The organism is Rhodococcus sp. NPDC003318 (assembly GCF_042879035.1).
In the GTDB taxonomy this organism is placed as follows: Bacteria; Actinomycetota; Actinomycetes; order Mycobacteriales; family Mycobacteriaceae; genus Rhodococcus_G.
Genome location: NZ_JBIAOU010000001.1, coordinates 400935 through 458605 on the forward strand (window position 1 = coordinate 400935; position 57671 = coordinate 458605).

General features: G+C 70.8%; 52 protein-coding genes and 2 pseudogenes (2 of these 54 cut by a window edge). 10 read left to right on the forward strand and 44 right to left on the reverse strand.

Features of this window, described 5'->3' with window-relative positions:
• Together ACFYVR_RS01765 and ACFYVR_RS01770 are read left to right on the forward strand one after the other, a co-directional pair.
• Nucleotides 1-343, forward strand: the 3' portion of a protein-coding gene (locus tag ACFYVR_RS01765) for a Chromate resistance protein ChrB (RefSeq protein ID WP_387468977.1). 290 nt of this gene lie to the left of the window's left edge; 343 of the gene's 633 nt are visible here — the last part of the coding sequence; its start codon lies beyond the left edge, outside the window; the stop codon is at nt 341-343.
• A complete protein-coding gene (locus ACFYVR_RS01770; RefSeq protein WP_387468979.1) occupies nt 340-1551 on the forward strand; it encodes an MFS transporter in 1212 nt (403 codons plus the stop codon). Before ACFYVR_RS01765 ends, ACFYVR_RS01770 begins: the two co-directional genes overlap by 4 nt.
• 32 nt (nt 1552-1583) lie before the next feature.
• Here ACFYVR_RS01770 and ACFYVR_RS01775 read toward each other — a convergent pair whose 3' ends face one another.
• Both ACFYVR_RS01775 and ACFYVR_RS01780 read right to left on the reverse strand, forming a co-directional pair.
• A complete protein-coding gene (locus tag ACFYVR_RS01775; protein ID WP_387468981.1) occupies nt 1584-2633 on the reverse strand; it encodes a biotin/lipoate A/B protein ligase family protein in 1050 nt (349 codons plus the stop codon).
• A gap of 41 nt (nt 2634-2674) precedes the next feature.
• Nucleotides 2675-3022, reverse strand: coding sequence for a hypothetical protein (locus tag ACFYVR_RS01780; RefSeq protein WP_387468983.1), 348 nt, complete (start codon nt 3020-3022; stop codon nt 2675-2677).
• A 106-nt stretch (nt 3023-3128) separates the two neighbouring features.
• On the opposite strand from ACFYVR_RS01780, the gene ACFYVR_RS01785 reads away from it, so the two are divergent.
• Nucleotides 3129-3482, forward strand: coding sequence for a VOC family protein (locus tag ACFYVR_RS01785; RefSeq protein WP_387468985.1), 354 nt, complete (start codon nt 3129-3131; stop codon nt 3480-3482).
• A gap of 9 nt (nt 3483-3491) precedes the next feature.
• Here ACFYVR_RS01785 and ACFYVR_RS01790 read toward each other — a convergent pair whose 3' ends face one another.
• The 21 genes from ACFYVR_RS01790 to ACFYVR_RS01890 all read right to left on the reverse strand — a co-directional run bounded on the left by ACFYVR_RS01790 (nt 3492) and on the right by ACFYVR_RS01890 (nt 25696).
• On the reverse strand, nt 3492-4940 hold the full coding sequence (locus tag ACFYVR_RS01790) for an RsmB/NOP family class I SAM-dependent RNA methyltransferase (protein ID WP_387468987.1): 1449 nt from the start codon (nt 4938-4940) through the stop codon (nt 3492-3494).
• Nucleotides 4937-5869 carry a methionyl-tRNA formyltransferase gene (gene fmt / locus ACFYVR_RS01795; RefSeq protein ID WP_387468989.1) on the reverse strand — a complete coding sequence of 311 codons (933 nt, stop codon included), beginning with the start codon at nt 5867-5869 and terminating at the stop codon, nt 4937-4939. Before fmt ends, ACFYVR_RS01790 begins: the two co-directional genes overlap by 4 nt.
• A 1-nt stretch (nt 5870) precedes the next feature.
• Nucleotides 5871-6383 (reverse strand): peptide deformylase, encoded by a 513-nt coding sequence (gene def / locus ACFYVR_RS01800; protein WP_387468991.1) that lies wholly within the window; start codon nt 6381-6383, stop codon nt 5871-5873.
• Between the two features lie 77 nt (nt 6384-6460).
• Nucleotides 6461-7429: an esterase/lipase family protein gene (locus ACFYVR_RS01805; RefSeq protein ID WP_387468993.1), complete on the reverse strand. Its 969-nt coding sequence runs from the start codon at nt 7427-7429 to the stop codon at nt 6461-6463.
• A gap of 71 nt (nt 7430-7500) precedes the next feature.
• On the reverse strand, nt 7501-8199 hold the full coding sequence (locus ACFYVR_RS01810) for a PadR family transcriptional regulator (protein WP_387468995.1): 699 nt from the start codon (nt 8197-8199) through the stop codon (nt 7501-7503).
• A gap of 122 nt (nt 8200-8321) precedes the next feature.
• Entirely contained in the window at nt 8322-10283 is a 1962-nt protein-coding gene (locus tag ACFYVR_RS01815; protein WP_387470274.1) for a primosomal protein N', read from the reverse strand.
• 116 nt (nt 10284-10399) lie between these two features.
• Nucleotides 10400-11614, reverse strand: a complete 1215-nt coding sequence (gene metK / locus ACFYVR_RS01820; protein WP_387468997.1) for a methionine adenosyltransferase — start codon at nt 11612-11614, stop codon at nt 10400-10402.
• A gap of 133 nt (nt 11615-11747) precedes the next feature.
• Nucleotides 11748-13040, reverse strand: a complete 1293-nt coding sequence (gene coaBC, locus ACFYVR_RS01825; RefSeq protein ID WP_387468999.1) for a bifunctional phosphopantothenoylcysteine decarboxylase/phosphopantothenate--cysteine ligase CoaBC — start codon at nt 13038-13040, stop codon at nt 11748-11750.
• A 34-nt stretch (nt 13041-13074) separates the two neighbouring features.
• Nucleotides 13075-13368: a DNA-directed RNA polymerase subunit omega gene (gene rpoZ / locus ACFYVR_RS01830; protein ID WP_378506277.1), complete on the reverse strand. Its 294-nt coding sequence runs from the start codon at nt 13366-13368 to the stop codon at nt 13075-13077.
• 65 nt (nt 13369-13433) lie between these two features.
• Complete coding sequence (gene gmk, locus ACFYVR_RS01835) at nt 13434-13982, reverse strand: guanylate kinase (RefSeq protein WP_387470276.1); 549 nt, start codon at nt 13980-13982, stop codon at nt 13434-13436.
• Nucleotides 13983-14068: 86 nt separating this feature from the next.
• Nucleotides 14069-14389: an integration host factor, actinobacterial type gene (mihF, locus tag ACFYVR_RS01840; RefSeq protein WP_142101778.1), complete on the reverse strand. Its 321-nt coding sequence runs from the start codon at nt 14387-14389 to the stop codon at nt 14069-14071.
• Between the two features lie 150 nt (nt 14390-14539).
• On the reverse strand, nt 14540-15391 hold the full coding sequence (pyrF, locus tag ACFYVR_RS01845; RefSeq protein WP_387469002.1) for an orotidine-5'-phosphate decarboxylase: 852 nt from the start codon (nt 15389-15391) through the stop codon (nt 14540-14542).
• On the reverse strand, nt 15388-18717 hold the full coding sequence (gene carB / locus ACFYVR_RS01850; protein ID WP_387469004.1) for a carbamoyl-phosphate synthase large subunit: 3330 nt from the start codon (nt 18715-18717) through the stop codon (nt 15388-15390). The genes pyrF and carB overlap by 4 nt, the downstream gene beginning before the upstream one ends.
• Nucleotides 18717-19883, reverse strand: coding sequence for a glutamine-hydrolyzing carbamoyl-phosphate synthase small subunit (gene carA / locus ACFYVR_RS01855; protein ID WP_387469006.1), 1167 nt, complete (start codon nt 19881-19883; stop codon nt 18717-18719). Before carA ends, carB begins: the two co-directional genes overlap by 1 nt.
• On the reverse strand, nt 19880-20368 hold the full coding sequence (locus ACFYVR_RS01860; RefSeq protein WP_387469008.1) for a transporter: 489 nt from the start codon (nt 20366-20368) through the stop codon (nt 19880-19882). The genes carA and ACFYVR_RS01860 overlap by 4 nt, the downstream gene beginning before the upstream one ends.
• On the reverse strand, nt 20365-21681 hold the full coding sequence (locus ACFYVR_RS01865; RefSeq protein WP_387470278.1) for a dihydroorotase: 1317 nt from the start codon (nt 21679-21681) through the stop codon (nt 20365-20367). The genes ACFYVR_RS01860 and ACFYVR_RS01865 overlap by 4 nt, the downstream gene beginning before the upstream one ends.
• 62 nt (nt 21682-21743) lie before the next feature.
• On the reverse strand, nt 21744-22691 hold the full coding sequence (locus tag ACFYVR_RS01870; RefSeq protein ID WP_387469010.1) for an aspartate carbamoyltransferase catalytic subunit: 948 nt from the start codon (nt 22689-22691) through the stop codon (nt 21744-21746).
• Nucleotides 22688-23290 (reverse strand): bifunctional pyr operon transcriptional regulator/uracil phosphoribosyltransferase PyrR, encoded by a 603-nt coding sequence (gene pyrR / locus ACFYVR_RS01875; protein WP_387469012.1) that lies wholly within the window; start codon nt 23288-23290, stop codon nt 22688-22690. The genes ACFYVR_RS01870 and pyrR overlap by 4 nt, the downstream gene beginning before the upstream one ends.
• 220 nt (nt 23291-23510) lie before the next feature.
• The gene (gene nusB, locus ACFYVR_RS01880; RefSeq protein ID WP_387469014.1) at nt 23511-24008 is read right to left on the reverse strand and encodes a transcription antitermination factor NusB; all 498 of its coding nucleotides are present in this window, start codon (nt 24006-24008) and stop codon (nt 23511-23513) included.
• 1 nt (nt 24009) lies between these two features.
• The gene (gene efp / locus ACFYVR_RS01885) at nt 24010-24573 is read right to left on the reverse strand and encodes an elongation factor P (protein WP_387469016.1); all 564 of its coding nucleotides are present in this window, start codon (nt 24571-24573) and stop codon (nt 24010-24012) included.
• A gap of 16 nt (nt 24574-24589) precedes the next feature.
• Nucleotides 24590-25696: an aminopeptidase P family protein gene (locus ACFYVR_RS01890; RefSeq protein ID WP_387469018.1), complete on the reverse strand. Its 1107-nt coding sequence runs from the start codon at nt 25694-25696 to the stop codon at nt 24590-24592.
• 161 nt (nt 25697-25857) lie between these two features.
• Here ACFYVR_RS01890 and ACFYVR_RS01895 point away from each other — a divergent pair, with 161 nt between their 5' ends.
• Nucleotides 25858-26565, forward strand: coding sequence for a B-4DMT family transporter (locus tag ACFYVR_RS01895; RefSeq protein ID WP_387469020.1), 708 nt, complete (start codon nt 25858-25860; stop codon nt 26563-26565).
• Nucleotides 26566-26584: 19 nt separating this feature from the next.
• On the opposite strand, the gene aroB is transcribed toward ACFYVR_RS01895, so the two are convergent.
• The 9 genes and pseudogenes from aroB to ACFYVR_RS01940 form a co-directional block, all read right to left on the reverse strand.
• Complete coding sequence (aroB, locus tag ACFYVR_RS01900) at nt 26585-27694, reverse strand: 3-dehydroquinate synthase (protein ID WP_387469022.1); 1110 nt, start codon at nt 27692-27694, stop codon at nt 26585-26587.
• The gene (locus ACFYVR_RS01905; RefSeq protein ID WP_387469024.1) at nt 27691-28218 is read right to left on the reverse strand and encodes a shikimate kinase; all 528 of its coding nucleotides are present in this window, start codon (nt 28216-28218) and stop codon (nt 27691-27693) included. The genes aroB and ACFYVR_RS01905 overlap by 4 nt, the downstream gene beginning before the upstream one ends.
• Complete coding sequence (gene aroC / locus ACFYVR_RS01910; RefSeq protein WP_387469026.1) at nt 28215-29402, reverse strand: chorismate synthase; 1188 nt, start codon at nt 29400-29402, stop codon at nt 28215-28217. Before aroC ends, ACFYVR_RS01905 begins: the two co-directional genes overlap by 4 nt.
• 43 nt (nt 29403-29445) lie before the next feature.
• Complete coding sequence (locus ACFYVR_RS01915; protein WP_387469028.1) at nt 29446-29871, reverse strand: prepilin peptidase; 426 nt, start codon at nt 29869-29871, stop codon at nt 29446-29448.
• Nucleotides 29872-29922: 51 nt separating this feature from the next.
• Nucleotides 29923-30780 carry a shikimate dehydrogenase gene (locus ACFYVR_RS01920; protein ID WP_387470280.1) on the reverse strand — a complete coding sequence of 286 codons (858 nt, stop codon included), beginning with the start codon at nt 30778-30780 and terminating at the stop codon, nt 29923-29925.
• A 4-nt stretch (nt 30781-30784) separates the two neighbouring features.
• A pseudogene (gene mltG, locus ACFYVR_RS01925) lies at nt 30785-31990 on the reverse strand (endolytic transglycosylase MltG); the annotation flags it as partial.
• Between the two features lie 20 nt (nt 31991-32010).
• The gene (gene ruvX / locus ACFYVR_RS01930) at nt 32011-32571 is read right to left on the reverse strand and encodes a Holliday junction resolvase RuvX (RefSeq protein WP_387469030.1); all 561 of its coding nucleotides are present in this window, start codon (nt 32569-32571) and stop codon (nt 32011-32013) included.
• Nucleotides 32568-35234, reverse strand: coding sequence for an alanine--tRNA ligase (alaS, locus tag ACFYVR_RS01935; RefSeq protein ID WP_387470282.1), 2667 nt, complete (start codon nt 35232-35234; stop codon nt 32568-32570). Before alaS ends, ruvX begins: the two co-directional genes overlap by 4 nt.
• A gap of 146 nt (nt 35235-35380) precedes the next feature.
• Nucleotides 35381-36787, reverse strand: a complete 1407-nt coding sequence (locus ACFYVR_RS01940) for a replication-associated recombination protein A (RefSeq protein WP_387469032.1) — start codon at nt 36785-36787, stop codon at nt 35381-35383.
• Nucleotides 36788-36917: 130 nt separating this feature from the next.
• Here ACFYVR_RS01940 and ACFYVR_RS01945 point away from each other — a divergent pair, with 130 nt between their 5' ends.
• Nucleotides 36918-38555 carry an alkaline phosphatase D family protein gene (locus ACFYVR_RS01945; protein ID WP_387469034.1) on the forward strand — a complete coding sequence of 546 codons (1638 nt, stop codon included), beginning with the start codon at nt 36918-36920 and terminating at the stop codon, nt 38553-38555.
• Here the strand turns inward: ACFYVR_RS01945 and ACFYVR_RS01950 are convergent.
• A complete protein-coding gene (locus ACFYVR_RS01950; RefSeq protein ID WP_387469036.1) occupies nt 38536-39738 on the reverse strand; it encodes a phosphotransferase family protein in 1203 nt (400 codons plus the stop codon). The two genes, ACFYVR_RS01945 and ACFYVR_RS01950, sit on opposite strands and share 20 nt — an antisense overlap.
• A gap of 177 nt (nt 39739-39915) precedes the next feature.
• Nucleotides 39916-41688 carry an aspartate--tRNA ligase gene (gene aspS, locus ACFYVR_RS01955; RefSeq protein ID WP_387469038.1) on the reverse strand — a complete coding sequence of 591 codons (1773 nt, stop codon included), beginning with the start codon at nt 41686-41688 and terminating at the stop codon, nt 39916-39918.
• Between the two features lie 184 nt (nt 41689-41872).
• Here aspS and ACFYVR_RS01960 point away from each other — a divergent pair, with 184 nt between their 5' ends.
• Entirely contained in the window at nt 41873-42805 is a 933-nt protein-coding gene (locus ACFYVR_RS01960) for a neutral zinc metallopeptidase (protein ID WP_387469040.1), read from the forward strand.
• Between the two features lie 4 nt (nt 42806-42809).
• Here ACFYVR_RS01960 and ACFYVR_RS01965 read toward each other — a convergent pair whose 3' ends face one another.
• Both ACFYVR_RS01965 and ACFYVR_RS01970 read right to left on the reverse strand, forming a co-directional pair.
• On the reverse strand, nt 42810-43937 hold the full coding sequence (locus tag ACFYVR_RS01965) for an AI-2E family transporter (protein WP_387469042.1): 1128 nt from the start codon (nt 43935-43937) through the stop codon (nt 42810-42812).
• Nucleotides 43938-43972: 35 nt separating this feature from the next.
• The gene (locus ACFYVR_RS01970; RefSeq protein WP_387469044.1) at nt 43973-45079 is read right to left on the reverse strand and encodes an Rv2578c family radical SAM protein; all 1107 of its coding nucleotides are present in this window, start codon (nt 45077-45079) and stop codon (nt 43973-43975) included.
• Nucleotides 45080-45166: 87 nt separating this feature from the next.
• Here ACFYVR_RS01970 and ACFYVR_RS01975 point away from each other — a divergent pair, with 87 nt between their 5' ends.
• Entirely contained in the window at nt 45167-46783 is a 1617-nt protein-coding gene (locus ACFYVR_RS01975) for an FAD-dependent monooxygenase (RefSeq protein WP_387469046.1), read from the forward strand.
• Between the two features lie 7 nt (nt 46784-46790).
• Here ACFYVR_RS01975 and ACFYVR_RS01980 read toward each other — a convergent pair whose 3' ends face one another.
• The 6 genes from ACFYVR_RS01980 to ACFYVR_RS02005 form a co-directional block, all read right to left on the reverse strand.
• Nucleotides 46791-47363: a TetR family transcriptional regulator gene (locus ACFYVR_RS01980; protein WP_387469048.1), complete on the reverse strand. Its 573-nt coding sequence runs from the start codon at nt 47361-47363 to the stop codon at nt 46791-46793.
• On the reverse strand, nt 47360-49273 hold the full coding sequence (locus ACFYVR_RS01985) for an MFS transporter (RefSeq protein WP_387469053.1): 1914 nt from the start codon (nt 49271-49273) through the stop codon (nt 47360-47362). The genes ACFYVR_RS01980 and ACFYVR_RS01985 overlap by 4 nt, the downstream gene beginning before the upstream one ends.
• 194 nt (nt 49274-49467) lie before the next feature.
• A complete protein-coding gene (locus ACFYVR_RS01990; RefSeq protein WP_387469056.1) occupies nt 49468-51465 on the reverse strand; it encodes a 5-oxoprolinase/urea amidolyase family protein in 1998 nt (665 codons plus the stop codon).
• The gene (locus tag ACFYVR_RS01995; protein WP_387469058.1) at nt 51462-52121 is read right to left on the reverse strand and encodes an urea amidolyase associated protein UAAP2; all 660 of its coding nucleotides are present in this window, start codon (nt 52119-52121) and stop codon (nt 51462-51464) included. Before ACFYVR_RS01995 ends, ACFYVR_RS01990 begins: the two co-directional genes overlap by 4 nt.
• Nucleotides 52118-52963 carry an urea amidolyase associated protein UAAP1 gene (locus tag ACFYVR_RS02000; RefSeq protein WP_387469060.1) on the reverse strand — a complete coding sequence of 282 codons (846 nt, stop codon included), beginning with the start codon at nt 52961-52963 and terminating at the stop codon, nt 52118-52120. The genes ACFYVR_RS01995 and ACFYVR_RS02000 overlap by 4 nt, the downstream gene beginning before the upstream one ends.
• Nucleotides 52964-52966: 3 nt before the next feature.
• Nucleotides 52967-54499 carry an amino acid permease gene (locus ACFYVR_RS02005; RefSeq protein ID WP_387469062.1) on the reverse strand — a complete coding sequence of 511 codons (1533 nt, stop codon included), beginning with the start codon at nt 54497-54499 and terminating at the stop codon, nt 52967-52969.
• 201 nt (nt 54500-54700) lie between these two features.
• Between ACFYVR_RS02005 and ACFYVR_RS02010 the strand changes: the two genes are divergently transcribed.
• Together ACFYVR_RS02010 and ACFYVR_RS02015 are read left to right on the forward strand one after the other, a co-directional pair.
• Nucleotides 54701-56104 carry a putative nucleotidyltransferase substrate binding domain-containing protein gene (locus tag ACFYVR_RS02010; RefSeq protein WP_387469064.1) on the forward strand — a complete coding sequence of 468 codons (1404 nt, stop codon included), beginning with the start codon at nt 54701-54703 and terminating at the stop codon, nt 56102-56104.
• A complete protein-coding gene (locus ACFYVR_RS02015; protein ID WP_387469066.1) occupies nt 56101-56961 on the forward strand; it encodes a Fic family protein in 861 nt (286 codons plus the stop codon). The genes ACFYVR_RS02010 and ACFYVR_RS02015 overlap by 4 nt, the downstream gene beginning before the upstream one ends.
• A gap of 86 nt (nt 56962-57047) precedes the next feature.
• Here ACFYVR_RS02015 and ACFYVR_RS02020 read toward each other — a convergent pair.
• Nucleotides 57048-57215, reverse strand: a pseudogene (locus ACFYVR_RS02020) (DUF6544 family protein); the annotation flags it as partial.
• Nucleotides 57216-57227: 12 nt separating this feature from the next.
• Nucleotides 57228-57455: a DUF6544 family protein gene (locus ACFYVR_RS02025; protein WP_387469068.1), complete on the reverse strand. Its 228-nt coding sequence runs from the start codon at nt 57453-57455 to the stop codon at nt 57228-57230.
• A 67-nt stretch (nt 57456-57522) separates the two neighbouring features.
• On the opposite strand from ACFYVR_RS02025, the gene ACFYVR_RS02030 reads away from it, so the two are divergent.
• On the forward strand, nt 57523-57671 hold the 5' portion of the coding sequence (locus ACFYVR_RS02030) for a TetR/AcrR family transcriptional regulator (RefSeq protein ID WP_387469070.1). 541 nt of this gene lie beyond the right edge of the window; only the first 149 of its 690 coding nucleotides appear in the window; the start codon lies at nt 57523-57525; its stop codon lies beyond the right edge, outside the window.

Genomic DNA, 57671 nt, shown 5'->3' on the forward strand with positions numbered 1-57671 from the left:
GGACGACTGGTCCGAGTTCCTGTCCGACTGCGCCAAGTACGAGGCCGAGCTGGACAAGGAGATCCACCTCGGCAAGTTCACCCTCGCCGAGCTCGAGGAGGAGGAACAGAGCCTCGAGCGGCTGCGTCGGTGGCATCGGGACGTCAAGGCCCGCGACGTGTTCGGCGCTCCGAGCGCGGCCGCGGCGGCAGAGCGTCTCCGGCACTGCACCGACCGGCTGCACGACTACACCGAACGGGTCTTCGAGGCACTGCACGGCACCGCCGAGGACACACTGCACGGCACCGCCGAGGACACACTGCACGGCACCGCCGAGGACGCGACCACCGAGGAGTCGGCATGAGCACCCCCGCGGCCGGCCGGTGGCAGTTGTGGCCGCTGTACGCGGCCGGTTTCACCACCGCGTTCGGTGCCCACTCCGTGGCGGCGACCCTCGGCGCGGAGGGAAGCGACCTGTTCGGACCGGAGGGAAGCGACCTGTTCGGCCCTGCGGGGAGCGAGCTGCACACGTCGTTGCTGTACCTCGGTCTGCTGCTCGCCCTGTACGACGGCGCCGAGGTCGTGCTCAAGCCGGTGTTCGGCACCCTCGCCGACAGGGTCGGCGCGCGTCCTGTGATGATCGGCGGCCTGGTCGCGTTCGCGGTCTGCTCGGCGCTGTTCGTGATCGCCGACGACGCCGGCTGGCTGTGGTTGACGCGTCTGGGGCAGGGCGCGGCGGCGTCGGCCTTCTCCCCCGCCGCGAGCGCACTCGTCGCGCGGTTGAATCCGAGCGTGTCCCACGGGCGGGCGTTCGGCAGTTACGGCTTCTACAAGAGCCTCGGATACACCCTCGGACCGCTGCTCGGTGGCGTCATCGTGTGGATCGGTGGCCTGCCCGCGCTGTTCGTGGTGCTCACGGCGCTCGCGGCCGCGGTCGCCGTGTGGGCCGCGGCGGCGGTCCCGTCCGTGCCGCCGCTGCCGAAGTCGCGGCAGACCGTCGTCGACCTGGCCCGCCGTCTCGCCGATCGTACGTTCCTCGGACCGACCGCGGCCCTCGCCGCCGCGACCGCGGCCCTCTCGGTCGGCGTCGGCTTCCTGCCGGTGTCCGGTGCCGCTGCGGGACTCGGCCCCGTGGCCACCGGCGCGGCGGTCTCCGTCCTCGCCCTCACCGCCGCCGTCGTGCAGCCCCGCATCGGCCGGGCCTTCGACGCCGGTCGCTTCTCGGCCACCGCCGGGATGACTGTCGGGCTGGTGATCACCGCCGTGGGTCTCGCGCTCGCGACGGTGCCGGGGCCGGCCGGTGTCCTGCTCGCCGCGGTCGGGATCGGCGTCGGCACCGGTGTCATCACCCCGCTCGGGTTCGCCGCCCTCGCGTCGTCGACACCGCCGGAGCGGATGGGGCAGACGATGGGCGCCGCCGAACTCGGCCGCGAGCTCGGCGACGCCGGTGGGCCGCTCCTGGTCGCGGGAGTCGCCGCGGCCGCGACGCTCACCGCCGGCTACGCGGCCCTGGCCGTCGTGGTCGCCCTCCTGCCCGCGACCCCGCAGCTGCGCCGCACCCGGGTGCCGTGAGTCCTTCCGGCCCCCGTGCGGGCCGGAAGGACTCACGGCACCCGGTAGGTCCAGGCGGGATTCGTGAACTTGGTCTCCACCAGCTCCCTCGCGGCGGCCAGCTCGGCGTGGGTGTAGGTGCTCGTCCGGGTGTCGTAGCGGACGCGGAAGTGCGCGAGGAACGCAGCGATGATGTCGGCGCGGGACATACCGGTCTGCGAGCGCATCGGGTCGACTCGCTTGCCGGAGCTGGTGATGCCCTTGTCGGAGATCTTCTCGCGCCCGATGCGCAGGACCTCGGTCATCTTGTCGGCGTCGATGTCGTACGACATCGTCACGTGGTGCAGCACCGCGCCGGCGGCGAACCGCTTCTGCGCCGCCCCGCCGATCTTGCCCTGCTCCGAGGCGATGTCGTTGAGCGGCACGTAGCGGGCCTTGATCCCGACGTCGGCGAGCGCGCCCATCACCCACTGGTCGAGGAACTCGTACGACCGCTCGAAGCTCAGGCCGTCGACGAGGGAGGTCGGCACGGACAGCGAGTACGTGATGCAGTTGCCCGGCTCCATGAACATCGCGCCGCCACCCGAGATGCGGCGCACGATGCCGATGCCGTGCCGGGCAGCGGCCTCCTCGTCGACCTCGTTGCGGACCGACTGGAACGAGCCGATCACCACCAACGGCGAATCCCAGTCCCAGAACCGCAGCGTCGGGGGGCGTTCCCCGGCCGCGACCTCACGGGTGATCACCTCGTCGAGCGCGACGTGCATCGCGGGGGCGAGGACCACCGGTTCGATCACGTCGAAGGTGTGGTCGAACCAGCTCGTGGCGTGCCCGAGTGCCCGCCGGATCGCGATACCCACCGATTCGGGGCTGAACCCGATCATCGACACCTCGTCGCCGAGGGAGTCGGAGATCGCCTGGCCGAGCGCAGTGGCGTCGGCGGTCGTGGGCATGCCGACGACCGCGGCGACGATGTCGTCCAGGGCGTCGTCCGGTTCCAGGAAGAAGTCCCCGGACAGCGCCACCCGCGTGAGCCGGTCGTCCAGGGCCTCGACGTCGACCGCGACCAACTTGCCCCCGGGAACCTTGTACTCGCCACGCATCACTGCAGATTATCGGGTGCGGTGGCGGCCGGTTCCGGCCCTCAGCTCGCGGGGTCCAACTCGACGTCGACGGCAACCGCCCCGGACGCGTCCCGGCTGCTGACCGCGTGCCCGGTCCGCGTCCCGCCGGGCAGGTGGACGACGATCGGCCCGCCCGCACCGGTGAAGTTGCGCCACCACGACTTCTGGTCGGCCATCGCCACGCCGATACGCAGGTGGTCACCGCGCCGCGAGTAGGAGACGGGCAGCTCGACGTGTCGACCGGACCTACGGCCGGTGTAACCGATCACGACGAGTCCGCGGCCCAGCCACCGTCCGACGACGGGAAGACCGAGAGCGGGAACGACGAGGCGGTTGGCGGCGGCGGCCGTGCGCGCGAAGACACCCATGTCCGCGAGTGTGCACCGTCCGCGACGGTCCGGCCACTCCAGCTCACGGGTCACCACACACCCGGTACTCGCCGCGCGTCACCGCAGCGTGTCTAGCATCGAGGACATGCGAGTGATGCGTATCACCACCAACCTGCCGGTGGCCGACATCGACAGCGCGAAGTCGTTCTACACCGACTACCTCGGACTGAGCACCGAGGAGTTCAACCTCGGGTGGGTCGCCCGCTTCACCGACCCCGACACCGGAGCCCATGTCCAGCTCGTCACCGGCGACGCCACCGCGCCCGAGGACTCGGTGATGTCCCTGCACGTCGACGACCTCGACGCCGCGTACGAGGACGCGGTCCGCCGGGGCTACGAGATCGTGCACCCGCTGACCACCGAGGAGTGGGGTGTGCGGCGGTTCTTCGTCCGGGCCCCCGACGGCACCGTGATCAACGTCGTCGCGCACCACCACTGAGCTCGGGCGTCACTCCGGCTTGCGCAGCGCCGCCAGGAACATCGCGTCGGTGCCGTGCCGGTGGGGCCACAGCTGCACCCCGGGGCCGGCGCCGATGTTCGGGACGTCGGGCACGAATGCGCGGGTGTCGAGCGCTTCGACACCGTGCCGCCGGACGGCGTCGGCGACGACGGCCGCGGTCTCGGACAGGTGCGGCGAGCACGTCGAGTACAGGACGACGCCGCCGGGCCGGACCAGGGAGATCGCGGACGCGAGCAGCTCGCGCTGCAGGGTGACGAGTCCGGCCACGTCGGAGGGCTGACGCCGCCAGCGCGCCTCGGGGCGACGGCGCAGCGCGCCGAGTCCGGTGCAGGGGGCGTCGACGAGGATCCGGTCGTATCCGGGCGTCAGGCCGGGGTCGCGGCCGTCGGCGACGTGCACGTCGACGGGCAGCCCGCGGGTGGTCTTGCGGACCAGGTCGGCGCGGTGCGGGGCGGGTTCGACGGCGTCGACGCGGGCACCGTCGATGTCGGCGAGCGCCCCGAGGAGCGCGGCCTTGCCGCCGGGACCGGCGCACAGGTCGAGCCAGCGTCCGCTGTCGGTGCCGGTGACCGGTGCCAGGGTGAGTGCGCGCGCGACCAGCTGACTGCCCTCGTCCTGCACCGCCGCCAGGCCCTCGCGGACCAGTTCGAGGAGGCCGGGGTCGCCGCCGTCGAGGTGCACCGCGTACGGCGAGTACGGGCCGACCTCGCCACCGGTGATCAGTGCCAGTTCCTCGGCGGAGATCTCACCGGGCCGGGCGACCAGGTGCACGGCGGGACGGGCGTCGTCGGCGGCCAGCACCTGTTCGAGCTCGGCGGCGTCCGGTCCGAGCGCGTCGGCGAAGGCCTGCGCGATCCACACCGGGTGGGCGTACCGGAACGCCAGGTGCCCGATCGGGTCGCGACCCGCGTCGGGGGCGAGCCGGGCGACCCACTCGTCCTCGGACTTCTCCGCCACGCGTCGCAGTACCGCGTTGACGAAACCGGCTCTGCCGCCGCCGAATTCGGTACGCACGAGGTCCACGGAGGTGTCCACCGCGGCGTGTGAGCCGATCCGGGTGCGCAGCAGCTGGTAGGCACCGAGCCTCAGCACGTCGAGCAGCGGTCCGTCGATCTCCTCGACGGGGCGGCCCGCGCCGGCGGCGATGACCGCGTCCAGCAGACCCTGCGCGCGGCACGCGCCGTAGGTGAGTTCGGTGGCCAGCGCGGCGTCGCGACCGTCGATGCCGCGCTCGCGCAGCAACGCGGGCAGCACCAGGTTCGCGTACGAGTCACGTTCACGGACCGCGCGCAGCACATCGCGGGCCGCGAGCCGGGGCTTGTCCACACCCGCGCCGTCGGGCCGCTTCGCCTGCCGGGGACGAGTGTTGGGCCGCTTGACGTTTCGGCCTGAGTTGTCGCCGCGGTTGCCGCGGGAGGGACGTCGGGACTCGGTCATTGTGCACGCACCTCGGGGTCGAGGCGCGCGCCGCGCGCCCAGTCTGCAGCTGCCATGAGCTTCTTTCCTTGCGGCTGAACCTGACTCAGCCGTACCGGCGTGGTGGCCGTGCCGACGTAGCAGCCGTCCTTGCGCACCAGGAACTGTCCCGGTTCGAGCGGCGCGTCCAGTGCGTCGGCCGGCTCCACCGGGGCGACCTTCAGCCGCAGGTCACCGACCTGGGTCCACGCGCCGGGCGCCGGGGTGACGGAACGGATCCGGCGGTCGACGACTGCGGCGGGCAACGTCCAGTCCACCCTGGCCGACTCGACCGTCACCTTCGGCGCGTGCGAGACGCCGTCGACGGACTGCGGAACCGCGTGCAGCGCACCGTTCTCGATGCCGTCGAGGACGGATTCGAGGAGCACGGCGCCGCTGTCGGCGAGCCGGCCGAGCAGCTCACCGGCGGTGTCGGTGTCGCGGATCCGCTCGGTCGCGACGCCGAACACCGGACCGGTGTCGAGGCCCTCCTCGAGCTGGAACACGCTGGCACCGGTCATGTCGTCGCCCGCGGCGATCGAGGCCTGCACGGGCGCCGCGCCGCGCCACGCGGGCAGCAGCGAGAAGTGCAGGTTGACCCAGCCGTACTTCGGCACGTCCAGGACGGGCCGCGGCAGCAGCGCGCCGTAGGCGACCACCGGCGCGCAGTCCGGGGCCAGCTCGGTCAGCCGCGACAGGAAGTCGGAGTCGGACGCCCGTGTCGGGGTGAGCACCTCGATGCCGTGCTCGTCCGCGAGCATTCCCACGGGTGAGCGGGTTACCTTGCGGCCGCGGCCGGCGACGGCGTCGGGCCGGGTCACCACGGCGACGACCTCGTGCCGGCTCGACGCCAGCAGGCGCGCCAGGGACGGCACGGCGGGATCGGGTGTGCCCGCGAAGACGATCCGCATGTCAGCGCACCCCCGCGTCGGCACCGAACCAGTCGGATTCGCGGATGGTGCGCATCGCGGCCTTCCGATCCGCCGGCTCCATCCGTGACAGGAACAGCACGCCGTCGAGGTGGTCGGTCTCGTGCTGGACGCACCGCGCCATGATTCCGCTGCAGTCGAACGACACCGGCTCGCCGTGCTGGTCGACGCCCCGCACCCGCACGTCCGTCGCCCGTCGGACGTCGGCGCGTACACCGGGGATGGACAGGCAGCCCTCGGGGTCGACCTGCTCCTCGGCGCCGAGCACCTCGTACGTCGGGTTCACCAGGTGGCCGAACATGCCGCCGCAGTCGTACGCGAAGACCCGGAGCGAGACGCCGATCTGCGGTGCCGCGATCCCGGCGCCGCCGCGGTCGCGCATGGTGTCGACGAGGTCGGTCACCAACTGCGCCAGCTCGCGGTCGAAGTCGACCACCTCGTCCGCTCGGGTCCTCAGAACGGGATCGCCGAAGAGGCGAACGGGCTGGATACTCACAGGGCTGCTCCCGGGAAGGTCGACGAGACGGTCGAGAACATTCTAGGGATGTCCCGGCCCGCGTCCCGCAGGCCCGATCAGCGACCGACCATTCCGGCCATCCCCGTCCCGAGCGGGACCGCCGTGCACTCGGGGTCGGGGGCGGTCGGGTCGAGGGCCTGCAGCACCAGCCCGACGGTGTACGGGTCGTACACCATGTTCATGTGACCGGTCATGTTCTGCGGGCAACGGTCCTGGACCAGGACGTTGACCGCTCCCGGATCACGCAGCGCGACGTTGGTGTACGGCTGGATCATCTCGTCGTAGCGGGTGCCGATCGTGGTGTACCGCACACCGGGGACGGTGTCGCCGCCGGCGTTGAGGTCCGTCAGGAAGTCCGATCCCTGCGCCTGCTGGGCGACCGCCGTCGTGGTGAACAGGCTCGCCACCTCGAGTCCGCGGGGTACCGCGTCGGCGGCGGGGACGAGTCCGTAGAAGACGCCACCGTAGGTGGGGGACGCCACGCCGACCCAGCGGTCGACGACGGCGGCGCCGCCGAGCCGATTGAGGAAGTACCGCGTCACCGTCGCGCCCTGGGAGAATCCGACCAGGTCGACGCGGGCGGCGCCGGTCGCGGCGAGTACCCGGTGCACGAAGTCCGCGACCTGGCCGGCGCTGAGGTACATGTCCTCGGTGCCGAACGAGGTGGCGCCCTCCTTGGCGCCGTAGTTGACCGCGAACACGCAGCGGCCCGCGTCCCGGAGTCGCGGCGCGATGTCCGCCCAGTCGGAATAGGCGTTCGAGTCGCTGCCGTGGGCGAGGACCACCGGATTCGGGTGCGTCGCCGTCGGCCGGCAGGTGAAGTCGTTGACGCCGGGTGGCGCGCTCCCGGGATGGAGGTCGGCGTAGTCCGCGGCCGCTGCGTGGGTGGTCTGTGACGGGCCGGGAATCGTCGGGGTCTGCGAGACGGACGCGGCCCCCACGGCACCCGCCCCCGACGACAGTGCCCCCGACGGCACCGTCAGTGCAGCGGCGAGCGCCGCGGTCACCGCTCCCCTGATGCTCATGTTGGACTCCCCTGCCGATGTGACTGGTGCCCATCATCGTCGCGGGTGCGGGGTTGTGACAGACCCCTCTGTCACTTTTCCGTGCCGGGGCCGGCTTCGTCCGTGTGCCCGGCCTCGTCGGCGAGGATGCGGTAGATCGCCCGCCGCGCCTCGGTGAGCACGTCACCGGCGGCTTTCGCCTGCTCCGGGGTGCCGACCGCGGCGACCTGACGGACGGCGCCGGCCAGTTGGGTCGTGAGTGCGCGCAGCTCCTGGGCGGGCCTGCCGACGGCGGCCTTGATCTCGTCCCACGGGTTGCCGAGCTCGTCGCGGTGCTCCTCGACGTAGGCGGTTCCGGACTCGGTGAGCCGGGCGGTCTTGCGACCGTCCACCTTGTCGATCAGGACGAGACCCTCGTCCTCGAGCTGCGCGAGGGCCGGGTAGATCGAGCCGGGGCTCGGCTTCCAGACGCCGCCCGAACGTTCGGCGATGCGCTGGATCAGTTCGTAGCCGTGCATCGGTTCCTCGCCGAGCAGCAGCAGTACCGCCGACCGCACGTCGCCACGCCTGCCGCGTCCACCGCGCCCGCGCCCCCGGCCGAGACGCTCGTCCATCGGCCCGTGACCTCGCCGGGGACGACCGTGCATTCCGGGGCCGAAACCGTCACCGGGACCGAAGCCCTCACCGCCGCCGAAACCGGGACCGAAACCCTCGCGACGACCGACCCGGCCCACGCGTCCGGGACGCGGTCGGCGTCCTCGATGATCGAAATTCCGCTGGATGTTCTCCATGATTCGTGTCCTCTCGTGTGAGTCCGTGTCCGAACTCCTTTCGTTTACGTTATCGACGATATATCGCCAATGCGTCGATATCAAGGGTGACCATGCTCATACCGAAAAAAAATGGCGGCCGATCAGCCGATCCGAAGGGGATCCACCTGCACCCGCGCCGGTCCCGACTCGCGCCGCGCACCACGGATCGCCTGCGCGTCCCGCAGTGCCCGCGCCAGCGACGCACCGGCTCCGCGCGGCACACGCAGCAGCATCCGCTCGACCTCGTCCGGCTCCGGGTCGTCTCCGCCGAACGGCAGCCGCTCCCCCGGCGGCAGCGGCACCGGCCCGAGCACCTCGACCGCGTCCGGCAGCTGTGCCGCAGCCAGCAGGCTCTCGATCGCGGCGTGCCCGCCGTCGACGGCGGCCATGTGCACGGTCGGCGGGAACCGGACCTCGGCCCGCTGCGCGAGCTGCGACTGCGCCGCGCCCACCGGATCCCACCGCACCAGCGCCTGCACGACCGGGAGCGACGAGTCCGCGACGACCACGACCCGGCCACCGTCGCCCGCGGTCCGGACGAGGGCGCCCGCGGTCATCCAGCGCCGCAGCGTCTCCTCCTCCGCCCGCAGATCGGCGCGCCCCAGCAGCGCCCATCCGTCCAGCAGCAGCGCGGCACCGTAGCCGCCCGGCATCACCGGTTCGGCACCGACCGTCGAAACAACCAGTGCAGCACCGGGTTTCACCGACTTCAGCACCTCTGCACCGCCGGAGGTACGCACCGGGACACCCGGGAACGCGCGGCCGAGCTCCTCGGCGGTGCGGCCCGCGCCGACGACGACCGCCCGCAGCTGACGCGACCCGCACACCCCGCACCGGTGGGTCGCGTCCGCCACCCCGCACCACCGGCAACTGGGTGTCCCCGCGCCGTCCGGCCCGGCCGCCGACGGCAGAGCGAGCGGACCGTTGCAGCGGCGACACCGCGCCGGCGCCCGACACTTCCCGCACGCGAGGGACGGCACGTAGCCACGCCGGGGCACCTGGACCAGCACTCCCGCTCCGGCGGCGAGGGCTTCCCGCGCCGCTGCGAACGCGATCGCGGGAAGGCGGGCCGCCCGCGCACCCGGATCGCGGGCCAGGGCGTGGTCGCTGTCGGCGAGCGCGGTCACCTTCGGGGCCCGCGCCCGCACCACCGGGCGGTCCGCGACGAGGTCGTTCGCCCACCCCGAGTCGACCAGCGCCTGCGCCTCGACGGTCCGCGAGTGGGCGCCGAGCAGCACCGCACAGCCGGACGCATGGGCGCGCAGCAACGCCACCTCACGGGCGTGGGGATACGGGGCGCGGGGTTCGGCGTGCAGATCGTCGCCGTCGTCCCACAGCGCGATCAGCCCGATGTCGGGCACCGGGGCGAACACGGCACTGCGGGTGCCGACCACCACCTTCGCCGTACCCCGCAGCGCGGCCAGCCAGCGCCGGTACCGCATCGCGGGGCCCAGACCGGCCGCCAGCGGCACCACGAGGTCGTCGCCGAGCAGGTCGACACACGCGGCCGCGACGCGGTCGAGGTCCTTCTGGTCCGGCACGACGAGGACCGCGGACCGGCCGGCGCGCGCGGTCACCGCGGCGAGTTCGGCGAGGCGGGACGGCCAGTCGTCGCCAGGCAGCGCCTGCCACACCGCTCGCGGGCCGCGTCCGGCCGACACCGCGGACACGAAACTGTCGCCGTACCGGTAGGCCGCCCATGCCGCAGTGTCGACCTCGGCGTCCGCGACGGCCGGGGCGGGCGGCGACTCGGCCTCCACCCGAGCGTGGCGCGGCGGAATCGCCAGTCGGAGCACGTCGGCCCTGGTCCCCGCGTACCGGGCGGCCACGGCGTCGACGAGCGACGCGATCTCCGACGTCAGGACGGGTTCCCCGGACACCACCCGCTCGAGGAACCCCAGCTTGCCGGGATGGTCACTGGTCGCGGCGCGTCCCAACAGGAATCCGTCCACCAGCCGTCCCGCGAACCGGACCCGGACCCGGACCCCGGGCCTGGCCTGCTCGTCCAGCTCACGCGGGATCAGGTAGTCGAACTCGCGGTCGAGGTGCGGCAGCGGCAGCATCGGGAGGACCCGCGCGACCGGCAGCTCGGCCGCGGCCTCGCGGGCGGCGGTCACCCGGCCCACCGAAGACACGAGCCGCCCACCGGTGTCGGTGGGCGGCTCGGACTACAGACCATCTAGAGCCCGGCGGCCGCGCGCAGCTTCTCGGCGCGGTCCGTGTGCTCCCACGGCAGGTCGATGTCGGTGCGGCCGAAGTGGCCGTACGCGGCGGTCTTCGCGTAGATCGGGCGCAGCAGGTCCAGATCGCGGATGATCGCGCCGGGCCGCAGGTCGAAGATCTCGGAGATCGCCGACTGGATGCGCGCCGGGTCGGTCTTCTCGGTGCCGAACGTCTCGACGAACAGCCCGACCGGGGCGGCCTTCCCGATCGCGTACGCGACCTGCACCTCGATGCGGTCGGCGAGGCCCGCGGCGACCGCGTTCTTCGCGACCCAGCGCATCGCGTACGCCGCGGAGCGGTCCACCTTCGACGGATCCTTGCCGGAGAACGCGCCGCCGCCGTGACGGGCCATGCCGCCGTAGGTGTCGACGATGATCTTGCGGCCGGTCAGACCCGCGTCGCCCATCGGGCCACCGAGGACGAACTTGCCGGTCGGGTTGACCAGCAGGCGGACGTCGGAGGTGTCCAGCGACGGCACGTCGATGTCCGCGAGGACCGCGCCGAGCACCTTCTCCCGGATGTCCGGTGTGAGGAGGTTGTCGAGGTCGATGTCCGCGGCGTGCTGCGTGGACACCACGACGGTGTCGAGGCGGACGGCCTTGTCCCCGTCGTACTCGATGGTGACCTGCGTCTTGCCGTCCGGCCGCAGGTACGGCAGCACACCCGTCTTGCGGACCTCGGTGAGGCGACGCGAGAGCCGGTGCGCGAGCGCGATGGGCAGCGGCATCAGCTCGGGGGTGTCCGTGCAGGCGTACCCGAACATCAGACCCTGGTCGCCGGCACCCTGACGATCGATGTCGTCGTCGGAGCTGCCCTCGACCCGCGCTTCGTGGGAATGGTCGACGCCCTGGGCGATCTCCGGCGACTGCGCGCCGATCGCGATGTTGACTCCGCACGAGTTGCCGTCGAAGCCCTTCGCGGACGAGTCGTAGCCGATCTCGAGGATCTTGTCGCGCACGATGGTCGGGATGTCCACGTACGCGGACGTGGTGACCTCACCCGCGACGTGCACCTGGCCGGTGGTCACCAGCGTCTCGACCGCGACGCGGCTGCGCGGGTCCTGCTCGAGCAACGCGTCGAGCACGGAGTCGCTGATCGCATCACAGATCTTGTCCGGGTGCCCCTCGGTCACGGACTCACTGGTGAATAGCCGACTACCGGACTTGGTCACAGAACTCCCTCTCGCCAACTGAAGATGTGCATCGGACAAGACCCTAAGGCCTGATAACGCGGTGAAGAACAATTCGAATCACGGCAATTGCGGTGCAGCCGCCGCTCATGACCCACATTACGAGCTTCGGGTGTCACGTGGCAGCGCCACCCCCGGACGACGCCGACACCAGATCCGCGACGGCGTCGAGTACGCGACTGGCCATCAGCGACTTCGAGCCGTGCGCGAGGGCCCGCTCGGTGCCGTCGGTGCCGAGCAGCCAGCCGTCGTTGCTGTCGACCTCGAACGCCTTGCCCTCGCCGACCGCGTTCACGACGAGCAGGTCGCAGCCCTTGCGGGCGAACTTCGCCCGGGCATGGGTGAGGACGTCACCGTCCGCGTCGCCCGTCTCCGCGGCGAAGCCGACGATCCGGAGCCCGGCGGGCAGGTCGCCGTCACGCCGGGCCTGGACGAGCCCGGCGAGGATGTCGTCGTTACGGGTCAGCGGGATGCTGTCCGGCTCGTCGGCACCCTTCTTGATCTTGGCAGCGGCGACGGTGGACGGCCGGAAGTCGGCGACGGCGGCGGACATCACGACGGCGTCGGCGGAGGTCGCGGCCTTGTCGACCACCACCTTCATCTCCTGCGCGGTCTTGACGCGGATCACGTCGACGGCGGCGGGGTCGGGCAGCTCGGCGGTGTACCCGGCGATCAGGGTGACCCGGGCCCCGCGCTGCGCCGCGAGCCGGGCGATGGCGTAGCCCTGCTTGCCGGAGCTGCGGTTGCCGAGGAAACGGACCGGGTCCAGGGGTTCGCGGGTTCCGCCCGCGGAGACGACGATCCGGGTGCCCTCGAGGTCCCGGGGCAACGCGTCCGGCCGCTCCATCAGCAGGTTCGCCAGTCCGGCGATCTCGTCGGGCTCGGGGAGCCGGCCGGCGCCGGTGTCCTTGCCGGTGAGGCGCCCCGACGCGGGCTCGATCACCACGACGCCGCGGGACCGCAGCGTGGCGACGTTCGCCACGGTGGCGGGGTGTTCCCACATCTCGGTGTGCATCGCGGGCGCGAACAGCACGGGGCAGCGGGCGGTCAGCAGCGTGGCGGTCAGCAGGTCGTCGGCGCGACCGTGCGCGGCGCGTGCCATCAGGTCGGCGGTGGCGGGCGCCACGACGACCAGGTCCGCCTCCTGCCCGAGCCGCACGTGCGGCACCTGCGGGACGTCGGCGAACACACCGGTCTGCACCGAGTTGCCGGACAACGCCTCGAAGGTGGCTCGCCCGACGAACTCCAGGGCGGACTCGGTCGGCACCACCCGGACGTGGTGTCCGGCCTCGGTGAAGCTGCGGACGAGCGAACAGGCCTTGTATGCAGCGATACCGCCGCCCACCCCGACGACGATGCGTCGCGGCGAGCCGGCGGTATCGAATTGCGAATCCGTCACGGACGTCACAGTATCCGTTCGGTGGCGCTGTGAAGGGAGCGGGTCACTCGCCCTCGGTGTGCTCGAGCAGGTCGGAGTGGATCTCGCGCATCGCGATCGAGAGCGGCTTCTCCTGCAGACCCGGCTCGACGAGCGGGCCGACGTACTCGAGGATGCCGTCGCCGAGCTGGTTGTAGTAGTCGTTGATCTGACGCGCACGCTTGGCCGCGTAGATGACCAGCGCGTACTTCGAAGAGGTGCGCTCGAGCAGCTCGTCGATCGGCGGGTTGGTGATGCCCAGCGGGGTGTCGTACGCCGGGATGCCGTGACGGTCGGTCGCGACGGTGGTTGCGCTCACTGGCGAGTCTCCTAGTGGTGCGATTGTGGTGCGGTTGAGAACAGACGAAATTACGACAAGCGGTGCTATTGCTGGTTGCCGACCAACAAGGATACCAACTCGTCGCAAGCTCGGTCGACGTCGTGGTTCACGATCACCTCGTCGAACTCGTCCTTGGCATCCAGCTCGACCCGCGCGGTCGCCAATCTCCGTGCGACCGCCTCCTCGGATTCGGTACCGCGGGACGTCAGGCGCGAGACCAGTTCGTCCCAACTCGGCGGCGCCATGAACACCAGCACCGCCTCCGGCATCGCGACCCGCACGGCGCGGGCGCCGGCCAGGTCGACCTCTACGAGGACCGGGTGGCCGGCGGCGAGGGCCTGGTCGACCGGCGCGGCCGGCGTGCCGGACCGCTGCAGTCCGCCGTGGATCTCGGCCCATTCGAGCAACTCCCCGGCGTCGATCATCCGGTCGAACTCGGCGGCGGTGACGAAGCGGTAGTCACGTCCGTCGACCTCGCCGGGGCGAGGCTCTCTCGTCGTCGCAGACACGCTGAAGACCAGGTCGGGCAGCCGGTCGTGCAGTTTGCGCACGACACTCGACTTGCCGACGGCGGAGGGGCCGGCCAGTACCACCAGCCGGCCCCTCCGCGTGCCACCGGCCGAGGCGGCCGGGACGGTCTTGCTGCCTGACACGTTGCGTGCGTCAGTCACCTGTGTTCTCAGGCCTCGAAATCGAACCTGGTCAGCAGGGCCTTGCGCTGGCGGTCACCCAGACCGCGCAGACGGCGGGTCGGAGCGATCTCCAGCTCGGTCATGATCTCCTGCGCCTTGACCTTGCCCACCTTGGGCAGGGCCTCGAGCAGGGCGGAGACCTTCATCTTGCCGAGGATCTCGTCCTCTTCTGCGTCCTTGAGAACCTGCTTGAGGTCGGTGCCGCCGCGCTTGAGGCGCTCCTTGAGCTCAGCCCGGGCCTTACGGGCGGCAGCCGCCTTCTCCAAAGCAGCAGCGCGCTGCTCATCGGTCAACTGGGGAAGGGCCACGGTTCCTCCGTCTCGTCGTGTGCTGTGTCAACAGCTCCCGGTCACCCGGGGTGTCTGCATCCCCCGGATAACCAGGGGCGATAGCGACCGTACTCACGCCGGGCGCCGATTGCTAACCCACCCCCGAACTCCGTCGGCAAATCCGGTCGGCTATGAGAGCCCGACCTCGACCTCGTCGCGGATGGCTTCCGCGGCGTCACGCAGCGCCGACACCGTCGGACCGCGCCGGAGGACGTCACGAGAAGTGTTGGGCAGCAACAACTCTCGTGAGCACTGAAAAATCTCTGCGAGATCGGTCACGGTCGCGCCCTGCGCGCCGAGACCCGGCGCGAGGATCGGACCCGTGAACTGCGACAAATCCAGGCCGTGCCCGCGTGTCGCGCCGATGACCAGGCCGATCGTGTCCTTGCCGTCCCGGTTCTGCGCCACGGCGTCGTCGACGATCGACTGCGCGACCGAGGGCCCCGCGGACGTGCGGGAACCCTGCAGGCCCCCACCCTCCGGATTGGAGGTGCGGGCCAGCGCGAACAGGCCGCGCCCCGTCTCGTCGGCCAGTGTGACGGCCGGTTCGAGCGCCCCGAAGCCGAGGTACGGCGACACCGTCACCGCGTCCGAGACGAGCGGCGAGGCGTCCGACAGCCACGCCTGCGCGTACGCGGACATCGTCGACCCGATGTCGCCGCGTTTGGCGTCGGCGACGACGAGCGTCCCGCCCTCCCGCAGCGCCGCGATGGTCCGCTCGAGCACCGTGTACCCGGCCGAGCCGTACGCCTCGAAGAACGCGACCTGGGGCTTGACCAGTGCCACCCGACCGACGAAGGCCTCGACACAGATGTCCGCGAACCGCGCAACGCCCTCGGCCGTCTCCGGCAGCCCCCACGCCCGCAGCAGCGGCGGATGCGGGTCGATGCCGACACACAGCCGGCCCCGGCTCCGGACCGCGGTCCGGAGCCGGTGACCCCAGCTGTGCTCGCTCGTGAGCGCAGCGCCGTCGGCGCTCACGAGCGCAGCACGGCGTGCAGATCCTGCAGCGACCGCACGCCGATGTCGCCGCGGATCCCCGCCTCGATGCCCTGGACCGCCGCCGAGGCACCCTGGACGGTGGTGATGCACGGGATGTTCGCCGACACCGCCGCGCTCCGGATCTCGTAGCCGTCGACACGGGGCCCGGAGTTGCCGTACGGGGTGTTGATCACCATGTCGACCTCACCGGCCCGGATCTGGTCGACGATGGTGACCGCGCCGTCGGGCAGGGCCTCCCCGGAGTGCTTGTGCACCTGCTCGCAGGCGATGCCGTTGCGGCGCAGGACCTCGGCGGTGCCCTCCGTGGCCAGGATCTCGAAGCCGAGGTCCGCGAGCCGCTTGACCGGGAAGATCAGCGACCGCTTGTCCTTGTTCGCGACGGAGACGAACACCTTGCCGCTGGTCGGCAACGACCCGTAGGCCGCGGTCTGGCTCTTGGCGAACGCGGTGCCGAAGTCGGCGTCGATGCCCATGACCTCGCCGGTCGACTTCATCTCCGGGCTCAGCAGCGTGTCGATGCCGGTGCCGTCGGCGCGGCGGAACCGGTTGAACGGCAGCACCGCCTCCTTGACCGCGATCGGCGCGTCCAGCGGCGTCGTGCCGCCGTCGCCCTCGGCGGGCAGCACCCCGGACGCCCGCAGGTCCGCGATGGACTCGCCGAGCATGACGCGGGCGCAGGCCTTCGCGAGCTGCACCGCCGTCGCCTTCGACACGAACGGCACCGTCCGCGACGCCCGCGGGTTCGCCTCGAGCACGTAGAGGATGTCGTCCTTGAGGGCGTACTGCACGTTGAGCAGGCCTTTGACGCCGATGCCCTTCGCGAGGGCCTCGGTGGAGCGGCGCACGTTCTCCAGGTCGGCGCGGCCGAGGGTGATCGGCGGCAGCGCGCAGGCCGAGTCGCCGGAGTGGATGCCGGCCTCCTCGATGTGCTCCATGACGCCGCCGAGGTACACCTCGGTGCCGTCGCACAGGGCGTCGACGTCGATCTCGACGGCGTCCTCCAGGAACCGGTCGACGAGAACGGGACGGTCGTCGGAGATCTCGGTGGCGCGGGAGATGTAGTCCTGCAGCGACTTCTCGTCGTACACGATCTCCATGCCGCGACCGCCGAGCACGTACGACGGGCGCACCAGCACCGGGTAGCCGATGCCGCCGGCGATCTCCTTCGCACCGTCGAACGTGGTGGCGGTGCCGAACTTCGGTGCGGGCAGACCGGCCTCGGTCAGGACCCGGCCGAATTCGCCGCGATCCTCGGCGAGGTCGATGGCCTCCGGGCTGGTGCCGACGATCGGGACGCCGGCCTCCTTGAGCCGCTTCGCCAGACCCAGCGGCGTCTGGCCGCCGAGCTGGACGATGACCCCGGCGACGGTGCCCGACGCCGACTCCGCGCGGTACACCTCGAGGACGTCCTCGAAGGTCAGCGGCTCGAAGTAGAGGCGGTCCGCGGTGTCGTAGTCGGTGGAGACGGTCTCGGGGTTGCAGTTGACCATCACGGTCTCGTACCCGGCCTCCGAGAGGGTCAGCGCCGCGTGCACGCACGAGTAGTCGAACTCGATGCCCTGACCGATGCGGTTCGGGCCGGAGCCGAGGATCAGGACCTTCGGCTTGTCCCGCTGCTCGGCGACCTCGGACTCGGCGTTCGGGTCCAACTCGTACGTCGAGTAGTGGTACGGCGTCTTCGCCTCGAACTCGGCCGCACAGGTGTCGACGGTCTTGTACACCGGGTGCACGTTCAGCTCGTCGCGCAGCGCCCGGACGGCGTCCTCGTCCGCGAACTGTGAGGGGCGCAGTGCCGCGATCTGCCGGTCGGACAGGCCGTGGTACTTGGCCTGGCGCAGCGTCAGCTCGTCCAGGTTCTCGGCCGCGCGGATCTGCTCGCCGAGCTCGTGGATCTGCTGGAACTGGTCGAGGAACCAGGGATCGATCTTCGTTGCCTCGAAGAGCTGCTCGACGGTGGCGCCGAGCGCGAACGCCTTCTCGATGCCGTACATGCGGCCGTCCTGCGGGACCGCCAGGTCGGCCAGCAGCGCCTCCAGGCTCTCGGCCTCGACCTCGGGACCCGTCCAGTAACCGGCCCGCTTGGTCTCCAGCGAACGCATGACCTTGCCGAACGCCTCGGCGAAGTTGCGGCCGATGGACATGGCCTCGCCGACCGACTTCATGGTGGTGGTCAGGGTGCCGTCGGCACCGGGGAACTTCTCGAACGCGAACCGCGGCGCCTTGACAACCACGTAGTCGAGCGTCGGCTCGAAGCAGGCCGGCGTCTCCTTGGTGATGTCGTTGACGATCTCGTCGAGGGTGTAGCCGATGGCCAGCTTGGCGGCCATCTTCGCGATCGGATAGCCGGTCGCCTTCGACGCGAGCGCCGACGAGCGCGACACGCGCGGGTTCATCTCGATGACGACCAGGCGGCCGTCGGTCGGGTCCATCGCGAACTGGATGTTGCAGCCGCCGGTGTCGACGCCGACCTCACGCAGGATCGCGATCGAGAGGTCACGCATCTCCTGGTACTCGCGGTCGGTGAGGGTCATCGCCGGGGCGACGGTCACCGAGTCGCCGGTGTGCACACCGACCGGGTCGACGTTCTCGATCGAGCAGACGATGACCACGTTGTCGCGGCCGTCGCGCATCAACTCGAGCTCGTACTCCTTCCAGCCGAGGATCGACTCCTCGATCAGGACGTTCGCGGTCGGGGACGCGGCCAGGCCGCCGCCGGCGATGCGCTCGAGGTCGGCCTCGTCGTACGCCATGCCCGAGCCGAGTCCGCCCATCGTGAACGAGGGACGCACGACCACCGGGTAGCCGAGCTCGGCGACGGTGTCGCGCACCTCCTCCATCGTGAAGCAGACCCGCGACCGGGCGGACTCGCCGCCGACCTTGGCGACGATGTCCTTGAACTTCTGCCGGTCCTCGCCGCGCTGGATGGCGTCGAAGTCGGCGCCGATCAGCTCGACGTCGTACTTGGCGAGGATGCCCTGCTCGTGCAGCGCGACGGCGGTGTTCAGCGCGGTCTGGCCGCCGAGGGTGGCGAGGACGGCGTCGATCTTGTTGCCCTGCGCCGCTTCCCGCGCGATGACCTTCTCGACGAACTCCGCGGTGATCGGCTCGACGTAGGTCGCGTCGGCGAACTCGGGGTCCGTCATGATCGTGGCCGGGTTGGAGTTGACCAGCGAAACCCGCAGGCCCTCCTCGCGCAGCACGCGGCACGCCTGGGTGCCCGAGTAGTCGAACTCACAGGCCTGGCCGATGACGATCGGTCCGGAACCGATCACCAGGATGTGCTGGAGATCTGTGCGACGTGGCATTAGTTCTTGGCTCCTTCGAGCAGGCTGGTGAAGCGGTCGAACAGGTACGCGGCGTCGTGCGGGCCGGCCGCGGCCTCGGGGTGGTACTGCACGGAGAAGGCGGAGCCGTCGAGCAGGCGCACGCCCTCGACCGCACCGTCGTTGGCGCAGGTGTGGCTGACCTGGGCGCGACCGAACGGGGTGTCGAACTCCTGGCCGGCCTCACCCTCGAGCGCGAACCCGTGGTTCTGCGCGGTGATCGCGATGCGGCCGGTCTCGTGCTCGACGACCGGGATGTTGATGCCGCGGTGGCCGAACTTCATCTTGTAGGTGCCCAGTCCCAGCGCCCGGCCGAGGATCTGGTTGCCGAAGCAGATGCCGAACAGCGGCAGGCCCTGTCCGAGCACCTCCTTGGTCAGGTGCACCGCGCCGTCCGCGGTCGCCGGGTCGCCCGGGCCGTTGGACAGGAACACGCCGTCTGCGTTCAGGTCGAGGATCTGCTCGAGGGTCGCGGTCGAGGGCAGCACGTGCACCCGGATGCCGCGCTCGGCGAACATGCGCGGGGTGTTGGTCTTGATGCCGAGGTCGATCGCGGCGACGGTGAACCGCGCCTCGCCGCCGATCGGCTCGATGACGTAACCGCTGTCGGTGCTGACCTCGCGGGCCAGGTCGGCGCCGAGCATCGACGGCTGTCCCTGCACGGCGGCGAGCATCGTGGCGTCGTCGGTCAGGGCGCTGCCGGAGAAGACGCCGGCCCGCATCGAGCCGCGGGTGCGCAGGTGCCGGACCAGTGCGCGGGTGTCGATGCCTGCGATGCCGACGACGCCCTGCGCGACCAGCTCGTCCTGCAACGAGCCGGTGGCACGCCAGCTCGAAGTGCGGCGCGACGGGTCACGGACCACGTACCCGGCGACCCAGATCTTGTTCGACTCGCCGGACGCCTGGCGGCCGGCGGAGAGCGCCTCGCCGTCCTCGTCGTTCCAGCCGGTGTTGCCGATCTGCGGCGCGGTCGCCACGACGATCTGGCGGTGGTAACTCGGGTCGGTCAGGGTCTCCTGGTAGCCGGTCATGCCGGTGGAGAACACCGCCTCGCCGAGGGTCTGTCCGACGGCGCCGAACTCGACGCCGCGGAAGATCCGTCCGTCCTCGAGGACGAGGGCCGCGGGCCCTGCTTTCACGATGCTCACTCTGTCACTCCGTTCACCCAGACCGGGTACACACTCTTGTCGTCTCCACGGAATCCGGTGTCGATCTCCGTTCCGGTGGGCAGTTCCCACCGGATCACCAGGACTCCGTCCTTGCTCATGACCTTGCCCGCCAGCCCGCGCTCGGTGCGGATCGCCCGGATCGACTCGTTCGGGATCCAGATCGCCGAGGCGCCGTCGCGTTCGAGGAGGATGCCCTTCTCGTGCCGGCTCAGGTCGCACGTCGCGCGGTAGCCGAGGTCACCGACCGCGATCCGGTCCTGCCAGCTCGGCGCCAGGGTGCTACCGACGTACAGGCCGCTGCTGGGGGCGATCACCTCGGCGCCGAGGTCGGCCGGGACCTCGGGCAGCTGCCCGACCCGGTCCTGCTGCCGCTTCGCCCGGCCCTTCCAGCCCCAGTACATCAACGCCACCATCACGACCCAGAACACGGCGAAGCCGACGGTCAGCAGGACGCGGTCGCTCATCGCTGCACCTGCCCGTCCAGCACGGTCGGTCGGCCGCGCAGCAGCGTGGTGGTGACGCGGGCGCCGAACGTCATCGCTTCGAAGGGCGTGTTGTTCGCGATCGACGCCAGCTCGGGTCCGTGGACCGTCCACTCCCGCGCCGGGTCGACGAGGGTCAGGTTCGCCGGCTCCCCCACCGCGATCGGACGCCCCTGGTCGGGCAGCCCGACGATCTCGGCGGGCCGCTCGCTCATCACCTTCGCGACACCGCGCCAGTCCAGCAGACCGGGCTCGACCATCGTCTGCGCGATGATCGCCAGCGCCGTCTCGAGTCCGAGCATGCCCGGGCGGGCCTGCGCGAACTCGCAGCACTTGTCCTGCTCGGCGTGCGGGGCGTGGTCGGTGCCGACGCAGTCGACGGTGCCGTCGGCGAGCGCCGCGCGCAGCGCCTCCACGTCGGAGCGCTCCCGCAGCGGCGGGTTCACCCGGTTCACGCCGTCGTACGTCTCGAGCCGGGAGTCGTCGAGCAGCAGGTGATGCGGGGTGACCTCGGCGGTGATCGAGATGCCTTGGCCCTTGGCCCATTTCAGCAACTCGACGGTGCCCGCGGTGGAGGCGTGGCAGATGTGCACGCGGGCGCCGGCGTCCCGGGCGAGCAGCGCGTCGCGGGCGACGATCGACTCCTCCGCGGCGCGCGGCCAGCCGCCGAGACCGAGACGGGCGGCGGTCGGACCCTCGTGCGCGACGGCACCGACCGTCAGCCGCGGCTCCTCCGCGTGCTGCGCGATCAGCACGCCGAGGGCGCTCGAGTACTCGAGCGCACGGCGCATCAGCAGCGGGTCGTCGACGCAGTGGCCGTCGTCGGAGAACATCCGGACCTGCCCGACACCGGCGGCCATCGTCGCCATCTCGGCGAGCTGCTTGCCCTCGAGTCCGACGGTGACGGCACCGACCGGGTGCACGTCGACGAGGCCGACCTCCTGGCCGCGCCGCCACACGTGGTCGGTGATCACCACGGAGTCGGCGACCGGGCTGGTGTTCGCCATCGCGAAGACTGCGGTGTAGCCGCCGAGTGCCGCCGCGGCGGACCCGGACTCGATGGTCTCGGTGTCCTCGCGGCCGGGTTCACGCAGGTGGGTGTGCATGTCTACGAATCCGGGCAGCAGCACCTGGCCGACCCCGTCGACAACGGTCGCACCCTCCGGCGCCGCGAGACCGGCCCCGATCTCGGCGATCACGCCGTCGCGGATCAGCACGTCGGCCGGTTCGCCCTCGCCGTAGAGGCGGGCGCCGGCGACGAGGACGGTGTCCTCGCGGGCGGAGCCTCGGGCAATGTCCTCGCGGGCGGAGCCTCGGGCAATGTCCTCGCGGGCGGAGCCTCGGGCAATGTCACCGCTCACAGGCCGACTCCTTCCTCGGTACCGACCAGCAACCCGAACAAGACAGCCATGCGGACGTGAACTCCATTCGTAACCTGCTGCAGCACAGCAGTTTTCGGCGAATCAGCAACTGCGGACGCGATCTCCATCCCGCGCAGCATCGGACCGGGATGCAGCACCACGGCATGGTCGGGCAGCAACGCCAGCCGCCGCTCGCTCAGGCCGTAGGTGATCGAGTACTCCCGCGGCGACGGGAAGAACCCGCCGTTCATCCGCTCGGCCTGCACCCGGAGCATCAACACCGCGTCCGCGCCGGGCAGCTCGGCGTCGAGCGAATGCGACACCGTCACCGGCCAACTCGACACTCCGACCGGCAGCAGCGTCGGCGGCGCGACCAGCACGACCTCCGCACCGAGCATCGCCAACAGGAAGGCGTTCGAGCGGGCCACCCGGCTGTGCAGGATGTCGCCGACGATGACGACGCGCTTGCCGGCGATCCCGCCGAGCCGCTGCCGCAGCGTCAGGGCGTCGAGCAGCGCCTGCGTCGGGTGTTCGTGGGTGCCGTCGCCGGCGTTGATCACCGCCGGGCCGCCGCCGTTGCCGTCGCCGGTCCACTCGGCGATCCGGTGCGCCGCGCCCGAGGCGGGGTGCCGCACGATCAGCGCGTCCGCGCCCGCGGCGTGCAGCGTCAGCGCCGTGTCGCGCAGCGACTCCCCCTTCGACACCGAGGAACTCGACGCGCTGACGTTGATCACGTCGGCGCTCATCCACTTGCCGGCGACCTCGAACGAGACCCGGGTGCGGGTGGAGTTCTCGAAGAAGACCGTCATCACGGTCCGCCCGCGCAGCGTGGGGAGCTTGCGGACCTCGCGCCCGAGCAGCGCCTGCTGGAATCGTTCGGCCTCGTCGAGCAGCGCGGTGGCCGACTCCGCGGTCAGGTCGGTGACCGAGAGCAGATGCTTCACTGGGCGGTTCCCTCGTTCTTTCCGCTGCTGAGGGTCACGGCGTCCTCGCCGTCCTGTTCCACCAGCAGCACCTGGACGTCCTCGCTGCGCGCGGTCGGCACGTTCTTGCCGACGTAGTCGGCGCGCAGCGGCAGCTCACGGTGTCCGCGGTCCACCAGGACCGCCAGTTGTACGGCCCGCGGGCGGCCGAGGTCGCGCAGCGCGTCCAGCGCGGAACGCACCGACCGGCCCGAGAACAGCACGTCGTCGACGAGGATCACCAGCGCGTTGTCGACGCCGCCGTCGGGCACCGAGGTGCGTTCGAGCGGACGGTGCGGCTTGGTCCGCAGGTCGTCGCGGTAGAGGGTGATGTCGAGGGACCCGACCGGCGGGCGCACTCCGGAGAACTCCTCGATCTTCACCGCCAGACGGTGGGCGAGGGTGGTGCCGCGGGTCGGGATGCCGATCAACACCACACGAGGCGGATCGGTGTCCGCGTCGAGCGCGGTCTTCTCGATGATCTGGTGCGCGATCCGGGCGATCGTGCGACCGACGTCGGCCGCGGACAACAGTTCGCGGCCGGAGGGGGTCGGTGCCGACTTGTCGGCGGGCGTGGACAAACTGGACCTCCTTCTCCGCCTCTCTGGACGGGTCGTTAAAGGATGTCTGACGTCGCTCAGCCTATCAGCGGGGGGTTCGATCACCCGCACCCGCGCGGGGTGTGCTCAGCCACAACACCCCCACACGGCGGAAGGGCACCTTCATGCGGTCGGACCGCATGAAGGTGCCCTTCAGCCGGATGGACCCCGGCGGGGCGACCCGGACCTGTCGAGAGCCGGGTCAGGCGTCGGTGTCGGTGTCGGGGACGGCCGTCTGCGCGGTCGCGGCGGCCGCCGCCCGCACCTGGGGTGCGACCAGGACCACCTGACCGAGGATGCCGTTGACGAAGCTCGGCGAGTCGTCGGTGGAGAGTTCCTTCGCGAGTTCGACGGCCTCGTCGACCGCCACCACCGGCGGGACGTCGGTGGCGTGGAACAGTTCCCACACCGCGATCCGCAGGATGGCCCGGTCGACGGCGGGCAGCCGGTCGAGAGTCCAGTCCTGCAGGTGGTCGGCGATGACCCGGTCGAGTCGGTCCAGGTTCTCCGCGACCCCGGTCACCACCGTGACCGTGTACGGGTTCACCGGCGCGACGGTGTCGTCCTGGGTCGACAGCTCCACCCGCTCGGCAGCGAGGTTCACCGGGTCGAGATCGCGCGCCTCCGCCTCGAAGAGGAAGTCGACAGCGCGTTTGCGGGCCTTGTGCCTGGCCCCGAGTTTCTTCTGGCTCCCGGACACGCTACGAGTTCACGCGACCCAGGTAGTTGCCGTCACGGGAGTCGATCTTGAGCTTGTCGCCGGTGTTGATGAACAGCGGGACCTGCACCTCGGCGCCGGTCTCGAGCGTCGCCGGCTTGGTGCCGCCGGTGGAGCGGTCGCCCTGCAGGCCCGGATCGGTGTGCTGGACCACGAGCTCGACGGTGACCGGCAGCTCGACGAACAGCGGAGCGTCCTCGTGGGTCGCGACCTGGACCTGCATGTTCTCCAGCAGGAAGCGGTGGCCGTCACCGACGGTGGCCTCCGGGATGGAGATCTGGTCGTAGGTCTCGCCGTCCATGAAGACGTAGTCGCTGCCGTCGTGGTACAGGTACGTCATGTCACGACGGTCGACGGTCGCGGTCTCGACCTTCACGCCGGCGTTGAAGGTCTTGTCGACGTTCTTGCCGGAGGTGACGTTCTTCAGCTTGGTACGCACGAACGCGGGGCCCTTGCCCGGCTTGACGTGCTGGAACTCGACGATCTGCCAGAGCTGGCCCTCGATCTTCAGTACGAGCCCGTTCTTGAAATCACTGGTGTCAGCCACTGGCTTCGCGTCTCCTTTAAACGATTGTCAAATCCTTGCTGGTGAGCGTGAGGAGCTCGGGCTCCTGCTCGCGAACCACGAGGGTGTCCTCGATCCGGACGCCTCCGCGCCCGGAGAAGTACACCCCCGGCTCGACGGTCACCGCAGCACCGGCTAGCAGTGTACCGGTGCCCGCCTTGCCGATCCCCGGCGCTTCGTGGATCTCCAGCCCCACCCCGTGCCCGAGACCGTGCAGGAACAGCTCCCCGTACCCGGCATCCTCGATCACCGACCGTGCCGCGGCGTCCACCTCACCGACCGCGACGCCCGGCGCCAACGCCGCACGTCCGGCCGCCTGCGAACGCAGCACCAGGTCGTACAGGTCCCGCTGCCAGTCCGCCGCGGACTCCAGGACGTAGGTGCGGGTCATGTCGGAGTGGTAGCCGCCGACCGTCGCCCCGAAGTCGAGCTTGACGAAGTCGCCGCTCGCCAGCACCGCGTCGGTGGGGCGGTGATGCGGAATCGCCGAGTTCGCGCCCGCGGCGACGATCGTCTCGAAGGAGATGCCGTCGGCGCCGTGCTCGAGCATCAGGAACTCGAGTTCCCGCCCGACCTCCCGTTCGGTCCGGCCGGGCCGCAGGCCTCCGCGTTCGATCAGCAGCGCGAGCGCCAGGTCCGCCGCCGAGCACGCCCGCCGCAGCAGCGCGATCTCGTGCTCGTCCTTGACCTCGCGCAGGCCCTCGACGAGGCGGGGGCAGCGGTTCAGGGTCAGGTGCGGCGCCGCGTCCTGCCACGCTGCGAGGGCGTCCACGGTCACGACGTGGGATTCGAAGCCGACGCGGACGCCGGGCCGCTGGGCGAGCGCACGCACCAGCGCGCCGGCGCTGGACCGGTCGATCACCGCCCGCAGGTCGGGGACCTGCTCCCCCACCTGGGTCACGTACCGGCCGTCGGTGCAGATCAGTGTCCGGTCCTCGGCCCCGGGTTCGTCGGCGGCGTCGACGATCAGCGCGGCGTTCGACCCGGTGAACCCGGTCAGGTAGCGGATGTTGAGCAGGTCGGTGACCAGCAGGACGTCGAGGTCGTGGTCGGCGACGAGGCGGCGCAGGGCCGCGCGCCGGGCCCCGTGATCGGCGGTGGACATGGCACCAACGTACGACAGCGACGCCCGCTGTCGGCGGCGGCACGGCCGACACGGTCGGCGGCGGCACGGCCGACACGGTCGGCGTCCGTTCCGGCCGTTGTCTGTCACTCCGAGTGTCGGTTGCGCCACAGTACCGACGTGACGCTCGTTACTCTGTCCGCATGAACTCCTGGATTGTTCGCGGTCTCGGTATGACGTTCGTGCACGTCGCGACACGTGTCATGCTCGGGATCGCCGTCACCGCGTGGCCCCTGCACGGGTCGCTGCTGCGTTGGCTCGGCATCCTGGTCGTGGTCGTCGCCGCGGCGATCTGGGCCGGGATCGACGGTGTCCGTGACGCCCGGGCGCATCCGTCCGAGCGGGAGGAGACCGACCTGACGATGACGTGGCTGAAGGCCGCGGCCGTCACCGGTCTGCTGTCCGGTGCGGTCTGCTGGGTGATCGGCACGGCGTCCGACATCGCACTCGGTGAAAACTCGCTGTTCTTCGAGCTGACGTCGGGCGCGGCGTTCACGCTGCTACTGGTGTTCGTGCCCGCGATGTTCGCGACCGCGGTCGGCCGCTTCCTGGGCCACCGGGGCACGACGAAGCCCGAGGAGCGGGACACCGCACGAGCGTCCGCCGCCACCGCACCGGTCGCGGCCACCGTCGGAACGACCGCCGCCGGCGACACGAACGCCCAGTGGTCGCACGAGGAGGACGCCGGGGCGTACGGTTTCGCCGAGGGCCCGTTCGCGGGCGACACCTCGACCGAGGCGCTACCGGCGCAGGCCGACACCCAGGGCGGCCGTCACCACGGCGAGGACGTTCCCGGCGACGACTCCACCGACACCGAGGTGTTCCGCGCGGTCCGCCCCCCGAACGAGTAGGCCGCCGCGCGGGGCGCGATCAGAGCAGGACGGTCCCGCCCGCGCTGCCCGCATCCCGCGCGATCGCCGAGTACGCGGCGGCCAGCAGTGTCGGGTCGGGTCCCTCGAGCCGGCTCGGCTTGGCGAGTCCGTCCAGGATGACGAAGCGCAGCATGCCGGCGCGGTTCTTCTTGTCGGTCTGCATGCCCTTCATCAGGTCCGCGAACGCGTCGGCGTCGTATCCGGTCGGCAGGCCGACGAGTTCGAGGATCGTCCTGTGCCGGTCCGCGGTCGCGTCGTCGAGACGCCCGGCCAGGCGGCCGAGTTCGGCGGCGAACACGAGCCCGACGGCGACCGCGGCGCCGTGACGCCAGCGGTACTTCTCGCGGCGCTCGATCGCGTGGCCGAGGGTGTGCCCGTAGTTGAGGATCTCCCGCAGGCTGGACTCCTTGAGGTCGGCGGCGACGACCTTCGCCTTCACCTCGACGGAACGGCGGATCAGCTCGGGCAGTACGTCACCGGTCGGGTCGAGCGCGGCCTCGGGGTCGGCTTCGATCAGGTCGAGGATCACGGGGTCGGCGATGAAGCCGGTCTTGATCACCTCGGCCATACCGGCGACGATCTCGTTGCGCGGCACCGTTTCCAGGGTCGCGAGGTCGATCAGCACCGCGGCCGGTTCGTGGAACGAACCGACGAGGTTCTTGCCCGCGTCGGTGTTGATGCCGGTCTTGCCGCCGACGGCCGCGTCGACCATCGCGAGCAGGGTGGTCGGCACGTGCACGACCTTGACTCCGCGCATCCAGGTCGCGGCGACGAAGCCGGCGAGGTCGGTGGCGGCACCACCGCCCAGGCTGACGATCGCGTCGCTGCGGGTCAGGCCGATCCGGCCGAGCACCTCCCAGCAGAAGCCGGCGACCGCGAGGTCCTTGCCGTCCTCGGCGTCGGGGATCTCGATGCTGTGCGCGTCGATGCCCTTCTCGATCATCGCGGCCTTGAGCACGTCCGCGGTCTGCAGCAGGCTCGGCTGGTGGATGATCGCAACGGTCCGCGTGCCGACGAGTTCACCGACGATGTCGCCCAGCAGACCGCGTCCGATGATCACCGGGTACGGGCTGGCGGTCTCGACCTGGACGCGCACGGGTTCGGTCACTGTCTGCCTTCTTCCTTCGGTGGTTCGAGTTTGGTGACCAGTTGCTGCACGACCCGCGCCGGACTGCGGCCGTCGGTGCGCATCCGGATGGTCGCGACCTCCCGGTACAGCGGGCGGCGGAAACGCATCAGTTCGCGGTACTTCTGCCGCGGGTCGGGGCCGTTGAGGAGTGGACGCGTGGTTGCCGTCCCGGTGCGCTTGAGTCCCTCGGCGACGCTGATCTCCAGGTACACGACGGTGTGCCCGGCCAGCCTGCTGCGGGTGTCGGCGGACAGGATCGCGCCGCCGCCGAGGGAGACGATGCCGTCCTGCTCGAGCAGGGCGCGGCGGACGACGTCCTCCTCGATGGCCCGGAAGGCCGGTTCCCCGTCCTCGACGAAGATCTCCGGGATGGTGCGGCCTGTTTCGCGTTCGATGGCGGCGTCGGTGTCGAAGATGTCGACGTCGAGCGCCCGGGCGAGGCGGCGTCCGATGGTGGACTTGCCGGCGCCGGGCGGCCCGATGAGGACCGCGCGGGGTGTCACCGTGCCAGCCGCTCCCGCACCGCCGCGAGGTAGCCCTCCACGTTGCGCTGGGTCTCGGTGACCGAGTCGCCACCGAACTTCTCGAGCGCCGCCTGCGCGACGACGAGCGCGACCATCGACTCGGCGACCACACCGGCCGCCGGAACCGCGCACACGTCGCTGCGCTGGTGGATCGCGACCGCTTCGTCGCCGGTGGCCATGTCGACGGTGGCCAGCGCGCGCGGCACCGTGGAGATCGGCTTCATCGCGGCACGCACGCGCAGTGCCTCGCCGTTCGTCATGCCACCCTCGAGTCCGCCGGCGCGGTTTGTCGAGCGCAGCACCCCGTCGGGGCCGGGCTTCATCTCGTCGTGGGCGGCGCTGCCTCGGCGGCGGGCGGTCTCGAAGCCATCGCCGACCTCGACACCCTTGATCGCCTGGATTCCCATGAGGGCGGCGGCGAGTCGCGAGTCGAGCCGGTTCTCGCCGCTGATGAACGAACCGAGCCCGACGGGCAGTCCGTCGACGATCACCTCGACGATGCCGCCGAGGGTGTCGCCGTCCTTCTTCGCCGCCTCGATCTCGGCGATCATCGACTCCTCGGCCGCCTTGTCGAACGCGCGGACCGGACTGGCGTCGACCGCGTCGAGGTCACCGGACCGGGGGCCGGGCCCGACGTACGGCTCGGAGGCGCCGATGGAGATGACGTGGGAGACGACCTCGACACCGAACACCTGGCGGAGGAAGTTGCGGGCCACCGTACCCGCCGCCACCCTGGCCGCGGTCTCGCGGGCGGACGCCCGCTCGAGAACCGGTCGGGCGTCGTCGAATCCGTACTTGAGCATGCCGGAGAAGTCGGCGTGACCGGGACGCGGCCGGGTCAGGGGCGCGTTGCGAGCGAGGTCCTTCAGCAGCGCCTCGTCGACCGGATCCGAGGCCATCACGGTTTCCCACTTCGGCCACTCGCTGTTGGCGACCTCGATCGCGACGGGACCACCCATGGTGCGGCCGTGCCGGACACCGCCGACGACGGTGACGACGTCCTTCTCGAAGCTCATCCGGGCGCCGCGGCCGTATCCGAGACGGCGGCGGGCAAGTTGGGTGGCAATCTCGTCCGAGGTGACCTCGACCCCGGCCACCATGCCGTCGAGCATCGCGACGAGGGCGGGACCGTGGGATTCTCCGGCAGTTATCCAGCGCAGCACGCCGACCATCATCCCACGCGGCAGGGACCGCAATGCACACCGGTCACAGGGCCAACGCGAGAAGCGACACCAGGCACATCGACGGCCCGTGCGGCAGGTGCGCGACGGGGCGCCCGGCCAGACGCAGCGCCCCGCCCACGCACGCGGTCACCACGAACGCCCCGACCGCCGCCGCCAGCCACGCCTGCGGCCCCGCCATCGCGGTCACGGCGCCGAGGCCGAGCGCGAGTTTGACGTCACCGCCGCCCATCGCGGCAGGCCGGGCCAGATGCACGAGCAGATAGCCACCGGCGAGCAGGCAGCCACCGACCAGCGCCGGACGCAGGTGATCGCCCACCGCTGCGGCAGCGAGTATCACCGCCGCGCCCGGCAGCGTCACCGCATTGGGCAGCCGCCGCGTCCGCAGATCGCTGACGCTGAGCCACGCACACCACGCCGCGAACACCGCGAGTCCCCCGATCTCCCCCATGACCGTGACGTTGCCACAGCGCGGAGACCGACCGCCGGGGACGACCTGGGGTTACGGTCGGCCTGTGGATGAACGCCGCGGCAGGACCTCCGCCATCGCCTCACGTGGCGCGGGTCGGCCGGTGAACTGCTCGACCTGCCCGAACGCCTGGTTGAGGAGCATCCGCAACCCGTCGACGACGGTGCCGCCTGCGGCGCCCACCGCGGACGCCAGGGGGGTCGGCCACGGATCGTAGATCGCGTCGAACACGACCGGCGACTGCGCGACCGCGGACGCGTACGGCGCCACGGCGTCGGCGGGCACCGTGCTGACGACGACCGCCGCCTCGCGGCACGCGGCCGTCAGCTCTGCAGCGTCGAAGCCCTGGTAGCGGGCTCGCACACCCATCGTGCCCGCACAGGACAGGGTGTCGGCGGCGCGGTCCGCGGACCGGGCGACCACGGTCACCTCGACGACCCCGAGGTCGGCCAGCGCCCGCAGCGCCGGCCGGGACGTCCCGCCCGCGCCGACGACCACGGCCGACGACCCCGACAGGTCCGTGACCCCGACCTCGGCGAGCGCGCCGGCGACCCCGTCGACGTCGGTGCAGTCGGCGCGCCAGGAGCCTTCACCGATCCGGACCAGGGTGTTCGCCGAGCCCACCTGCACGGCGCGTTCCGTGCGTTCGACGGCGTGGGCGAGGGCCGCGGCCTTGCCCGGCATCGTCACCGAGAGGCCGACCCATTCGGGGCCGAGACCGTCGACGAGCGCGGGCAGCTGCTCCCCGGTGCACTCGATGCGGTCGTAGGTCCAGTTCGTCAGCCCCAGCGCCCGGTAGGCCGCGAGGTGCAACTGCGGCGACCTCGAGTGCTCGATCGGTTTGCCCAGCACTGCCGCCCTGCGGGCCGTACCGGAATCCTCAACGCCCACAACCTCAACGCCCACTGCGCAGAATCCCGCTTTCCACTGCCTTCTCGCTGTTCTCGAGATGCTCGTCGTAGTCCTTGGTGAACAACGTGGTGCCCTTGTCGTCGATGGTGACGAAGTACAGCCAGTCGCCCGGCGGTGCCGTCTCGACCGCCTGCACCGCGGCGATGCTCGGCGACGAGATCGGGGTGGCGGGCAGCCCGTCCATCGCGTAGGTGTTCCACGGCGTGACGGTCGCCCGGTCCGCGTCCGTGGTGGCCAGTTCGGTGGTGTCGAGCGCGTAGTTCACCGTCGAGTCCAGTTCGAGACGCTGCGGCACGGCGAGCCGGTTGACGATCACCCGCGCCACCTTCCCGAAGTCGGCGGGCAGCGATTCGCGTTCGACGAGCGACGCGGCGATGAGCACCTGGTATCCGTCCAGGCCGACGTTCGCGCCGGCCGAGGTGACGCCGGTCGACTCGTACTTCACGGCGCTCTCACCGACCAGGCCGCGCAGGATCTCGGTCGCCCCGGCACGCGGGTCGAAGTCCCAGCTGCCCGCCGCGATCAGCCCTTCGAGCTGACGTGAGCGGTCCGGCACCGACCGCACGTGGTCCAACGCCCAGGACGGCACCCCGAGGGCCGCGAGGTCGAGGCCGGCGCCCGCCGCGTCGAGGTCCGCGACGCTGATGCACTCGACCACTCCGGTGGCCGACGGCAGGCAGCTGGCCTCGGAGATCAGTGTGTAGATTCCGCGCTTGACGGCGCCGGTCTGCACGTCACGGGTGTCGTGGAGCTGTCGCCCCTCGGAGATGACGAGGGACCCGACCCGGGACCCCGGATCGACGAGCGCCGCGACCGCCTCGGCGGCCGGGAGTGTGGACGCGATGTGGTAGTAGCCGGGCTGCACCGAGTTCATCGCCGTGTTCTGGACGGCGGCGTTGTAGAACGCGGAACTGCTTGCCACGACACCCTTTTCGGCCATCTGCGTGCCGATCTCGCTGGCCGTGTCGCCGGACTGCACCTCGACGACGACCTCGGGTCCCGCCTCGCCCGCCGCGTAGTCGGCAGGCGAGGCCGGCCCCCCGAGCAGGTTCTTCGCGACGTATCCGACGCCTGCCACGACGGCCAGACCGACCACCACGGCCACCGCGACGAGGAGCCGGCGACCCCGCCTGCGGCGGGCAGCGGCGGCCTCCCGGGCTTCCCGTGCGCGACGGGCCTCCGCCCGGCTCTGGTACTGCCGCTGGTCGGTCACTCGTCGTCCTCCGGATCGTGATCGTGCGCCGCATCCTGGTTCTGCGCAGTACGCAGCACCGCGCTTCGCTGGTCCAACCACCCCTGGAGGATCGCGACGGCAGCGGCCTGGTCGATCACCGATCGCTGCCCCTTGGCCCTGACACCGCTCTCGCGAAGCGCCCGGGACGCGGTGACCGTCGTGAACCGCTCGTCGGTCATCCGCACCGGTGTCGGCGCGAGCCGATCCCTCAGTTGGGCGGCGAATCGCGATGCCAGCCCGGCGGCGGTGCCGCGTTCCCCCTTCAGGGTCTGCGGCAGTCCGACGATAACCTCCACCGCGTCGTATTCCGCGACGATCGCCGCGAGTCGCTCGATGTCGGATTTGTCGTTCCTGGACTTCGCGCGGGGAACGGTCTCGACGGGCGTCGCGAGAATGCCGTCGGGGTCACTCGCGGCCACGCCGATGCGGACGCTGCCGACATCGACGGCGATCCGCCTGCCCCGCCCGGGGTCGCCGACGCCCGGCTTGTCCGCGTGACCGGGGCCGGAGGGCCCCGGTCCGACCCGGTCCGTCACCCGACGATCTCGGCGACGCGCGCGCGCACCGCCGAGAGCGCGGCCGGGATCCCGGACGCGTCACTGCCCGAGCCCTGCGCCATCTCCGGCTTGCCGCCGCCGCGTCCGCCGATCGCCGGACCGAACGCGGCGACCAGGTCACCGGCCTTGACGCCGAGGTCCTGGGCTCCCTTGTTGGCGGTGACGACGAACGGCACCTTGCCGTCGGCGTCGCCGAGGAGCACGACGACGGCGGGTTCGGTACCGAACCGGCCGCGGATGTCGGTGACCAGGGTGCGCAGGTCGTTGCCCCCGACTCCGGCGGGTGCCGCCTCGGCGACGAGCAGCAGCCCACCGATCCGCTCGGCCTGGTCGACGTACCGGCCCGCCGACGCGAGCACCGCCGCGGCCTTGGTGGCCTCGAGTTCCTTCTCCGCCACCTTGAGTCGTTCGACGAGCTGCTCGACGCGGCCGGGGACCTCCTCGGACGGCACCTTCAGCGCGGTCGCGACACCGGCGAGCAGGGCGCGTTCCTTCGCGAGGTACCGGTACGAGTCCAGGCCGACGAACGCCTCGACGCGACGGTTGCCGGAACCGACCGACGACTCGCCGAGGATGGTCACCGGACCGATCTGCGCGGAGTGCTGCACGTGCGTGCCGCCGCACAGTTCCATCGAGAACGGTCCGCCGATCTCGACGACCCGCACCTCGTCGCCGTAGTTCTCGCCGAACAGCGCCATCGCACCCATCGACTTCGCCCGGTCCAGGTCGGTGACGAACGTGTTGACGGGGTGGTCGGCGGCGACGGCCTCGTTGGTGACCGTCTCGATGTCGGCGAGTTGCTGCGCCGACAGCTGGCCCTGCCACGCGAAGTCGAACCGCAGGTAGCCCGGCTTGTTCAGCGAACCCTTCTGGGTGGCGTTCGGTCCGAGCACCTGCCGCAGCGCGGCATGCACCATGTGGGTGCCGGAGTGACCCTGGGTGGCACCCGAACGCCAGGCGGCGTCGACCTGCGCGAGGACGGCGTCACCCTCGGTGATCTGCCCCTCCTCGACGGTCACCTTGTGCACCCACAGCTTCTTGGCGATCTTCTGCACGTCGCGGACGCGGGCCTTGAGGCCGGGCGCGGTGATGATGCCGATGTCGGCGATCTGGCCGCCGGCCTCCGCGTAGAGCGGGCTGCGGTCGAGGATCACCTCGACATCCTGCCCGACCGTCGCGGTGGGCACCCGGACACCGTCGGAGATGAGCGCGAGAACCGTGGCCTCCGAGGTCAGTTCGGCGAAGCCGGTGAACTCGGTCTCGCCACGGTCGACGAACTCCTTGTAGATGCTCAAGTCGGCGTGGGCGTGCTTGCGCGCCTGTGCGTCGTCCTTGGCGCGCTTGCGCTGCTCGGCCATCAGCGAGCGGAAGCCCTCCTCGTCGACGGACAGGCCGGCCTCGGCCGCCATCTCGAGGGTGAGGTCGATCGGGAAGCCGTAGGTGTCGTGCAGCACGAACGCCTCGTTGCCGCCGAAGACCTTCCTGCCCGCGGTCTTGATCTCCTCGGCCTCGGCCTCGAACATCCGCGAGCCGGACGCCAGGGTGCGCAGGAAGGCGGTCTCCTCGCCGACCGCGACACCGAGGATGCGGTCGAAGTCGGTCGCCAGCACCGGGTACGACTCCGTCATGGTGTCGCGAACGACGGCGACGAACTCGGCCATGCTGGGCTTCTCCGCGCCCAGCAGCCGCGCGGACCGGACGATGCGACGGAGCAGGCGGCGCAGCACGTAGCCGCGGCCCTCGTTGCCGGGGTTGACGCCGTCGGCGATGAGCATCACGGCGGTGCGGGCATGGTCGGCGATGACGCGGAAGCGGACGTCGGACTCGTGGTCGGTGCCGTAGGCGCGGCCGCTGAGTTCCTCGGCCTTGGTGATCACGGGACGCACCAGGTCGGTCTCGTAGACGTTGTCGACGTCCTGCAGCAGGAACGCGACACGCTCGACGCCCATGCCGGTGTCGATGTTCTGCTTCGGCAGCGGTCCGAGGATCTCGAAGCTGTCCTTGCCGGTGCCCTCGCCGCGCTCGTTCTGCATGAACACGAGGTTCCAGATCTCGAGGTAGCGGTCCTCGTCGGCCTCCGGTCCGCCGTCGACGCCGTACTCCGGTCCGCGGTCGTAGTAGATCTCCGAGCACGGGCCGCACGGGCCGGGGATGCCCATCGACCAGTAGTTGTCGGCCATGCCGCGACGCTGGATCCGCTCCTCGGGAATCCCGATGTGGTCACGCCAGATGGCGTGCGCCTCGTCGTCGTCGAGGTAGACGGTGACCCACAGCCGCTCCGGGTCGAAGCCGTAGCCCCCGTCGTCCACACTGCTGGTGAGCAACGCCCACGCGTGCTCGATGGCGCCCTTCTTGAAGTAGTCACCGAAGCTGAAGTTGCCGGCCATCTGGAAGAAGGTGTTGTGCCGGGTGGTGACGCCGACGTTCTCGATGTCGCCGGTGCGGACGCACTTCTGGACGCTGGTGGCGGTGGAGTAGGCCGGGGTCTGCTGGCCGAGGAAGTACGGCTTGAACTGCACCATGCCGGCGTTGACGAACAGCAGGTTCGGGTCGTCGAGAATCAGCGAGGCGCTGGCCACCTCGGTGTGACCCGCCTTGACGAAGTGGTCGAGGAATCGCCTGCGGATCTCGTGGGTCTGCACCTGGTTGCCCTTCGCGTGTGTACTGAACCGTGCCGTACTGAAACTGGCGTCGATGTCGCCGCGCACGGCAAATCGACCCTTCACAAGCTTAACGTCAGCGTCCTGTGACTTTCGTCCGCCGTGTGCGATCGCGCCGTGACGACCGCTCAGCCGCGGACGATGCGTCTGAGTTTGCCGACCCGGGCGGCGATCTCCCGCTCGGCTCCGTGGGTGGTCGGCTCGTAGTAGTCGACGCCGACGAGCTCGTCGGGCGGGTACTGCTGCGCGAGGACGCCGTCGGGCATGTCGTGCGGGTACCGGTACCCGATCGCGTTGCCGAGTGCGCGCGCCCCGGCGTAGTGCCCGTCACGCAGGTGCGGCGGTACCGTTCCGGCCTTGCCGGCGCGGATGTCGGCCATCGCGGCGCCCAGCGCCGCGGTGACAGCCCCCGACTTCGGGGCGGTGGCGATGTGGATCGTGGCCTGCGCCAGCGCGAGCTGCGCCTCCGGCATCCCCACGAGCTGGACGACCTGCGCGGCGGCGGTCGCGGTCTGCAGTGCCGTCGGGTCGGCCATCCCGACGTCCTCGCTGGCGTGGATCATCAGACGGCGGGCGATGAACCGCGGATCCTCCCCCGCGACGATCATCCGGGCCAGGTAGTGCAGCGCGGCGTCGACGTCGGAGCCGCGCAGCGACTTGATGAACGCGCTGGTGACGTCGTAGTGCTGGTCACCGTCCCGGTCGTACCGGACTGCGGCCTTGTCGACGCTGGCCTCCACGGCGGCGAGGTCGACCACCGCGTCGCCGTGATGACGGACGGCGCCGCCGTCGCGATCCTGGACCGTCTCGGCCGCGGCCTCCAACGCCGTCAGCGCGCGCCGCGCGTCACCGCCGGCGAGCCGGATCAGGTGGTCGGTGGCCTCGCCGGTCAGGGTGACGGCGCCTCCCAGCCCGCGGGGATCAGCGACCGCGCGGTCGAGGAGCTGACGAACATCGTTGTCCGTCAACGACTTCAACTGCAGCACCAGCGACCGGGACAGCAGCGGAGAGACGACGGAGAACGACGGGTTCTCGGTGGTCGCGGCGACGAGGAGCACGATCCGGTTCTCGACCGCGGCGAGCAGTGCGTCCTGCTGGGTCTTGGAGAAGCGGTGCACCTCGTCGATGAACAGGACGGTCTGCTCCCCGGCCGTGAGCCGCCGACGGGCCAGGTCGATGACCGCGCGGACGTCCTTGACCCCAGCCGACAACGCCGACAGCGCTTCGAACCGGCGGCCGGTGGCCCGGGAGATCAGCGACGCGAGGGTGGTCTTGCCGGTGCCGGGTGGTCCGTACAGCATCACCGACGCGGCACCGGATCCCTCGACGAGCCGCCGCAGCGGCGCCCCGGGACCGAGGAGGTGGTCCTGGCCGAGAACCTCGCCCAGGGTCTGCGGGCGCATCCGCACGGCCAGCGGCGCGTCGGGGCGGGTCGGCGCAAGCCCCCCGGTGAGACCACCGGACGGCGCTTCCCGCTCGGTTCCCGGCGCCTCGAAGAGCCCGCTCTCCTCGGCGGGACCCAGCCAATCACTCACACCACCGAACCTACCCGGCTCGGCGTGGTGAACGGCCGCTGGGCGACGGGAGGCCGAACACCCCGTGAACTCTCCGCCGGACCGGGCCCGAGAGGTCGAACAGCGGTCCGGTTTCGGCTGTCATGCAGGGATGCCCGACATCGACCTCCCGGCCCTGTCCCGGCGCACCCTCCTGCGAGGCTCGACCCTCGCCGCGGGTGCCGCCCTGCTCGCGACCCGCTCGGCCGCCGCCGATCCGGTTCCCCCCTTCGCGCACGGCGTCGCGTCCGGGGATCCGTTGCCCGACCGGGTCGTCGTCTGGACCCGGATCACCCCGTCCCCCGACGCGGCGCCGGGGTCCGGCGCCGGAGCACCGGTGCCGGTGCGCTGGGAGGTCGCCACCGATCCCGGCTTCTCCGCGGTCGCGCGGTCCGGCAGCGTCACCGCGTCCCCCGACACCGACCACACGGTGAAGGTGGACGTCACCGGACTGACGCCCGCGACGACCTACCACTACCGCTTCACCGCCGCAGACGGCAGCCGTTCGGCGACCGGACGCACCGCGACCGCACCGGATGTCGACGCCGAGGTCGCGGACCTGCGCTTCGGCGTCGTGTCGTGTTCGAACTGGGAGGCGGGGTACTTCGCCGCCTACCGGCACCTCGCGGCGCGCGACGACCTCGACGCGATCGTCCACCTCGGTGACTACATCTACGAGTACGGTCGCGGCGAGTACGGGGCGCGTAGTGGATCGGTGCGCCTGCACGACCCCGCACACGAGATCGTCTCGCTCGCGGACTACCGGATCCGGCATGCGCAGTACAAGACCGACCCGGACCTGCAGGCGCTGCATGCCCGGTTTCCGTTCATCGTCACCTGGGACGACCACGAGACCGCGAACGACGCGTGGCAGGGCGGCGCGGAGAATCACACGACGGCCACCGAAGGCGACTGGGCGACGCGGTACGCCAACGGCAGGCGCGCGTACCTGGAGTGGATGCCGATCCGGGTGACCCGTCCCGACCAACCGCTGTACCGCCGGTTCCGTTTCGGCCGGCTGGCCGAGCTGTCGATGCTCGACCTGCGCAGCCACCGCGACGAGCAGGTGCCGGTCACGTCGACGTCCGTCGATTCGCCCGAGCGCAGCATCACCGGACGCGCACAGCTCGACTGGCTCACCTCCGGCCTGACGACGTCCCCGACGCGGTGGCGCCTGGTCGGCAACCCGGTGATGATCGCGCCGATCCTGTTGCCGCCGTTGGATGTGCGCACCACGCGGGCTCTGACGCAGACCGCGGGGCTGCCGAGCGCGGGCGTCCCGCTCAACGCCGATCAGTGGGACGGCTACGCGGCGGACCGGCGCCGGCTGTTCGACGCGCTGACCGGCAACGGCGTGACGAACACCGTCTTCCTCACGGGCGACATCCACTCGTCGTGGGCGGCCGAACTTCCGGTGGACGCCGCGGCAGTACCGGCGTCACCCTCGGTCGGCACCGAGTTCGTCGTCCCCTCGGTGACCTCGAAGAACATCGACGACATGGTCGGGGTGCCGCCGCGCACGGCCTCACCCGCGGTCGAGGCGGCACTGCAGGCGACGAATCACCACCTGAAGTACGTGGAGCTCGACTCGCACGGCTTCGGTGTGTTCGAGGTGACCGGCGCGCGGGCGCGCATGGACTGGTGGTTCCTCACCGACCCGACCGACCCCGGCGCGGGAGCCGGGATCGCCGCGAGCGTCGCGGTGGACGACGGCACGCAACGCCTGGTCGTCAGCCCCAGTTCTCCGTGAAGCGGGCTGCGATCTCGTGGGCGTGGTCGGCGATCGCGGCGTCCCTGGCGTGGTCGGCGAACTCGGCCAGTGCCCGCCAGCGCGCGATCAGCGCCTTGGACCGCGGCGCCGACAGCTGGTGCTCGCGGACCGCCGCGATGCGGGCGTGGTCCTCGGGCAGGAACCAGTACGTCGACAGCCACACCCACACGAGCTGGGCGTCGAGCAGACGCGCGGTCAGCGTCCGGTCGTCGCCGAGCTGCGGCCACATTCCGACCACCTCGGCGCGCCACGCCTCGACCATGGCCAGTGCCCGGTCGGTGGACAGTTCGAAGCTGCACAGGCAGCCGGGGAACGAGATCAGCGCGTACGCGATGTCCAGGGTGGCGTCGCGGAACCCGCCCCACTCGTAGTCGAGGAATCGGACGCCCTCGTCGTTGACGATGATGTTGTCGGGGCACAGGTCCGACGGGCTGAAGGCGCGGTGCCGACCGCCGTCGAACAGCGCCATGGCCCGCTCGGCGGCCGCGGCGACCTCGGCTCCGGGCGCGACACCGATCTCCTGGACGAGCATGCCGGGCAGCAGCGGGATGCTCGAGGCGACCTGGTCGGACACCACGTTGCCCGGTTGCGCGACACCGGAACGCCGCAGCAGTGCGGCGAAGTCCTCTTCACGCCCGACGGTGGCGGCGTGCATGCGTCCCATGGACTGGGCGAGGGCCATCAGCGAGTTGGTGACCGTCGACTCGTCGGGCCGGACGAGGAGTCGGGCGATCGGGGTGGCGTCACCGAGGTCGGTGAGGATCAGCAGGCGCACGGACAGGTCGTAGGCGATCAGGGACGGGCCGGGGCGGCTCTCGGTCGCCAGGGCGGTCGCGAACTGGTAGGACACCGCCTCCCGGAGGAACGCGGTGTCGGCGACCTCCGCGCGGTGACTGCCGCCAACGCTGAACGTGTCCTCGGGATACGCGGCGACACTGCGCGCGTGTGCCCGGTCGGACAACTCCCTGACCTGCTTGATCACCAGGGTGCGTGGCAACGAGAACGGATTCTCCGCGCATCGCACCCGGAGGACGACGGTGCGACCGCTGCCCCCGAGATCGACGGGATCGACGAGGGTCACCGGTGCACCGGTACGTCGCTCGAGCAGCCTCTCGGCTGCGGCAACCACCTCTGAAACTGGGTCGGCCAATAGTGCGGTCATATCGCTCACCAACCTACCTGCCCCTGCGGACACGGCGGGCGCCCTCGGCGATTCCGGCAGATTCCGAATCGATCACGGACACCGCCGACCTGCGCAATCTCCCGGGCCGACCAGGAGGAACGGACCACGACCTACGCCAGGTTGCGAAACGGTCACGGTCGGCCCGGGGGTGCACGGTCAGGACTCGGCCGGCTCCGGCGTGGCGTCGATACCCGACTCCTTGCGCTGCAGCTCGGTGATCGGCGCGGGCGCCTCCGTCAGCGGGTCGACGCCGCCGCCGGACTTCGGGAACGCGATGACCTCGCGGATCGAGTCGACACCGGCGAGCAGCGCGGTGATCCGGTCCCAGCCGAAGGCGATGCCGCCGTGCGGCGGGGCCCCGAAAGCGAAGGCGTCGAGCAGGAAGCCGAACTTCTCCTCCGCCTCCTCGTGCGAGATGCCCATCACCTTGAAGACACGTTCCTGAATGTCCTTGCGGTGGATACGGATCGAGCCGCCGCCGATCTCGTTGCCGTTGCAGACGATGTCGTAGGCGTAGGCCAGCGCCGACCCCGGGTCGGTGTCGAACGTGTCGATCGACTCCGGCTTCGGGGACGTGAATGCGTGGTGCACCGCGGTCCACGCGCTGTAGCCGAGCGCGACGTCGCCACCGGCGACGGCGTCGGAGGTCGGCTCGAACAGCGGCGCGTCCACGACCCACACGAAGGCCCACTCGTTCGGGTCGATGAGGTCCTGCTTGCGGGCGATCTCGCCACGCGCGGCGCCGAGCAGGGCCCGCGAGGCCTTCACCGTGCCCGCCGCGAAGAAGATGCAGTCGCCGGGCTTCGCGCCGACGTGGGCGGCGAGGCCGTCCCGCTCGGCGTCGGTCAGGTTCTTCGCGACCGGGCCCGTCAACTCCCCGTTCTCGCCGACGAGCACGTACGCCAGGCCCTTGGCACCGCGCTGCTTGGCCCACTCCTGCCACCGGTCGAGCTCGCGGCGCGGCTGGCTCGCACCACCCGGCATCACGACGGCGCCGACGTACTCGGCCTGGAAGACGCGGAAGGTCGTGTCCTTGAAGAATTCCTTGCACTCGACCAACTCGACACCGAACCGCAGGTCCGGCTTGTCGGATCCGTAGCGGCGCATCGCCTCCGCGTACGTCATGCGCCGGATCGGCGTCGTGATCTCGTGGCCGATCAGCTTCCAGACGTTCCCGAGGATCTCCTCGGCGAGGAGGATGACGTCGTCCTGGTTGACGAAGCTCATCTCGATGTCGAGCTGGGTGAACTCGGGCTGCCGGTCGGCGCGGAAGTCCTCGTCGCGGTAGCAGCGGGCGATCTGGTAGTACCGCTCGATGCCGCCGACCATCAGCAGCTGCTTGAACAGCTGCGGCGACTGCGGCAACGCGTAGAAGCTGCCCGGCTGCAGGCGGGCAGGGACCAGGAAGTCGCGGGCACCCTCCGGAGTGGACCGGGTCAGGGTCGGGGTTTCGACCTCGACGAACTCGTGGTGCGCGAGCACCTCGCGGGCCGCGGCGTTCACCTTCGAGCGGAGCCGGATGGCGTGCCCCGGACCCTCGCGTCGAAGGTCGAGGTAGCGGTACTTCAGGCGAGCTTCCTCGCCGGCGTTGTCGTCGAGCTGGAACGGCAGCGGCGCGCTCTCGTTGAGGACCTCGAGCCGTGTCGCGTTGACCTCGATGGCACCGGTGGGGATCTCGAAGTTCTGGTTGCCCTCGGGCCGCACCTCGACGACGCCGGTCACCTTGACGCAGTACTCGGCACGCAGCCGATGGGCCTGCTCGAGCACGTCGTCGCTGCGGAAGACCACCTGCGACACACCGGAGGCGTCACGCAGGTCGATGAAGATGACGCCGCCGTGGTCACGCCGCCGGGCGACCCAGCCGGTGAGGGTGACGGTCTGATCGGCCTGCTCGGCTCGCAACGAACCGGCGAGATGGGTGCGCAGCACGGGGTTCCTTTCACACTTTCCAGTCACACGGAAAATTCCGGGACTTCCTGCCTGGTGATCCTACGGAGGTGCCGGTGTGACGACACGGGCGCACCGGTGCAAATTCTGCGAGTCGTTGTCGTGGGAAGCTGAGACGGCAGTCCGGCGGGGTCGATCGCACGACCGCATTGCACGAGAGGTGACCATGACCTTCAACGAGGGTGCACGCATGGATTCGGGCCGCGTGCAGGTCGGTGGCGGTGGAGGCCGGGGCGGCAAGTTCGCGCTCGGCGGCGGCGCCGGCGGCCTGATCGTGCTCGTGCTGGCCCTGCTGTTGGGCGGCGATCCCGGCACACTGCTCGGCAACCTGGCGGGCTCGACCGACGACAGCGCGCAGATCGGGACGGGGCCGGTCGACACCCTGGAGAACTGCGAGACAGGAGCGGACGCCAACCGGGACGTCAACTGCCGGGTGGCGTTCACGGCGGCGAGCCTGAACTCGGTGTGGGGCGAGCAGCTCGGCACGCAGACCGGCACCGACTACGTCGCACCCGGCGTGATGCTGTTCTCCGGCGCCGTCAACACCGGCTGCGGCAACGCGACCAGCGACGTCGGCCCCTTCTACTGCCCCGCCGACTCGACCGCCTACTTCGACACCGGCTTCTTCCAGGTGCTCGTCGACCGGTACGGCTCGAACGCCGGACCGCTCGCCCAGGAGTACGTCGTCGCGCACGAGGTGGGGCACCACCTCCAGAACCAGCTCGGCGACATCGGGCGCGCGCAGGCCGATCCCCGGGGTCCCGAGTCGGGTGCGGTGCGTACCGAGCTGCAGGCCGACTGCTACGCCGGGATCTGGGCGCACTACGCGGACAACCAACCCGGTCCCGACGGCGGCGCACCGTTCCTGCAGCAGTTGACCGACTCCGACATCCGCGACGCGCTGTCCGCGGCGTCGTCGGTGGGCGACGACCGGATCCAGAAGGCCGCCACGGGCCGGGTGAACCCGGAGGGCTGGACGCACGGGTCCTCGGAGCAGCGGCAGAAGTGGTTCCTCACCGGTTACCGGACGGGCAGCGTCGACGCCTGCGACACCTACTCGGCCCGCGACCTGGACAACCCGGCCGCGCTGCAGCGCTGACCTCCTACCCGGAATCGTCCGGCGCGGGCTCGTCCCCCGACGCACCCTCCTCCCCCACGAGTTCGTAACGGCGACCGTAGGTTTCGACCAGCGCCTGGATGACCGCGACCACCGGCACGGACACCAGGGCACCGATCGCGCCGAACAGCGCGGCGCCGACGATGACGGACCCGAACGCGACCGCGGGGTGGATCGAGACCGTGCGCGAGGTGATTCGGGGATGCAGCAGGTAGTTCTCCACCTGCTGGTACGCGGTGCCGAACGCGACCACCCAGACTCCGTCCATCGGCTGTTGCGCCGCGGCGATGATCGCGGGAAGGGCGATCGCCAGGTACGTGCCGAGGGTCGGGATGAACTGGGAGACCACGCCGGTCCAGATGGCCAGCGGCAACCAGTACGGCACGCCGATCACCAGGAGGAAGATGCCGGTGGCGACGGCGCTGGCCGCGGCGAGGATCAGGCGGGACACGACGTATCCGCCGGCCTTCTCCACCGAGATCGCCCAGACGGTGGTGATGACCCGCTGCTGACGGGCGGGGAACCACCGCGAGATGGTCGCTCGCAGTTGGGGTCCCTGCGCGGACATGTAGAACACGAACAGCAGCATCGTCAGCGCCTGGAAGACGACCCCGACGAGTGTGGACACGAGACCGAGCACGGTCGGCGTGTACCTCTGCGCCAGGTCCTTGACGGTCTCCGGGGTGAGTTTCACGAGGTCGTCGCCGGTCGCGAAGTTCGTGTCGAACGTGCGGTTGGCCCACTCGGTCACCCGGGAGACCGCGTCCGGCAGCGCGGTGAGCAGCTGCGCCAGCTGTTCGGCGAGCAGGGCACCGAAGACCGCGAGGAACCCGATCGCCAACAGGATCAGCGAGAACAGCACGATGCCGGTGCCCGCACCCCGCCGCAGCCCGAGCCGCTCGAGACGGTCGACCACCGGTTCGATGGTGACGCTGGCGAGCCAGGCGAGGAAGAGGAGTCCGAGGAAGTTCCTCAGGTTGTGGAAGAGCCAACCGGAGAGCTGATAGGCCGCCACCGCGAGAAGCACGTAGAGGATTGCGGTGCGCAACCACCGAAGGCTGGCCCTGCGACGCGCGTCCGCAGCCGGATCCCGTTCTCCCGTCCCGCCGTCCACGCTCAGAATCTACCCGCCGATCCGCGACGCGGTTCTCAGAACAGCGTCAGCGGCGCGGCCCCGACGAGTTCCCGCGCGGGCGCAGGTGGCTCCTGCAGCCGGTGCCCGGCTCCTCCCCCGATCTGACGGACGGCACCGCCGCCGAGCTGACGGACGGCACCGCCGCCGGGCTCACGGACGGCACCGCCGCCGAGCCCGTGTTCGGCCACGAGCGGTTCCACGCGTCCCCGCAGCCACGACTTGTACTCGGGGGTGACGTAGGCGCCCCGGCCGTAGAGCTGGCGGTAGCGGCGGATGAGGGCCGGGTGGTGTTCGGCGAGCCAGTTCAGGAACCAGCCCCGGGTGCTGCCACGCAGATGCATCGGGAACACGGTCACACCGGTCGCCCCGGCGGCGGCGATCTCCCCGAGCAGGCCGTCGAGGTGGGCGACCCCGTCGGTGAGGTACGGGATCACCGGAGCGACCATGACGGTGCAGTCGAATCCGGCGTCGGTGATCGCGCGGATCAGCTCGAGCCGGGCGCGCGGCGACGGCGTCCCGGGTTCGATCGCCTTCTGCAGCTCGGGATCTCCGATCGCCAGGGACACCGCGATCGACACCGGCACCTGCCGCGACGCCAACGACAGGAGCGGAAGGTCGCGACGCAACAGTGTGCCCTTGGTGAGGATCGAGAACGGCGTTCCGGATTCGGTGAGAGCCCCGATGATTCCCGGCATCAGCCGGTACCGTCCCTCGGCCCGCTGGTACGGGTCGGTGCTGGTGCCGAGCGCGACCGGATCGCGCTTCCACGACCGCCGGGACAGTTCGCGGCGCAGCACCGCGACCACGTTCGTCTTCACCACGACCTGACTGTCGAAGTCGGCGCCCGCATCGAGGTCGAGGTACTCGTGGGTCGGCCGGGCGAAGCAGTACCGGCACGCGTGGGTGCAACCGCGAAAAGCGTTGACCGTGAAGCGGAACGGCAGAGTGGACTCCTCGGGGAGCTTGTTCAGCGCGGATTTGCACAGCACCTCGTGGAAGGTGACGCCCTCGAACTCCGGCGTCTGTACGCTGCGAACCAGCCCCGCCCGGGCCAGACCGGGGAGGGCGCCGTCGTCGATCTCCGCCTGCACGGCGTCGAGTGTCTGCCCCTGCCAACGCATGCAGATAGTCGAACATGTGTTCTAGGTCAAGTCAAGCCCGACCGGAAATCGCGCGGCCACCCGCTCGCCCGCTGCACAATGTGATCCATGACCTCGGCCGTGGATCCTCGCGTCCCGCACACCAGCACCGACGTCCTGATCGCCGGCGCCGGACCCGTCGGACTCGCCCTGGCAGTGCAGCTGCGGCGATCCGGCATCGACACCCTCGTCGTCGACCGCCGCGCCGAGCGTGCCCCGTTCGCGAAGGCCGTCGGCGTCTCACCCCGCACGCTCGAGGTCTTCGACTCGATGGGCATCGTCCGGGACGCCCTCGACGCGTCGATCACGATGCGGGGCCAGATCGCCCGCGTCGGCGACGCTCCGCCGCAGACGTTCGAGATGACACTGCCGGACTCGATCCCCTACCGGGCGATCGCACTTCCGCAGTACGAGACCGAGCGGATCCTCGCCGACGCGTTGACCGCGCACGGCGGCCGCGTCCTGCGCGAGGTCGAGCTGACCGGATTCGACCAACACGACGACACGGTCACCTCGACCCTGCACGGACCCCGTGGCCGATCGACGGTGTCGTCCCGCTATCTCGTCGGCTGCGACGGCGCACATTCGGTGGTACGCAAGACGATCGGCTCCCACTTCGAGGGCGACGCGTTCCCGGAGGAGTACATGCTCGCCGACGTCGAGGTCGACTGGGACCAGCCGGCCGGGTTCGCTGTGCGGACAACACATCTCGCCGACGGCACGATCGACGACCTGATGGTGGCGATACCGCTGCCCGGTCCGACGCGCCCCGGCCACCAGCGGTACCGCATCTCGATGCTCGTCCCGCCGGAGTTGCGCACCGACGCGACGGCGGGCGAGGTCGCGCACGGACTCGAGGGCGGTCGCGCCCCCGAACTGCACCACGTCCAGGCGGTCCTCGACCGGTTGGCTCCCGAACCTACGACGGCGTCGAACCTGCGCTGGTCGTCCGTGTTCCGGATCAGTCACCGGCTGGCGAGCCGCTACTCGCGCGACCGGGTGTTCCTCGCCGGCGACGCCGCGCACATCCACCCGCCGACGGGTGCGCAGGGCATGAACACCGGCATCCAGGACGCCTGCAACCTCGCCTGGAAGTTGGCGCTCGCCGTGCGGGGCCGCGCCGCGGACGGACTGCTCGAGACGTACCACCTGGAGCGGCACCCGGTCGGCGAGGAGGTGGTGGGCCGGACCGTCCGCAACGCCAGGGAGGGCATCGGTGCGGGCGAATCCGATCCGGCGGTGGTGATGTTGCGCGAGGCCCAGATGCTCGTCGCATACCCGGACAGTCCCCTGACCGCCGGAACCGGGCAGCGGGCTCCCGATGCCCGCGGCCTGGTGCAGGACTGCTCGACCGTGCCGCTGCGGGTGCACGACCTGCTGCGCCACACCGGGCACACGCTGCTGCTGTGGGCGTCGACGGCCGACGAGGTCGACACCCAGACCGCCCTGGCCGCTCGGGTCGCCGACCGGTACGGGGACCTGGTGCGGTGTTACGTCGTCACCGCCGGTGACGACGTAGACGCCTCCGGCGTCGTGTTCCGGGACGCCTCGGACGAATTCGCTGCCGCCTACTCCCCCGGTACCCGCTCCGGACACCTGGTCCGCCCGGACGGGTACCTCGGCTGCACACAGGAGTCGATCACGTTCGACGATCTCGCCGAGCACCTCTCCCGGACGTTCGCCTGACGCCGCGTCACACCCGACCGTCGACGATCGACTGCACGACGGCGCCGTAGCGGCGGATCAGCGTCTCGCCATCCACCACGTCGGGTCCGAGCAGGTCGAGGTGCCGCATGCCGGCGGCGAGGCCCATCAGTTCGGCGGTCACGAGCTGGGAGCGCAGCAGGTCCGGGGACGTGTCACCGATGCGGTCGGCGATCGCGGCGAGATAGCGGCGGCGCGTGTCGCTGCGCGCCGTCGCGGGATCCGCCGACTCGCGGATCAGGATCGGGACCATCGCCCACGGCTCGGGCTCGTCACCGTCACGACGTTCGACGATCCGCCGCACGAGTTGCCATCCGACCGGTTCCTCGACGGCGGTCGGCTGTTCGACCACCGCCGCGGTTCCCGCCTCCTCGAGCACGGCGGCCGCCGGGTCGGCGGCGGCGAACAGCTCGGCCTTGCTTCCTGTCAGCTTCATCACGAGCGCGGGCGAGCATCCCGCGGCGGCCGCGATGTCCTTGATCGTGGTCGCGGTGTACCCGCGTCGAGCGAACAGGTCGCGGGCGGCCGCCACGACGGTCTCGCGGGTCGAGGGGGTGCTCACCGGACACCCGCAGGCTGCAGTTCCTCGACCAGGTCGAGGTCGATCTCGGCCGGCTTGGCGAGCACCACGATCTGCCGGGTCGCGGTGCGCCGGTCGGAGCCGAGCACGGTGATCACGTACCGGCCGCCCGGTGGCTGCGCGAACTCGTAGGCGCCGTCGGTTTCCGTGACGGTGGTGGCCACGTATTCGCCGGTCAGCTTCACCAGGCTGACGACGGCGCCCGGGCACGGCAGCCCCGCGGCGGTGACGTGGCCACGCAGCCGCAGTCGCTGGCTGAGCACCACCAGGTGTTCGCCCGACGCGCCGTCGAAGTCCATCACCTGCGACCGGGGCGCCCAGCCGTCAGCGCTGGCGATCACGAGGTACGGACCGGGCGCCGGGAGGACCACGGAGAACTCTCCGGCGTTGTCGGCGCGACTCCAGTCGACGGGTTCCCCGGTGGTGCGCAGAACGGTGACGACGGCCTGCCGGATGGGTCGTTCCCCGGCGCTCTGCACGGTTCCGCTGACGACGAGCTCGTCGGGAGCGTGCTCGTCGGCGGCTTCGGTCGGCACGGGCGCCGTCGCGCCGACCGCACTGATCCGACGCGGGAGGAAGGAGGCGACCACGACGGCGGCGGCGGCCACGACGGCCGCCAGCCCGAAGATCACCTGGAAGGCGGTCAGGGACGGCGCTTCCCCACCAGCGATGTCGATCGTGATGCTGGTGAGGATGGCGGAGATGGCCGCGCTGGAGATCGAGGTGCCGACCGATCGCAGCAACGTGTTGAGCCCGTTCGCGGATGCGGTCTCGGTGATGGGGACGTTACCCATGATGAGCATCGGCATCGCCGCGTACGCGATCGCGGTGCCGGTGGTGACGAACATCGCGCCGAGCACGATCAGCAGGACGGATCCGGTGAGGAACACCCGGGTGGTGTAGGCGACGGCGAGGACGGCCGTGCCGATCACCAGCGTGTACTTGGCGCCGATCCGTCCGACCATCCGGCCGGCGATCGGCGCGAACACGACCATCATCAGACCGGCGGGCATCATGCACAGTCCCGCCGTCAGTACCGACATACCGTGCCCGTATCCGGTGTCGGTCGAGCCCTCGAGCTGCTGCGTGGTGGACATCATGTTGGCGTACATCGAGATTCCCACGAACAGCGCACAGATGTTCGTCAGCAGCACCGGCCGGCGCGCCGAGGTGCGCAGGTCGACCATCGGCTGGTTGACGCGCAGCTCGTACGGGAACCACAGAACGAAAGCGACCGCGGCGGTGACCAGGCACAACAGGGTCCGCTCGCTGGCCCAACCCCACGTTCCGCCCTTCGAGATGCCGAGGAGCAGTGCACCGAGTGCGGTGGACAGCAGGACCGCGCCCAGGAAGTCGAAGCGACCGGGAGTGCGGACGGGCGATTCGGGGACGACGACCCGGACCGCGACGAACAGCGCGATACCGGCCGCCGCCGAGAGCCAGAAGATCGCGTCCCACCCGAACTGCTCGTACATCACGCCCGAGAGCGGCAGGCCCAGCGCGGATCCGACGCCGAGAGTGGCGCTCATCATCGCGGTCGCGCCCGCGACCTTCGACTTCGGCAGTTCGTCACGCAGGATGCCGATGCCGACCGGGACGAGTGCGGAACCCAGTCCCTGCAGGCCCCGCCCGACGAGCACGGTGAGGAACGTTCCGCCGATCGCGGCGAGCAGCGACCCGGCGACCATCGCGACCAGCGAGAGCAGCATCATGCGGCGCTTCCCGAACATGTCGGCGAGGCGGGAGACGATCGGGGTCGCGACCGCGGCAGCCAGCAGCGTCACGGTGACCAGCCAGGAGGCGGTTACGTAGTCGATGCCGAGGATCGACGGGAACTCGTGCAGCAGCGGGATCACCAGGGTCTGCTGCAGCGCGACGACGATGCCGGACATGCAGAGCACTGTGGTGAGCAGGCCGGTCGACGACCGCACCGTTTTCGTTTGAGTGGACAACGGCTACTCCGAACTGCGCGACCGGGCGCAACGACAGGAAACCCGGGGGTGAACGAGCATTTACCCCATACAGGTGAACACACGTTCACCCCCTCGCGCAAATCGGACACGTCGGGGATGACCGCGTCCACAGGTCAGGCCGCCTCCCTGCCCTCCTTCGCGAACTCTCCCGCCGCAGCCCACGCCTCGCGTTCAGCGGCGAACGCGGTCGCCTGCGTCGCCCGGAAGGCGGCGATCGAATCGGCGTTCCCGGCCAGGAACGCCTCGTGCTCGGCGAGCGAGAAGCTGCCGTCGATGATCTGCACACCGCCCGCTCCGCCGGCGACGGTGTCGGCACGCAGGTCGAGCAGTTCGTCGGGTTCGACCGGATACCAGGAGATCCGGTCGAAGAACCGGAGCAGCCACGGGGTTCCGTCCTCGAAGGCGGCCGAGTTCTGCGGGTACCGGTGGTTCCACACCTGCGTGGTCCGGCCGACGAACTGGTAGCCGCCGGGTCCTTCCATGCCGTAGATGCACAGGTAGGCTCCGCCGATCCCGACGGCGTTCTCGGGGGTCCACGTCCGCGCGGGGTTGTACTTGGTGGTGACCAGGCGGTGCCGCGGGTCGAGTGGGGTCGCGACGGGGGCACCGAGGTAGACGTCGCCCAGGCCGAGCACGAGGTACCGGGCGTCGAAGACGGTGTCGAAGACGTCGGCCACCGAATCGAGCCCGTTCATCCGGCGGATGAACTCGATGTTCCAGGGGCACCACGGCGCGTCGGACCGGACGCCGTGCATGTACCGCTTGATCGCCTCCCGGGTCGACGGATCGTCCCAGGACAGCGGCATCCGGACCTCGCGGCTCGGCACCACCAGCTGCGACGAGTCCGGGATCTGTCCCTCCACCTCGTCGAGCAGACCCATCAGCGTCGGAACCGGCAGCACGTCGGGATCGACACGGACCTGCAACGAACGGATGCCGGGGGTCAGATCGAGCAGGCCGGTCGGCCGCTCCTCCTCGAGGCGCTGGTGCAATGCGTGCACGCGGGCCCGAAGCGCCAGATCGAGGGTCAGGTCTCCGTACTCGACGAGGACGTTGTCGTCACCGGAGCGACGGTAGGTGACCGACGTGGCGCCGTCGCGCCGGGCGATCACACCGTCGTCGCGGTCACCGGAGGTCGACAGCACCGCGGCGAACCCGGCCCGCCTGCGGACTCCGAGTTCCCGGGAGGACGCCGCGTGCGCCGCCTTCACCGGCACGAATCGGACGCGGTCACCCGGGCTCAGCTGCCCGAGCTTCCACCGCTCGGCGGACACCACGGTGACCGGGCACACGAAACCACCCAGGCTCGGTCCGTCCGGGCCGAGCAGGATCGGGGTGTCGCCGGTGAAGTCCAGCGCTCCGACGGAGTAGGCGTTGTCGTGGATGTTCGACGGGTGCAGGCCCGCCTCGCCGCCGTCGGGCCGGGCCCAGTCCGGTTGCGGTCCGACCAGTCGCACGCCGGTGCGGTCCGAGTTGAAGTGCACCTCGTAGTCGGTGGCGTACAGGGTGTCGATGTCGCCGCGGGTGAAGAATTCCGGCGCACCGTGCGGCCCCTCGGTGACGGCGATCTCCCACCGGCTCGCGATGACCGGCCGGTGCTCACCCGGCACCGGTTGCGCCGCGGCGTGGTTCGCGTCGGAACCGAGCGTCAGCACGTCACCGGCCCGCAGCACGCGACCCTCGTGTCCGCCGAATCTCCCGAGCGTGAAGGTCGCACCGCTGCCCAGGTACTCGGGCACCGCGATGCCGCCCCGGATCAGCAGGTAGATCCGTAGCCCGGAGCCGGAGACGGCACCGATGTCGAGCGCCCCGCCCGCGGGCACCGTGACCGGCTGCCACATCGGCACCGCAGGACCGTCCACCCGCACCGGCACCGGCGCGCCGGTCACACACACCACCGTGTCCTCGGAGAACCGCAGCGCAGGCCCGGCCATCGCGAACTCGAGTCCGGGCGCGCCCTCGGGATTCCCCACCGCGACGTTGCCGAGCCGGAACGACAGGTCGTCCATCGGCCCCGACGGCGGTACGCCGATCTGCCAGTAGCCGACCCGCCCCGGCCAGTCCTGGACGGTCGCGAGCACACCGGGCCGTTCGACCACCACACTGGTCATCGTGACTCCTCACGGGTAACGATCATCCGGACCTCGGTGGGGTCGAAACCGTTGCAGGGGTTGTTGATCTGCGGGCAGTTCGACACCAGCACCAGCGCGTCCACCTCGGCGCGCAGCGCGAGACGCTTCCCGGGCGCGGACAGGCCGTCGACGATGCCGAGGGTGCCGTCCGCGTCGACGGGCACGTTCATGAAGAAGTTGATGTTGGACACCAGGTCCCGCTTGCCGAGGCCCCACTTCGCGCCTTCGATCAGGAAGTTCTCGACGCAGGCGTGCTGGTGCTTGGTGTGGTGTCCGTAACGCAGGGTGTTGGACTCCTGCGAGCAGGCGCCGCCGACGGTGTCGTGGTTGCCGACCTCGTCGCCGACGATCGTCACCAGCGCACTGCCGTCGCACGCGCGGAGCACCGAGCCGGTGGTGAGGAACAGTCCCCGCTGCGCGGTGACGGTCACCGCTGCGTCGTACCGGACCCCGGTGTCGGTGGCCGAGTAGATCAGGGTGTCGACGGCCTGATTGCCGTGCAGGTCGACGATCGTCAGGACGTCGCCGGCCCGCACCACCGCGGACCAGGGGCCACGGGAGCCGACGACCTCGTCGAGGACGACGGCGCCGGGTACGAGGGCGAGGGACTCTGCGGAGGCGAGCGCGGTGGTCATCGGGCATCCTTCCCGAACCGCGAAGCGGCCCAGCTGTCTTCGGTGTTCAGTACTGCTCGGAGGTATTCGGGGTCGTCGTTCGGCAGATCGTCGAGGCCCTCGGGTGCCTGCCAGGCCAGCACCTCGAGGGAGGTGGTCGGGAAGTCGACGGCCGTGTCGAGCGGATGGGCGGTGTTGGCGATCAGGACGATCACCGGCAGGTGCAGCAGCAGCTCCACCTCGGCTCCGACGTCTGCGTTGCCGGTGGGCGTCAACGCGCCGTCCGGTTCGACCCGGACACCGTGGAAGAACGACAGCGCGGGTGGCAGGTCGCGGGGCGCGAGTCCGTGCTTGGCGGCGGCCAGGGTGAACAGTTCGCGGCCGGCTGGCGCACCCGAGTGGACCGCCCCCTCTCCGTACTTCGCCACATTTCCCGCGAGATATGTTGTGCCGCAGAATGCGTCGTGGCGTCCCGAGGTGTCCGCGACCACGGTGGCGAGCACCCGGCCCTGGTCGGACAGGAGTGGATGTCCGACGCCGAGGTACGCCTGCCACGGCACCTTGACGGTGTCGGCGGCGTTGAGCCGCTCGTGGGTGGCGTCGGCGCGGTACAGCAGCAGGTTCGCGCAGGCGCGACCCTCGATGTCGCGCAACCGGATCCGGGTTCCCCGGGCCTGTACCTTGCTGGTGTAGCGGCCACCGGGCACGGTCTCGGCCCAGGTCAGGCGACCGCCGTCGACTCCGGCGGGCGGGGTGGGCCACGCGGACGCGGGCAGCACCGGCATCGAGTCGGTGATCGCTCCGGCCTGCGAGCGGGCGTGTGCGCGGGCGGCGGTGGTGTTCGCGGTGCTGGTGGTGGACACTGCTCAGGCTCCAATCGTGACGGGGTTCGGGACGGCCTTGCCGCGCGGGTAGCAGAGCGCCCCGAGGAGCACGACCGCGGCGACGGTCAGCGGGCCGGCCCACTGCAGAACCGGGAATTCACCGGTGGGGTTGTAGATTTCGGCGCGGGGCCAGGCGAGGTTGATCACCATCAGCGACCCGTAGGCGACGGCGGCGATGTTGACCGGAAGCGCCCACCGGCCGAGGGAGAACAGCGGCCTGCCCTCGGCGTCGACCTGCGGGCCGCCGTGCGGCCAGCCCTTCAGCCGGCGCACCAGCAGCGGGACCGTGACCAGCAGGTAGGCCAGGTAGATCAGGATGATGCAGACGCTCGACAGGGTCGCGAAGATCGCCGAGTTGCCGACGTTGACGGCCAGGACCGCGATGCACAGCAGGCCGATGAGTACGGACGGTGCGATCGGGGTTCCGGTGCGCGGGTTGACCTTCGAGAGGGACGAGGAGGCGGGCAGCCGGCCGTCGCGGGCCATCGAGAACATCAGGCGCGAGGCCGCGGTCTGGATCGCGAGGGTGCATACGAACACGGCGATCGCGACGTCGACGAGCAGCAGGGTGCCCCACGGCGACGACAGGATCGAGTTCAGCACGTAGGGCAGGCCTTCGGTGGCCAGACGGCCGTCGGTGAGGCTGGGCGCCGCCATCAGTGCACCGACGATCATGAGTCCGCCGCCGAGGGCGGACACCGACAGCGCGAGGCGGATCGTGCGCGGCGCGACTCGGCGCGGGTTGCGCGTCTCCTCGGCGAGCTCACCGGCGGATCCGAATCCGACCATGACGTAGGCGGCCATCAGGCCGGAGACGATCCACGCCCAGATGTAACCGGGCTGCCCGCCGGCCTCACCGGTGTCGAACACCACCTGAGGACCCCGCTGGGCATGGGTGAAGAACATGCCGACCACGGCGATGACACCGACGATCTCGCAGGTGACACCGATGTTGTTGATCCGGGACATCCAGTTGACGCCGACGCAGTTGATGGTCGTGGTCAGCACCAGCAGGACCGAGCCGAGAAACACCGCGTTCGCGGCGCCCGAGGACGACGTCAACGCCGGGTCGTCGCCGATGATCTGGAAGCCGCTCCACACGTTCGGCAGCACCACCTGGAGGGCGATGGCGGCGGCGGAGGCGGTGACGATCTGGGCGAGGATCATGAACCAGCCGGCGAACCAGCCGATCACCTCGCCTGCCATGCGGCGTGACCACTGGTAGATCGCGCCGGAGATCGGGTACCGCGCCGCGAGCTCGGCGAAGCAGAGCGCGACCGTGAACTGGCCGACGAACACCACGGGCCAGGTCCAGAAGAAGGCCGGTCCGGCGAAACCGAAGCCGAGGCCGAACAGCTGGAAGATCGTGGTGAGGATGGAGACGAAAGAGAAGCCTGCGGCGAAGGAGGCGAATTTGCCGAGGGAGCGGTGCAGTTGCTGCTCGTACCCGAATTCGGCGAGATCACCGTCGTCGCCGGACTTCGATGCCCCGGTGTCGGATGCAAGGGTCGTCATGGGCTCTCCTGCGAGGTCTGGTCCGCCTGCGGTCGGCGGCTTTTCTGTCGGTTGACAGTTTTCTGGTCACCGGTTTTCGCCCGATGACTCCCACGTTTCCGCGTGTAGCCGTTGCATTGCGTCTCGATGTCCTGCGTTACACCCGCGTTTCGGCGCACTCACACGCCCGGTTTCGGTGCCCGTACTGCCAGGATGGGCACCATGAACGAACCGCTGGTGGTCCGCGACCCCGCGATGCGTCCGATCGGCGAACTCCTGCGCGAACCCGCACTGACGTGCCCACCCGAGACGACCGTCGCCGAGGCGGCGCGTGCGATGACCGACGGCCGGCGACGGTGCCTGCTGATCCCGCTGCCCGGCGGGTCCTTCGGCATCCTCACCGAGGGTGACCTGCGGCGACGAGTGGTCGCCGCGGGCATGGACGCGCAGGTACCGGTGGCCGCCGTCATGACCTCGCCCGCGCGCACGGCCGTCGCGGACACCCTCGGCGCGGACGCACTGCTGGACATGCTCACGCACGGTGTGCGTCGACTCCCGGTGCTCTCCGCCACCGGCGAACCACTGGGCGTGATCGAGGACGCCGATCTGCTCGCCAACGCCACCCGCGGCGGCTTCCTGCTGCGGGCCGAGATCGCCCGCGCCGAGAACTCGGACCGACTCGTCGCGGCGACCGCGCGAATTCCGACCCTCGCGGTGGCGCTGTCGAGGGCTCGGGTCGCCGCGCTCGACGTCAGCGCCGTCCACTCCGCCCTCGTCGAATCCGCCGTCAGCCGCACCGTCGAGCTGGTCGACGCCGAATCCCCGTGCGACGCCGCGTGGCTCGTCCTCGGCAGCGTCGCCCGGCGGGAAGCGCTGCCCGGTTCCGACGTCGACAGCGCGACGACGTGGGCCGACGACACGAGCGGCGAGAGCGCGCGAGTCCGTGCGACGCGCGTGCATTCGCTGCTCGACCGGTGCGGCCTGCGCGCCGACGACAAGGGCGCCCTCGCATCGCGGCCACGGTTCGCCCGCTCACTCGCCGACTGGGACGCGGCGATCGACGGCTGGCTCGCCGACCCGTACTCCGACCAGGGCCTGGTGATGCTGTCGATGCTGCTCGACAGCCGCGTCGTCGGCGGCGAACCGGAATTCGACCTGGCCTCGTCGACGGCGCGAGCGCTGCGGCCCCGTTCCGACGCGCTGCGCCTGCTGCTGCGGGAGGCGGTGGAGGACAAGGCGCGGATGCCTGCCCGCCGCGGAATCGTCAGCCGGCGAGCCGAACCGATGAACGTCAAGGTCCACGGCCTGTCACCGGTCGTGAACATCGCGCGATGGGCGGGTACCGCGTCCGGACTCGCCGCGGAGACCACGCCGATCCGCCTTCGGGCGGCCGCCTCGAGCGGAGCGCTCTCGGAGGACGACGCCCGGGTGCTCGCCGAAACCTTCGACGTGTTCACCCAGATCCGATTACGCAACCAGTGCGAGCAGATCGAGCGAGGTGAGCCGCCCACCGACGTCGTCGACCCCGACAGGCTGAGTCCGTTGCAGCGCAGCCTGCTGGCCGGCGCGGTCAGGGAGGTCGCCGGAGTGCAGCGCACCCTCGCCTACGCCGGACCACCCGCGTGAGCGCCGAATCGTCCCGTCATCCGGACCTGTTCGCCGGACTGCCCTGCGAGGTGGTGCACGGGGTCGAGCAGACGGTCGCGGCCGAGCGACTGGAGGGCTTGCGACCCGGCCGCGACGACGTCGCCGACCTGATCGCGCTGGCCACCGGCGACCTCGCGCACACGGATCACCTCCGAACACAGCGAGTCCGGGCCGCGGCACTGCCCACGACCACCCGGCGAAAGCTGCTCGCGCTCCCGCGGCCCTACCTGGTCACGGGAACACCCGTGCTCCGCAACAACTTCGGCATCCTCGACGTCGAACAGCTACGCCGGGTCGAGTTCACGGCGACGGCGTCGCGCCTGCTGCAGGAGCACCTGCGCGGCGCTCCCGCGGTCCGCGACATCGACGCCGACCACGTCCTGGCCCTGCATCGCGCCGTGTTCGGCGACGTGTTCGCGTGGGCGGGCCAGAAGCGGATCGTGGACCTGTCGAAGAACGGCGACGGATTCGCCCCGGTCGGTGCGATCGACCGGTATCTGCGCGAGGTGGAGATCGCGATCGCGACGGTCGACTGGCCGCGCGTCGACCGCGGCCGGCTCGCGTATGCGCTGTCGGCGGTGTACGTCACCTACAACCACGCGCACCCGTTCCGGGAGGGCAACGGCCGAACCGGCACCCTGCTGCTGCACCAGCTCTGCGCGCCGACGGAGTTCCGCCTGGATCTGTCGGAGGTGGACCGGACCGAGTGGGTTGCCGCGTCGCGGGATTCGGCACCGTTCCGGCGCATCGGCGCGCCCAGTCCCCGGCCGATGATCCCGCTGCTGAGCCGGTCTCTGGTGTCCAGGGAACGGGTCAGCGGAACACGGCGTCGGTGACGGTGGCGCGGAAGAACTCTCCCTCGTCCCGGCGGTCGGTTCCCCACCACCACCCGGCCCGGAAGCGGACGGCGCCGGCCGGCCGCGCTGCGCGCGATCCGATCGTCCCTCGCGGACATCACCGGCACCAATCCGCCGAGCCGCCAGCGCATCTCACCGACGCCCCCGATGTACCGGTCGTACCCGAGGACCGGCATGCCCGCGACCTTCGCGGTCGCGGCCCACACGAATCCGACACCGGGCCGCAGGATCTGCGTCGCGGTGAATCATCGCCAGGCCCCCAGCCTGATCTCGCCGTGCATCGTCAGGCCGGCGACTGTCGCGAGCGGTGTGGCCGGCGCGATCGACCGACGCAGCCAGCGCTGCACGGAATTCGGCAGCCCCGTCACCCGCACCGGATCGAAGGTCGCGGAGGCCTCCGGACCGGCACCGAGCGCATGCCAGTGCCGGGCGACCGCACGGGCGGATCGCGGTGGGGCCGGAAGTTCGGACATGCCGCCTCCCTGAGTCGCGAGTGTGCCGGACCACGGTAACCCGACCGGTCCCTGGCAGGATGGAACCGTGACCAACGCCGGCCCCGGACGTCCCCGCCTGAGCAAGCAGCGCCGACCAGGCCCGACCGCCGCCGCGGAGATCCTCGACGCGGCCGCGGAGCTGTTCACCACCAAGGGTTTCGCGTCCACGTCGACACGACAGATCGCGGACGCGGT

Coding starts and splice junctions, on each gene's coding strand:
- ACFYVR_RS01770 (WP_387468979.1), top strand. CDS start 340: ATGAGCACCCCCGCGGCCGGCCGGTGGCAGTTGTGGCCGCTGTACGCG.
- ACFYVR_RS01785 (WP_387468985.1), top strand. CDS start 3,129: ATGCGAGTGATGCGTATCACCACCAACCTGCCGGTGGCCGACATCGAC.
- ACFYVR_RS01985 (WP_387469053.1), bottom strand. CDS start 49,273: ATGTCCGGCATCGTCGTCGCGCTGCAGCAGACCCTGGTGATCCCGCTG.
- ACFYVR_RS01860 (WP_387469008.1), bottom strand. CDS start 20,368: ATGAGCGACCGCGTCCTGCTGACCGTCGGCTTCGCCGTGTTCTGGGTC.
- ACFYVR_RS01815 (WP_387470274.1), bottom strand. CDS start 10,283: ATGCTGCCGCTGCCGCACCTCGACCGCGAGTTCGACTACCTGATCCCG.
- ACFYVR_RS01995 (WP_387469058.1), bottom strand. CDS start 52,121: ATGACCACCGCGCTCGCCTCCGCAGAGTCCCTCGCCCTCGTACCCGGC.
- ACFYVR_RS02010 (WP_387469064.1), top strand. CDS start 54,701: ATGAACGAACCGCTGGTGGTCCGCGACCCCGCGATGCGTCCGATCGGC.
- ACFYVR_RS01970 (WP_387469044.1), bottom strand. CDS start 45,079: ATGCGTTGGCAGGGGCAGACACTCGACGCCGTGCAGGCGGAGATCGAC.
- ACFYVR_RS02005 (WP_387469062.1), bottom strand. CDS start 54,499: ATGACGACCCTTGCATCCGACACCGGGGCATCGAAGTCCGGCGACGAC.
- ACFYVR_RS01945 (WP_387469034.1), top strand. CDS start 36,918: ATGCCCGACATCGACCTCCCGGCCCTGTCCCGGCGCACCCTCCTGCGA.
- ACFYVR_RS01810 (WP_387468995.1), bottom strand. CDS start 8,199: ATGGAGAACATCCAGCGGAATTTCGATCATCGAGGACGCCGACCGCGT.
- ACFYVR_RS01890 (WP_387469018.1), bottom strand. CDS start 25,696: ATGTCCACCGCCGATCACGGGGCCCGGCGCGCGGCCCTGCGCCGCCTC.
- ACFYVR_RS01975 (WP_387469046.1), top strand. CDS start 45,167: ATGACCTCGGCCGTGGATCCTCGCGTCCCGCACACCAGCACCGACGTC.
- ACFYVR_RS01775 (WP_387468981.1), bottom strand. CDS start 2,633: ATGCGTGGCGAGTACAAGGTTCCCGGGGGCAAGTTGGTCGCGGTCGAC.
- fmt (WP_387468989.1), bottom strand. CDS start 5,869: ATGCGGATCGTCTTCGCGGGCACACCCGATCCCGCCGTGCCGTCCCTG.
- ACFYVR_RS01805 (WP_387468993.1), bottom strand. CDS start 7,429: ATGAGCATCAGGGGAGCGGTGACCGCGGCGCTCGCCGCTGCACTGACG.
- ACFYVR_RS01960 (WP_387469040.1), top strand. CDS start 41,873: ATGACCTTCAACGAGGGTGCACGCATGGATTCGGGCCGCGTGCAGGTC.
- ACFYVR_RS01790 (WP_387468987.1), bottom strand. CDS start 4,940: ATGACCGAGTCCCGACGTCCCTCCCGCGGCAACCGCGGCGACAACTCA.
- carB (WP_387469004.1), bottom strand. CDS start 18,717: ATGCCACGTCGCACAGATCTCCAGCACATCCTGGTGATCGGTTCCGGA.
- ACFYVR_RS01915 (WP_387469028.1), bottom strand. CDS start 29,871: ATGGGGGAGATCGGGGGACTCGCGGTGTTCGCGGCGTGGTGTGCGTGG.
- ACFYVR_RS01990 (WP_387469056.1), bottom strand. CDS start 51,465: ATGACCAGTGTGGTGGTCGAACGGCCCGGTGTGCTCGCGACCGTCCAG.
- ACFYVR_RS01780 (WP_387468983.1), bottom strand. CDS start 3,022: ATGGGTGTCTTCGCGCGCACGGCCGCCGCCGCCAACCGCCTCGTCGTT.
- ACFYVR_RS01950 (WP_387469036.1), bottom strand. CDS start 39,738: ATGACCGCACTATTGGCCGACCCAGTTTCAGAGGTGGTTGCCGCAGCC.
- ACFYVR_RS01895 (WP_387469020.1), top strand. CDS start 25,858: ATGAACTCCTGGATTGTTCGCGGTCTCGGTATGACGTTCGTGCACGTC.
- ACFYVR_RS02025 (WP_387469068.1), bottom strand. CDS start 57,455: ATGTCCGAACTTCCGGCCCCACCGCGATCCGCCCGTGCGGTCGCCCGG.